This window comes from Brevibacterium sp., from assembly GCF_022712115.1.
In the GTDB taxonomy this organism is placed as follows: domain Bacteria; phylum Actinomycetota; class Actinomycetes; order Actinomycetales; family Brevibacteriaceae; genus Brevibacterium; species Brevibacterium salitolerans.
In genome coordinates this window covers 1-42,251 of sequence record NZ_JALAHB010000022.1, presented here as the reverse complement: position 1 = coordinate 42,251, position 42,251 = coordinate 1, and the positions used below count along the sequence as shown (strand labels likewise).

Genomic DNA, 42,251 nt, shown 5'->3' with positions numbered 1-42,251 from the left:
TCGCTAGACTGCTCCCGATGAGCACTGGCACCGCAGAACCGCACGACTCCGCCGCAGGCACCGACCACGCTGGCGCCGAGTCCGTTCCCACGACCCCCACCTCTCCCTCCTCGCAGCCCGCGGCCGCCGCCCCGGCGGGAGCCCCCGCGGCAGGAGGCGCCTCGGATCATCCGGCTCGCCCTGCGGAGGGGCAGCCGGCTCCCGGCCTCGGCGACCTGCGCACCCTGGGCGCGTGGATGAGCATCCGCGGCCTGCTGGGTGTGGTCTTCGGGCTCGCGATGGTCTTCTGGCCGCGTGAGCAGCTGGGGTCTCCCGCGAACCTGGGCATCCCCGTCGCCACCGTGGACAACCTGCTCATCGCCTATCTGGCGGCCGCGGGTGTCCTCGTCCTCGTCCACGGCCTGCGCACGCACACGGACCTGCGCACCCCGCTCCTGGGCGAGGCCGTGGTGGTCGTCCCGGCGCTGGCCTTCCTGTTCCTCGCGGAGAGCTCGGCCCAGCTCCGCGCCGCGGTGGCGGTGTGGGCGGTCCTCCACGGGCTCCTCGAGCTCTGGATCTGGCGTCAGCAGCGCGGCATGCGCATGCGCTCCGACTTCGCCATCTCCGGCGCCGTCCACCTGGCGCTGGGCGTGATCGTGCTCGCCGCCTCCTCGATGGGGGCGCTGTCCGTGTTCGGCTTCACCGGCGCCGCCGCGCTCATCGTGGGGGTGTTCTTCCTGGTGGGCGGCTATTCACGCAGATCACTCGCCCGGCAGCGGGCGGCAGAGGAGGAGGCCTCGGTATGAGCGCACGCACGCATGCTGCCGGCACCGCCCCCGGAAGCCTCGCGCCCGTGCACACCATGCCCGGAGGTCCTGGCCCCGCGGCGGCCGCCGTCCACAGGGCTCCGAGCGGCGGCGTGGGCCGCCCGGGCCTCGGCGGCGGTCTGCTCGTCGATCTCGCGGAGGCCTCGCGCCGGCTGGGGGATGCGCTCTTCGGCAGGCTCGTCGAACTCGTCCGCACGGACTCCCTGCTCATCGCCACGGATTACGACGGCACCATCGCCCCGCTCGTCGACAGGCCCACGCGCGCCTACCCGCTCGAACTCAACGTCGAGACGATGCGCGCGCTCGCGGGCCTGCCGGCCACCCACTCCGCCGTCATCTCCGGCCGGTCCCTGCGAGACCTCGCCGCGATGTCCCGCCTCCCGCGCGAGGTCCACCTGGTGGGCTCCCACGGCGGGGAGTTCGGCATCGACGACTTCGACGACATCGGGGAGACGGAGGAGCTGCGGCTCACGGATCTGCGGGAGGCCCTCCTGGAGCTCCGTCGCCGCCTGCCGTCCGTCTTCATCGAGCTCAAGCCGCTCGGAGCGGCCGTCCACCTGCGCGGCCGCACCGAGGACGAGCGCGCGCAGATCACCGCATGGGTCCACGCGACCGCGGACCGCCTGGGCATCGAGCCAGTGGCCGGTCGCGACGTCTTCGACCTCACCGTCATCCCCGGCTCCAAGGCCGATGCGCTCGTGGCGCTGCGGAAGCGGCTGGGGGCCGGCGCGGTCCTCTACATCGGTGACGACGTGTCCGACGAGGCCGCGCTCGCCTCTCTGCGCACGGGCGCGGAGTCGCGTGAGACCGGCGACCGGGACCTCGGCCTGCGTGTGTGCGCGGAGCCCGGTGCGGAGTCCGCCGCGAGCTTCCTCGTCCCGGACCCCGAGGCCGTGGGGCTGGTGCTCGCCACGGTGTTCGAGCTGCGCCGGTCCTGGATGTACGGACGCACCTCCGAGCGGATCGAGCGGCACAGCATGCTGGGCAACGGCCACTCCACCGCGCTCGTGGACCCGGCCGGCCGGATCTGCTGGATGCCGCACCCCCTGCCCCACTCCGCGAGTGTGTTCTCGGAGATCCTGGGTTCCCCGGCTGCGGGCTACTTCGCCGTGGCGCCGGAGGGTCCGGGCGCCCGCGGCACCGGATCCGGCACCGGTCCCGCCCCGCGTCCCCTCGACCAGCGGTACCGCGGCGACACCATGACGGTCGTCACCCGCTGGGCCGGCCTGGAGGCCGCGGACTACCTGGCTCCGGTCCCGGAGGACTCCCAGGAGACCGTCCTCATGCGCGTCCTCACCGGCGACGCGCCTGCACGGATCCGCTTCGCGCCGCGCCTGGACTACGGGGCGGTGCCCACCGCGCTCGAGGTGGACGGCGCCTCCGTGCGTGTGCTCGGCACCAGCGAGCCCATGACCCTCTATGCGCCCGGGGTCCGGTTCGCCCTCGAGGAGGAGGACGGCTCGCACACCGCCGTCGCCACCGTCGTGCCGCGCGATCTGCCCGGCGGCAAGGCGGTGCTGGTGTTCGCCTGCGGCTCCGATCCGGAGGCGGCCTCGGCCGCGGTGCTGGGGGAGGAGACGCAGATCCGCGCCCTTGCCGAGGGCTTCTGGGAGAACTGGGTGCACTCGCTGCACCTGCCCGCGCACGTGCGCGACGGCGTGGTGCGCTCCGCGCTCACCCTCCGCGCGCTGTGCCACGCCCCCACGGGCGGAGTGCTCGCCGCGCCCACCACCTCCCTGCCCGAGGGCGTGGGCGGCGTCCGCAACTGGGACTACCGCTACTGCTGGCTGCGGGACGGCTCCATGACGGTGCGCGCCCTGCTGGAGCTGGGCTCCACCGGCGAGGCCGAGGGGTTCGTGCAGTGGCTGCGCGGAATCCTCGCCGAGGCCCCCGGCCCGGAGTTCCTCCACCCCCTCTACGCCGTGGACGGCTCCGCGCTCACCAGCGAGGCCGTCCTGGAGCACCTTCCCGGCTACGCGGGCTCCCGCCCCGTGCGGGTGGGCAACGCCGCGGAGCACCAGGTGCAGCTGGACGTGTTCGGTCCGGTGGCGGAGCTCCTCCACGACACGGCGGCCGCGCGCGGTGCCCTCGCCGAGGACGAGTGGGAGCTGCTCGTGGCGATGGCCGACGCGGTCTCCGCCCGCTGGGACGAACCGGACCACGGGATCTGGGAGGCCCGCCGCGCGCCCAAGCACAACGTCTACACGAAGGTGATGTGCTGGGTGACCCTGGACCGTGCGCTGGCAGTGGCGGAGCGGTTCGACCGCACGCCCACCGGGCCCTGGCGGAGCCTGCGCGAGGAGATCGCGGAGCAGGTGCTGTCCCGTGGCTGGAGCGACACGGCCGGCTCCTTCACGGTGGCCTACGGCGACGACGACCTGGACGCCGCCTGCCTCTTCGTGGGGCTGTCGGGACTGCTCGCCCCCGACGACCCGCGGTTCCTCGCGACGGTGGACGCCGTCGAGCGCGAGCTGCGCGAGGGGCCCACGGTCTTCCGCTACCGCTACGACGACGGGCTCCCGGGCCTCGAGGGCGGCTTCCACATCTGCACCACCTGGCTCATCGAGGCGTTCCTGCTCACCGGGCGGGCGGAGGAGGCGCGTGCGCTCTTCCGGCAGCTGGACTCCCTGCGCGGTCCCACCGGCCTGCTGTCCGAGGAGTACGACCCGCACGCGGAGCAGCATCTGGGCAACCACCCGCAGGCGTACTCGCACCTGGGCTACCTCCGCGTCGCGGTGCTCGCGGAGCAGCTGGACGTGAAGCTGTAGCCCGGCGGGTGCCGCCTCATTCCTCCTCGGCCCGCTCCCGCTCCTCCTGGGGGAAGCGGATGGTGGTCCGCGCTCCGCCGTCCTCGCCGTTGGCGAACTCGATGACCATGCCCAGCAGCCGGGCCTGCCCCTGCGCGATCACGAGCCCCAGGCCCATGCCGCCGCCCCCGGCGGAGACGAACCGGGTGGGGCCGGTCGCGACGATGTCCGGCGGATAGCCGGGGCCGGAGTCGGAGACGACCACGGCCTCGGGCGTGGAGTGCAGCCGGATGGGCGGCCCGCCGTGCTTGACCGCGTTGACCAGGAGGTTCGTGATGATCCGTTCGAACCTGCGCTGGTCCGTCACCACGCGCGCGTCTCCGGCCTGCAGGTCCAGCTCCACGGTGTGGCCGGACAGCGCCCCCGAGGCGTCCAGGGTGGTGAGCAGCGAACGCAGCGAGGCGTCGACGGGCATGGGGGAGAGCTGGGGCTGCGCGCGACCCGCGTCCAGCCGGGAGACTTCGAGCAGATCCTCCACCAGCACCTGCAGGCGCGCCACGCGCTCCTTCACCAGTTCGGCGGGCCGGGAGTCCTCCTCGAGGAGGTTGGCGGCGTTGACGAGGCCGGTGAGCGGCGTGCGCATCTCATGGGCGAGGTCCGCCGTGAAGCGCTGCTCGGAGTCGATGCGCTCCGTGAGACGGGCCACGGCGGAGTCCACGGCCCGGGCGAAGTCCGCCACCTCGTCCTCGCCGTAGTCGATCACCTCGGACACCCGCACGCTCGTGTCCCCGTCCGCGATCCTCCGCGCGGACTGCGCCCCCAGTGTGAGGCGGCGGGAGATCTGCCCCGCGGCCACGGTGCCGATCCCGCCGACCACCAGCGCGGAACCCAGCATGCCCAGCAGCACGGCCCGGTCGATGCCGGCCAGCAGCTCCTCGGACTCCCGGGTGGACTGTCGCACGGAGATGACGGCGGAGTGCGTGCCCACCTCGATGGGGGCCGCTGCCCACAGGAAGTCCTCGTCGCCGATCGTGCTCATCGTCGTGACGGACTGCCCGTCGAGCGCCGCGCTGTGCGCGTCCTCCGGAAGCTCCTCGTCGTCGATGTTCGTGTTGAGCGTCAGCACCCCCGTGTCCGCGTAGATCGCTATCGCGTCGCGCAGCTGCGCGGTGACGTTCTCACGCTGGCGGTTCGTCTCCATGACGGCGGCGGACTGCCGCACGACCACTCCGCAGGACAGCGCCGCGATCACCACCGAGGTGATGATGAGCAGGACGATCTTCCATCTGAGAGACATGTGCTCCTCGTCGCCGCGGGCTCAGCCCGCGAACCGGTAGCCGAATCCGCGCACTGTCTCGATCATGTGCGCGCCGATCTTCTTCCGCAGCCGCTGGATGTGCACGTCCACCACGCGGGAGTCGCCGGCCCATTCGTAGCCCCAGACGGTGTAGGCCATCTTCTCCCGCGAGTACACGTGGCCGGGCTCCTCCGTGAGGAGCATGAGGATGCGCAGCTCCGTGGGGGTGAGGTGGACCTCCGTGCCGTCGATCTCCACGGTGAGCCGGCCGGTGTCGATGACGAGGCTGCCCAGCTGCATGCGGCGGCCCGCCGGCTCGTCCGGTCCGGCGGCGTCGGTGTGTCCGCGTGTGCCCCCGGAGGGGGCGTGCCCGTCCGTGCCGTGCCCGCCGGCCACCGTGCCCGCGGGGCTGCCCGAGGCCCCGTGCGGCTCCCCGGCGCCGTGCGCGGCTGCCGCGTCTCCTCCCGCTCCGGCCGCGGCGGGTGCCTCCGCCCCCGTTCCCGCTCCGGAGAAGCCGGGGGTGGGGCCCAGCACCTCGGGGATCCCGGCGGCGGAGGTGATCCGGCCGCCGGGACCGATCAGCGTCTCCGAGGGGTCCTCCCGGCGGACGTCGAGCGCGGACGGCGAGAACCCGAGCCTGCCGGTGCCGGCGGTGATGAAGCGGCGGACCACTGCGCGGATGCGCGCATTGAGCACCTGCATGTCGAAGGGCTTGGTGAGGTAGTCGTCCGCACCGGCCTCCAGGGCCTGGACGATGTCGATGGGCTCCGAGCGCGCGGAGACGATGATGATGGGAACCGTCGAGCGCTCCCGGATGGCGCGCGTGATGGAGGCGCCGTTCATGGTGGGCAGCATGAGGTCCAGCAGGACGGCGTCCGCGCCGTGGAGGGCGACGAACTCGTAGCCCTCCCGTCCGTCCTCGAACGCGGTCACCGTGTATCCGAACCGCTCCAGGCTCAGCTGGGTGGTCTCGCGGATGACCTCGTCGTCCTCGACCAGGACGATGTGCATGTCCGTTCCTCTCTGCCGCCCTGTCCCAGGGCCTGCGCCCTGCGTTCGGGATCCTGCCGTGCGGGAAGCCCTGTGCCGTCCCCGTCCTGCCGCTCAGCTCCTGCCGTTCAGCCCGTCCCTGCCTGCGAGATCTGCTGACCGGCCTCGAAGCGGCCGTTGCGGTAGCGGTAGACCTGAACGGACCATCCGGACGGGCAGCAGGCCTGGTCCGCGGGACCGTACTGGGACTCCTGTGCGACGAGGGTGCCGCCGCGCCCGGGGGTCAGCGAGAGCTCATGACCAGAAACTATCAGCCTCAGCACCGGTTCTCCGGACCTCCGGCCCACGACGGCGGCGGAGATGACGGAATCGGAGCCCGGTTCGGAGATGAGAGCGATCTGGAAGGGCTCCCCGGAGATCTCGAGCGAGGTGGACAGGCGGATGCATTCGCTGCAGTAGAGGAGGACCTCCGAGGTGCGCGCGTCCACGCGCACCTCCTCACCCGGGGGCTGGTCGAGGAGGTGCTCCCGGATCCGGTTGAGCGTGAAGAGGCCCGCCTGCGGCTGCGACGAGGCCTCCGGGCTCGTGACAGGCGAGGACGGGGTCACCGCGGCCTCGATGCGTCGGCCGCGGTCCGGTCCGGGGAGCGGCACGAGTGCGAGGAGCAGCGCGACGGCCGCGAGGCCGGCCAGGGCCACCCACGCCGCGAAAGGCACCCTCATCGTCCTCATGCTCCCAGTGTGCCACGGGGACGGACGCGGGAGGGTGCTGCGACCGGCGGCAGCGCGTAGACTGGGGCCACCATGGTTTCGCAGCATTCTTCGGCGCAGCAGGCGCCCTCGCAGGACCCTCACGCCGGCAGGAAGAGCGTGCCGTACACGGACGCGCTGAAGATCGGCGGCTGGGTCGCGCTCATCGTCTTCGTGGTCAGCACGATCATGACGGCGGGCCGCCGCTTCGCGGAGGAGGGCCTGGCCGCCGTCATGAGCCTGGGGTTCCCGCTGCTGTACGCCGTGATCGCGTTCGTGGCGTTCTCCGGCGTCGCGATGCTCATGAACTGGGTGGTCTCCCGCAAGGAGAGCGCCGAGAGCATCGACGGCCCCGTCCTCCGGTGAGAACGCGCGCCAGCCGGGCCCGGTCCCGCGAGTGCGGCGCGTCCTCCGGGGCCGGTCCTCTGCGGCTGCTGAGCCCGGTCCCCTGCAGGGGACCGGGCTCATGCCGTGCAGGGCCCGGCGCGTCCTCCGGGGCCGGGCCCGGTGCGCTCCCTGGGCCGGTGCCCGGTGCGCTCCTCTGGGTCAGTGCCCGGTGCGGTCCCCGCGGCCAGTGCCCGGTGCGGTCAGGCGAGGGAGTAGCCGGCCTCGGCGACGGCCTCCCTGAGCGCGTCGTCGGAGAGCGGGCCCTCCGAGGTCACCGTGACGGGGGAGTCCCCTCCCGCCACCAGCTCCACCTCGACGTCCGTGACGCCGGGAACCTCGCCGATCTCCTCCTTCACGGAGCTCACGCAGTGGCCGCAGGTCATCCCGTGCACCGTCAGCTGAGTGGTCGTCATCGCGTTCTCCTTCTGTTCGGGGCCGTGCTCTGTTCGGGCCGTGCGGGTGGAGTGCCCGTACGGAGAGCATATACCCCACGGGGGTATATATCCACTCTCCGCGGGAGGGGAGTTCCCGCCTCCGGGCTCGGGAGGTAAGGTTAGGCTCTACTGAGCATTTGGCGGCGATGTGTCGGGTCCGAAGGGGAGCGATGTCCACGAAGTACGCAGGTCTGCCCGCAGGCTACGTTCCGCGCATCCATCGTGCCGAGGTGCTCGGCGCGCGGCGCCTGGGCCCCGGCATGATCCGGGTGCGCTTCGGGGGAGAGGATCTCGCCGACTACCCGACGACGGGGGTCGGGGACGAGTACGTCCGTGTGTTCTTCGCCGAGGGTTCGGAGGCGGAGCCGCGCATGCCCCGCATCGCGGAGCGCGGCTGGGACTTCCCCGAGGGGGTGGAGCCCGCCCCCATGCGCACCTACACCGTCCGCGCCCATCGGCCGGGCGAGATCGACATCGACTTCGTCGTCCACGCCGGCGGAGTCGCCGCCGCCTGGGCCCTGCAGGCGTCTCCCGGGCAGGTGGTGGCCGTGAATCCGCCCTGCCCCCTCTATGAGGCCCCGCCCGGGATCGCGAAGCAGATCCTCGCCGCGGACGAGCCGGGTCTCCCCGCCGCTCTGCGCATCGCGGAGCTCACGGCCGGCAGGATCGCCACCACCGTCGTCGCGGAGATCCGGGAGCCGGGCAACCGCCTCACGGCCGAGGTCCCGGCCGGGGTCCACATCGACTACGTGTGGGTCGAGGGCACCGGCAACGGGCGCACTCCCAGTCAGCTGCTCTCCGTGCTCCGGCGGCTCGCGCCCGGTGAGGACACCTATGTCTGGCTCGCCTCGGAGACGCGGGTCATCCGCGAGGTGCGCAAGCACCTGCGCCATGAGCGGAAGCTCCCGGGCGAGGCCTACAAGTGCGTGGGCTACTGGATCGAGCGGGCGGAGGAGTGGCGTGCGCGCTGGGAGGCCCTCGCTCCGGAGTTCCGCGCGCACATCGAGGAGCTCTACGAGAGCGACCGCCCGGTCGAGGACGTCATCGACGAGGTGAATGCGCTCTACGAGTCCGTCGGGCTCTGAGCTGCGGGTTCCTGCGGGCTCTGCAGGCACTGAGCTGCAGGGCCCCGTGGGGCGGAGGCGGCGCGAGCGGCCCGGTGGGGGCCGGTGAGCGATCCGGTGAGGGGCTGCGGCGGTGCGTGCATCCGCGTCGCCCCGGCGGGCGGCCTCAGCCCGTGCGGCGGAACAGCTCATCGACCCCGGCGATGTAGCGGTCGAGGTCGAACCCGGGCCGCAGGGTCAGCTGGAGGATGAGGCCCTGCAGGAGGGACAGCACCACGGGGAGCATGAGCCCCGACCATTCCCCGGCCGCGGCCTCGTCCATGCCCCGTGACTCGCGGGCCCAGCGGGAGAGGTGCCGCTCCAGCATCGTGCCGATCTCCTCGAAGGCGGCCGCGGCTATCTGCTCGAAGTCCGGGTTGCTCGCGGCCTCGCCCCACATCTGCACGATGAGGGCGGGCGCGGGGCGCCGCCGCAGGAACGCGGCGGAGATGGAGGCGATGATCTGGCCGGGGGAGAGCGCGTTCTCGCGGGCCTCGGCCTCGAGCTCCGCGGCCCGTCCGCCCGCCTCGCGGCGCATCACCGCCAGAGCGAGTGCCTGCTTGCCGGGGAAGTAGCCGTAGATCGCGCCGGCGGACAGCCCGGACTCCCGGATGATCTCCGCGACCGTCGTCGCCTGCACCCCGTTGCGCAGGAAGCAGGCCGCAGCGGCGTCGAGGATCTGGTCCCGACGGGACTCGCGGTGTGCATCGCTCACTTTCGGCATGGCCTCATTCTCCCCCCGGGGTGTGCGCGGGTGCATTCCGCGGCTACTATAAAGAACGAGGATTCGTTTTTCTTAGGCGGAGCGCGCGGACCGCGTGCCCCCGATGGATCCCGCTGCCTCAGACGTGAAGGAGAACGAGGGCCATGTCCGAAACCGCATCCGCCGCCGTGCCCGCGGCCCCTCCGCGCACGCACTGGGCTCGTGCCGGCCTGCTGGGAGTGCTGCTCGCCGCCGTCGTCTGTCTCGTGGCGCTCGCCTTCACCTGGCCCTCCTCCGTCGTGGAGCCCGAGGACGTGCCCGTCGCGATCACGGGTCCGGCGGAGGCGCTGGCACCGGTGGAGGCGGCCCTCGACGAGCAGGCGGACGGTGTGCTCGAGCTCATCGAGGTCCCCGACAGGAATGCGGCCGTGGAGGCGATCGAGTCCCGCGCGGCCTACGGCGGCATCGTCCTCGGTGAGGAGCCGGAGGTGCTCACGGCCTCGGCGGCCGGCGCGGCGACCTCGGGGATCATGGCGCAGCTCCACGGTCAGCTGCAGGGAATGGCGCAGCAGCAGGCGGCCGCGGCCGCGCAGGCCGCCGGGGCTCCGGAGGCGCCCGAGGTCACGGTCCCCCTCACGGACGTGGTGCCCCTCGTCAGCACCGATGAGCGCGGAGCAGGCCTCGCCTCCGCCGGGCTCCCGCTGGTGTTCGGCGGCATGATCGGCGGCGTGGGCATCGCCCTGGCGGTCACCGGCGCCTGGCGCCGGGTCCTCGCGCTGCTGGTGTACGCGGCGGCCGGCGGGGCGGCGCTCGCAGGGATCATGCAGGGCTGGCTGGGCTTCCTCGGCGGCGAGTACTGGGCGGTCGCCGGTGCGTTCGGACTCGCGCTCCTGGCCATGGGCGCCGCGATCGTGGGGTTCGCGGCGCTGCTGGGACGGCCCGGCTTCGCGGTCGGCCCGGTGCTCTTCATGCTCATCGGCAATCCGCTCGCCGGCACCCAGTTCCCGCCGGAGTTCCTGCCTGCACCCTGGGGTGCCCTCGGTCAGTGGCTTCCGCCGGGTGCGGGCAACAGCCTGCTCCGCGACGCCTCCTACTTCCCCGGGGCGGACGCCTCGTTCCCGCTCCTCGTGCTGAGCGGCTGGGCGGTCCTCGGGCTCCTGCTCCTGTGCCTCGGCCGCCTCCGGGGCCGGGCGCGGCACTGATCCGAGCGCTCGCGTCCTCGCGACGGCGCCGGTGGGGCACAATGAATCGCGATGAGTGCCACACCCACGCGCCGGCGGCGCGTTCCCGGAGCGCCGCCGCGGGCGCGTGAGACCACCGGTCTGCGGCGGCTGCTGCTGCGCTGGCCGTCCTCGAGCGCGGCCTCGCGCATCGTCGCCGCCAACTCGATCATGCTCGTGGGCATCGTCCTGCTGCTGTGCACGGCCCTCTACCTGGTGCTGAGCGGGATCAACGACAAGCACACGGAGGAGCGCCTCGCGGACTCCGCGCGGAGCGTGGCGAGCGGGCCCACCCTCGCCCGGTACGTCATCGCCCCGGCGCTCGCGGAGAGTGCCCATGCCGCGTCCGCCGCCGGGCCCGCGGAGCCGCTGCCCGCCTTCGTCCACGGCAGCAACGAGAACGCCGCCGTCGCCGAGCGCGTCGACTTCCAGCGGCAGGCCTACGGCTTCGACGCCGTCGCCGTGGTGCCGGCCTCCTATCTGGAACGCGGACGCGGCCTCGGCGGGACCTCGGGGCGACCCGCCGGCGCGGAGGAGACACCCGTGACCTCCGTCTCCTCCGAGGCGAGCGCCACCGCGCTCACCGCGGCGCTCGCCCGGCTCGGCCCGGAGCGGCTCTCCGGCACGGAGGCGGCGGTGCGCTTCCTCGACGAGCCGGTGGACCTGCTCGTCGCCACCGCGCCCATCACCTCGGAGGAGGGCGAGTTCCTGGGCACCGTGGCGGTCGGGATGTCGCCGGTGACGGTGCGGTCCGAGTTCGCGCCGCAGCTGGCGGCGATCGTGGGCTTCGGCGTGCTCACCATCGTCCTGGGTGTGCTGGCGAACTGGGTGACGTCCCGCGGACTGCGACGGGCCACCGGCGACTACGGCACCCAGGAGATCGGCTCGGTCCTGGAGTACTACTCCTCCGTCCTCCGCGCCGTCTCGGAGGGCCTCGTGCTCGTGGACCGGGGGCGCGGGATCGTGTTCCACAACCACGAGGCGGCGGAGCTGCTGGGCCTGCCGCCGCGCACCGGCGCGGAGGCGGTGGCACTCGAGGACCTCGACCTCGACGTCTCCCTGGAGCAGCTGCTCTCCGAGGGCCGCTACGCCCGTGACGAGATCCACTACACCACCCGGCGCGTGCTCGTCGTCAACCAGCAGCCCACCTCCGCGGACTCGGGGACCTGGGTGACCACGATGCGCGACCACACCGAGCTCCAGGGGCTGATCGGCGAGCTCGTCTCCGTGCGCTCGTTCTCCGATTCCCTGCGCGCGCAGACGCACGAGTACGCCAACCGCCTGCACATGATCGTCTCCCTCATGGAGACCGGGCAGTTCGAGGAGGCCGTCAGCTTCGCCACCCGGGAGGTCGCGCAGGCGGAGCGGCCAGCGGACAACCTGCTGGACGGCTTCGACCACCCCGTCCTGTCCGCGCTGCTGCTCACCAAGCTCGCGCAGGCCGGTGAGTCCGGGATCGAACTGGACCTGGACACGGACGATCTCACCGGCCCGATCACGGCCGACGACAGGGATCTCGTGACGGTGGTGGGCAACCTCGTCGACAACGCCTTCGACGCCGTGAGCGCCGACGCGGTGCCCGCGGAACGCAAGCGGGTGCGGGTGCGCTTCGCCGGCAGGGGCTCCTCCGGCCTCGTCATCGAGGTGAGCGACGACGGCCCGGGCATCGCCGAGGACGCGCTCGAGAGGGTGTTCGACCGCGGCTGGTCGACCAAGCACGACGGCGTCGCGGCGAGCACCGCGGAGGGCAGGGAGGTCTCCACCTCGCCCCGCGGGGTGGGCCTGTCCATCGTCGTGCAGGCCGTCCGCCGCATGCACGGGGCGATCGACGTGCAGGGCTCCGGGGAGGAGCTCATGGAGGACGCCGAGGCCGCGGACCTCCCGGCGCCGCTGCGGGGAGCGATGTTCACGGTGTGGGTTCCCGGAGCCTCGCCGCCGCAGGAGGCGGAGCCGGAGGCCGCGGAGGCCGAGGCCGCGGGACCGGCGGGTGCGGCGGAGGCCTCGGGGTCGGCCGGTGTGGGGTCTGAGGCTGCGGGGCCCGGCGGCCCGCGGGAGGCCGATCGTCCGGGTCCGGAACAGTCTTTCTGACCGGGAGGAATGGCGGAATCGGGCAAACGCGCATTACGGTGCGGGTATGGTCGCAGCCACACATGGAGGAACCGGGGACGCCGGGAGCTTCGGTGTGCTCGTCGTGGAGGACGAGACCATCGCAGCGCGAGCGCACGCCAACTACATCGAGCGGATGGACGGCTTCCGCCTCATCGGCTTCGCCAAGAACGCGCAGCACGCGCTCGCCGCGCTCACCGGCCGGATCGTGGGGGTGGACGCCAAGGAGATCGACCTGGTCCTCCTCGACATGAATCTCCCTGACGGCCACGGCATCCAGCTCCTGCGCACGCTGCGCGCCCACCAGATCGGTGTGGACGTCATCGCGGTGACCGCGGCGCGGGACATGCAGGTGGTGCAGGACGCGCTCTCCCTGGGCGTGGTGCACTACATCCTCAAGCCGTTCACCTTCCCGGTGTTCCGGTCCAAGCTGGAGGCGTTCGCCGCCTATCGGCGGCAGGTGGACGGACAGTGCGGCCCGGCGGCGGAGGCAGTCACCCAGTCGCAGATCGACGCCGCGGTGGCGGGGATGAGGGCCGGGTCCGGGCCGCAGCGGGCCAAGGGCGTGCCCGAGGTGGTCCAGGACCAGATCATCGCTCTCCTCACGGACACGGGGCTCTCCGCCGCGGAGGCCGCGGATCAGATAGGCGTTTCACGTGTGACGGCGCGGCGCTACCTCGAGGCGATGGCGGACGTGGGACTGCTGGACCGCCAGCCGCGCTACGGCAGTGCCGGCCGCCCTGTGCTCGAGTACATCGCCGTGAGCTGAGGCGCGGGCGCGCACGCACTCAGCAGTGAGGTGTGCTGGAGCACGCGCTCCGTGGTGAGGTGCGCTGAGGTCAGCGGGTCTCGCGTGGGCGGGGTTCCCGCGGCGGCCGCCGCCCGCTCGTGCTCTCCGCCGCCCACGTATGAGTGTGTGGCGGAGTGGGTTCGCGGTGTGTGGATTCCCATGGGATCGTTCATGCACGTGGCCGCCCACATATATGTGGGCGGCCACGTGCGTAAGCGGTGTCTTGCCAGGCGGTGTGGCGCAGTGAGGCGCGCGCTCCGTGGTGAGGCGCGCGGAGATCAGCGGGTCTCGCGCCAGGCCGCGACCTCGGCGAGGGTGATCTCCTCGGCCACGCCCGTGTACGCGGCGGGGGTGAGCTCTGCGAGGCGCTGTGCGTCCTCGTCCGGCAGGCCGAGGCCCGCGACGAACTCGCGCAGCGCGGGACCGTCCACCCGGTGACCGCGGGTGAGCTCCTTGAGCTTCTCGTAGGGGTTGTCCATGCCCTCGACACCGCGCAGGAAGGCCGCGCGCATGACGGACTGGATCGCTTCGGCCAGGACCTCCCAGTTGCGGTCGAGGTCCGCGGCGAGCTTCTCCTCGTTGCAGTTGAGGCGGGTGAGCCCCTTGACCAGGTTGTTCGTCGCCAGCAGGGAGTGCCCCAGTGCCACGCCGATGTTGCGCTGCGAGGTGGAGTCCGTGAGGTCGCGCTGCATGCGCGAGGTCACGAGCGTGGAGCCCAGCGAGTCGAGCAGCGCGCAGGAGAGCTCGAAGTTGGCCTCCGCGTTCTCGAACCGGATGGGGTTGACCTTGTGCGGCATGGTCGAGGAGCCGGTGGCGCCCTCCACGGGGATCTGGATGAAGTACTCCATGGAGATGTACGTCCAGAAGTCGGTGGCGACGTTGTGGCTGATGCGGTTGAACCGCGCCACGTCCGCGTAGAGCTCCGCCTGCCAGTCGTGCGATTCGATCTGCGTGGTCACCGGGTTGAAGGTCAGCCCCAGGCGCTCCACGAAGTCGCGGGCGATCTGCGGCCAGTCCACGCCGGGCGCGGCGACGGTGTGCGCGGCGTAGGTGCCGGTGGCGCCGTTGATCTTGCCCAGGTACTCGGTCGCCTCGATGCGGGCCAGCTGGCGGCGCAGCCGGTGCACGGACACCGCGATCTCCTTGCCCATGGTGGACGGCGTGGCCGGCTGGCCGTGCGTGTGGGAGAGCATGGGCACCTGCGCGAGGTCCTCGGCCATGTCCGCGAGGGTGTCGACGAGGGAGCGGGCCGCCGGCAGCCACACCTGCTCCACCGCACCCTTGATCCCGAGTGCGTACGAGAGGTTGTTGATGTCCTCGGACGTGCAGGCGAAGTGGACGAGCTCGGAGAGGTCTCCCGCGCCGATCTGCTCCAGCTGCTCCTTGATGGAGTACTCCACGGCCTTGACGTCGTGCACCGTGACGGCCTCGAACGCGGCGAGCTGGTCGATGGTCTCCGCGTCGAAGGACTCCGCCCACTCGCGCAGCTGCGTCTTCTCGTCCTCGAGGAGGTCGCGGGTGCCGCGGATGGCGCCGGTCTCCGCGAGGTGGATGAACCACTCGACCTCGACGTGGATGCGGTCGCGGTTGAGCGCGGCCTCGGAGAGGTGGTCGATGAGCGGTGAGGCGTCCGCCCGGTAGCGGCCGTCGAGCGGGCTGAGGGCGAGGGCGGGTTCCAGCTGGGCGAGGTGCACGCGGTTCGTCATGGTCCTGATTCTCTCATGTGAGGCGGCGGCGGGGCCGGGCGACGGCAAGGAGCGGGACGCCTTCGAGCGGGTGCGCACTCGAGGGCACAGAGGACCGCCGAGACCGGTCCGAGGTGCGTCCGCGCTTCTGGGGACGGCGACCTCTCCATCCACAGACTGCGCGGGGCCCTTGCGCGGCGGCGGCACGTCGGCAGGATCGGAAGGACCGAGTGCGAGGAACCGGGGAAGCGAGGTGAGTGCGCATGGCGATGGCGGGTCTGGCCCTGAGAGCGGCGGAGGGCGTGGACGCTCAGGCCGGAGCGTGGTCCGAGGGGCGTTCACGGCTGGAGCAGGTGGCGCGGCGGTGCGCACAGGCGGCCGCTCCCGAATGGTCGTCACGGGCGGGGGAGGCCTTCCGGGGCGCCTGTGACCGGAGGATCGGGGAGCTCACGGAGCTCATCGCCCTCGCGCAGGACGCGGAGGCGGCGCTCCGTGCTCATGCGGACGCCCTCCGGGACCTCGCCGCCTCCCTGCCCGAGCTTCCGGACCTGTCGTCCTTCCCGGACCTGCTCTCCGTGCCGGAACCTCCGGACCTGCCCGGCGTGCCGGGTCCGTCCCGACCGCCTGCGCCGCTGGACCTCTCATGACTGCTCGGGCAGCCGGGGGCTGCGGGGCGGCCAGACGCGTCCACCGGGCATGCCAGGGGGCGGCACGGAGGAGCGGGGAACGTACGAGGAGCGCGGCGCCGTGAGGGCGGACCTGCCGGACTCGTGGGTTCTCGTGCATGCCGCTGAGCTGCCGCCGGCGGAGCAGGCCGCGTGGCCGCAGATGCTCCTTCCCGCGGCGGGGGCCGGCCCGACTCCTGCGGCCTCACCTGCGGGCGGGGCTCCTGCACGGCGCGAACCTGAGCCGCACGAACACGGGCGGCGAGGCCCTGAGCTCTCGGAACCTGAGCTCTCGGAACCTGAGCTCTCGGAACCTGAGCGCCGGGGGCCTGCCGAGGAGCGGACGGCGCAGGCGGATCCCGCGCCGGGGGAGCGCCGTCATGTCCGGCTTCTCCTGGACGTCGCCGCGGAGGCGGGTGCCGGAGCGCTCGTGACCTCCGTCCACCTGCTCGAGGCGGGCGGTCCCGCCGCGGAGCGCACCGGTGTGGTCGTCGCGGAGACCGCGGTCGCGGCCGTACCCGGCCGGGTGCAGCCGCTGGGCGTCATCCTCGCGGGGTGGGCGCCGTACGGAGGGGACGCGGTGCGCAGCACGCTCCTCCTCCGATTCTGCGAGGCCTCGGAGCTCCCCCGGCTGCTGAGCGGGCTCCGCCCGCCTTCATGCGCGGCCTCCGTCCCGGACGCCGCCCCGGCTCCAGACGCGGATTCTGCCCCTGCCGTTCCCGTCTCACCCGATGCGCCCGCTCCCGCCGCAGCGGGGCTCCCCGCTGCGGGCGCATGTGCCGCCGGCACCTCGGCCGGAGGGCTGGCACAGGCCGTGCTCCTCCTCTCGGCCTGGGTGCTGCGGGGGCAGGAGGTGCCGCTCCTCCGGGTGAGCCGCAGCGAGGGCGGCCGCGAGCTCACACGGCGCCTGCGAGCCGAACTCGCAGAGGCCCTCGCGCTCGTCGCGGAGGAGAGCCCGCCTCCGGATCTTCTGCGCACCGCGGGAAGCACACCATGACCGCTCCCGTCCAGAGCACCTGGGTGACGGGCGGCGCCGGGGGCACGCGTGCGCAGCTCGAGTCGCTCCGCTCGGCTGCGGGCGAGATCGACGATGCCGCGGAACTGCTCGAATCGGTGCTCGGGGATCTCGTGCGGGCGGCGCTGGATCCCGCCGCGCTCGCCCTCGGACTCGCGCCGGTGACGGGCCTGCGCGCGGAGGCGGCCTGCGCCCGGTTCCACGTCTCGGCGGCGGGCGCGGACCTCGGCCTCCGCGCGCTCGCCGCCGGGGTGCGCACCAGCGCGGACGCCTACGAAGCCGCGGAGACCGTCGTCACCCGGACCTTCGAGATGGCGGTCGGAGCGGCCGCCACCGTCCTGGGCCAGGCGACTCGCGCCCTGCTCCTCAGCCCGGCGGGCGTCCTCCTCGTCGCCGGCACCGCGGGTGCGTTCGCCCTGGGCCGGGAGGCGGGGAGTGCGGCCTGGAGCGGAGCACGGGACGTGGGCCTCGTCGACGCGATCGACGCCGCCTTCGGCATCGACACCGAGGCGCTGGCGGAGCACGGCGTGGAGACGGTGACCGGCTGGGCGGCAGAGGCGGCGGACACGGCACAGACGCAGGCCGCGCGCTGGGCCGGTGACAATCCCGCAGCGGTGGAGGCGGCCGTCGAGCACGCGCTGCCCGGCTTCGTCGCGGGCCTGCTCGGGCATCCGCCGGGTGCCTCCCACCTGCCGGTGCACACGGAGCTCCTGCCGCAGGACTCGCAGACGCTCACCGGCCTGTTGCTCGTGGGGCTGAGCCGGTGGGGCCTCTTCGGCGACCAGCCTCTGCGGCCCTGGCACACACCGGCCCCCGTCGACGTCCGCGAGCTGGCCGAGGATGCGGCCGCGACCCCGCATCATGCCTCCGCACCCGCCGGCGTCGCAGCTCTGTGGCAGCGGCAGTGGGCGCGCTCCCGCGGCCTGGACAACGGGCAGGTGCGCGTGGAGCAGATCCGCGCCGGCGGCGGAGCCTCACGCTGGATCGTGTACGTGCCCGCCACGACCTCGGGGGCGCTGCGGCCCGGGCACGCGACCTCGGACATGACCTCCAATCTGGAGGCGGCCTCGGGCAGGCGGTCCTCCCAGCACACCACAGTGCGGGAGGCGATGCGCCGTGCGGGGGTGCCCCGGGGCGAGCAGGTGATGATGGTGGGCTATTCGCAGGGAGGGATCATCGCCGCGTCCCTGCTGGAGGACCAGGAGTTCCGTGAGGAGTACGACGTGAGCGCCCTGCTCACGGTGGGCTCACCGGTGGGCGACTTCGATCTGCCGGCGGAGGTGGACGCGCTCTCCGTGGAGCACCGGCAGGATCTCGTGCCCCTCCTCGACGGTGCCGCGAACCCGGACCGGGCGGAGTGGACGACGGTGAGAGTGGACCTCGACGAGACCATGCAGCGGGAGCGGATGGAGGAGGCCGGCCGGAGTCAGGCGGAGATCGACGCCCGGATGGCCGCACCTCTCCACGCCCACGGCGGGGAGCTCTATGCCGCCACGCTCGAGGACCTGGAGGCCGGCGGGGAGCCCGCGCTGCGCGGATGGCAGGAGCGCAATGCGGGGTTCTTCTCCGGTGAACTCGAGAGCACGCGCGACTTCGAGGGCCGGCGCCGGTGAGAGCCGGTCTGGGAGCGCCCGCAGCACGAGGCGGCCCGTGCGGCGCAGGAGGACCTGCGCCGGCGGTGCTCATCCTCTCCGCATGCATGCGCGCCCCCGGATACTTGACGGACGTTCGACAAACATGCGCGCCTCTCGGAATACTGGACGCGGCGGCGCGGCCGCCTCACACATCGACGTGCGAACCGGAGGAGCCCACATGAAGGTATATGAAGTCGTCGCCTCGTTCCTGGCGAGGGAGCGCGGGGGTGACCCGGTGTTCGGCCTCATGGGGGACGCCAACCTCGCCTACCTCGGCGCATTCATCGAGCGTCACGAGGGCAACTACGTCGCCGCGGCGCTGGAGGGCGGAAGCGTGTCCATGGCGGACGGCTGGGCGCGCATGACGGGAAGACCCGGCGTGGCGACGGTGACCTTCGGGCCCGCGCTCACCAACACCCTCACCGCGCTCACGGAGGCGGTGCGCGCCAAGACGCCGCTCGTCCTCCTCTCCGGTGAGACGCCCGCGAGCAACGAGCACTTCCAGTACGCGGACACGGAGGGCTTCGCGCGGCTGGCCGGCGCCCGCTACGAGCGCGTGCTGACCGCGGACGGCCTCGTGGAGACGATGGCCAAGGCGTTCGTCCACACGACGTCCACCCATCAGCCGGTGCTGCTCGACATCCCCTTCCCCCTCATCGGGCAGGAGACCGAGGACCGTGAGCCGGTGCGCGCCGGCCTGCCCCGCCAGGCGATCGCTCCGGACCCCGAGGTGCTCGACGATGCCCTGGGCGCACTGCTGGGTGCCCGGCGCCCGTTCCTGCTCGCCGGTCTGGGGGCGGTGCGGGCGGGTGCGCGTGAGGCGATCCTCGCCCTCGCCCGTGCCATCGGCGCTCCCGTTCTCACCTCGCTCGCGGCGAAGGACCTGTTCCTGGGGGAGCCGGACAACCTCGGCATCCACGGCAACCTCTCCACCCCGGCGGCCTACGAGCACATGGGCAGTGCGGACGTCGTCATGTCCTTCGGCGCCTCGCTTAACAACTGGCAGACGGACGACTACGAGCTGCTGAAGGGCAAGCACGTCATCCAGAACGACATCGATCCGGATGCGCTGGGCAAGTACGGTCCCATCGGCCTGGGCGTGGTGGGCGATGCGCGGGCCACGGCGCAGGCCCTCCTGGACATGGTCCGGGAGGCGGAGATGGAGAAGGACGGCCCGTCCGCAGCGCTGAACGCGCTGCTCGCCCGCCCCGGCCGCGAGGCCAAGGACCTCTTCCGTCCGCACACCGGCGACGGCTTCGTGGACATGCGCGAGGCCGCGCTCACCCTGTCCGGGGCCGTGGGCGTGCGTGCGCAGCAGGTCTCCGACGTGGGCCGCTTCAGCAAGTCCGTCTGGCCGCACACCACGGTGGATCCCAGCCGCTGGGCCTACGCCGGCTACTTCGGTGCGATCGGTCTGGGACTGGCCACGGGGATCGGCGCGGCGGCGGCGCGGGCGGACGTGCCCACCCTGGTGTGGGCCGGCGACGGCGGTGCCATGCAGGGCCTCATCGAGGTCAACACCGCCGTCCGCCACGGTCTGCCGCTCATCGCCGTCGTCCTCAACGACGAGTGCTACGGCGCGGAGTACTACAAGCTCAAGGGGGTGGGCTCCAGGGCGGAGACCTCGTTCATCCCCTGGTCGTCCTTCGCCGCGGTCGCACAGGGCCTGGGCGCGCAGTCCGTGAAGGTGACCGGCCGTGAGGAGCTGCAGGCCGCCGCGGAACGGGTGCGGGAGGCGACTGCCGCGCTCGCCGCCGGGAAGACCGCCGCCGAGGCCGGGCTCCCCCTGCTCGTGGAGATCATGGTGGACCCCCACAAGGTCTCCCTCCAGGCGGCCGTCACGCCGCTCGACTGAGGGCGGGCCCGTCGGCGGCGGAGGGCCTGGTCCGAGCGCGTCCTCCGCTCGAGTGCGAGCGGACCGGGCGCCCTCCCGCCGAGGCCGCAGCGCACGCCGCTGCGGCCTCGGGGTGTGTGTGACCGGGTGCCCTCCCGCAGGATCGGCACGTGTGCGCACACGGCCTTTCTGCGGCCTCGGCGTGCGTTCGCCTGTGCTCCCGGCGGGGCTCGCCGGCGCCCCGGATGCCCTCTCACCTGCGAATACTCGGACGTGAAACTATGACGTCGGAGCTATTGTGCTGAGCCCAACCCGTGTCCGCGCTCGTCTGTGCGGACCCTCCAGGTGCCTGTGTGAGGGGCCTAGCGTCGGCGGCAGACGAGAAGGCGGGCCCTCGCGGCGGGATCGTGGCAGCCCCCGGCGCAGGTCCACGGGGCCGATGGGGGCGGGCAGTTTGGCACGGTCCGGACGTGAGGGTATTGTGTGACCACAATGTGAAACACATCACGAGGGGTCACCGCAGATCCGTGGGGATCCCGCCATCCGACGGTTCGTGTCCGCACCCGGACGCGTACGCGCTGATGAGGAGAACACGATGACATCCGACCTTACTGCGGGATCGGCTGCGAAGAGGCAGGTAGATCCGCGCATGATCCAGATGCTCACCCCGGAAGGGGAGCGAGTCAGCTCCGGAGAGTACGACGCCTTCGCCGCGGAGCTCAGCACGGAGGACCTCTTCGGCTTCTACCGTGACATGGTGCTCGTCCGCCGCATCGACACGGAGGGCAATGCCCTGCAGCGTCAGGGCCAGCTGGGTCTCTGGGCGCCGCTCAAGGGCCAGGAGGCCGCACAGATCGGGCTGGGCCGTGCGCTGCGGCCGCAGGACTTCGTCTTCCCCACCTACCGCGAGCACGGTGTGGCCTGGACGCGCGGGATCGACCCCGTCCAGTTGCTGGGGATGTACCGCGGCCAGACGCACGGCGGCTGGGATCCGCAGGAGAAGCGCTTCCACACCTACACCATCGTGATCGGCTCCCAGGTGCTGCACGCGACCGGCTACGGCATGGGCATCCAGATGGACGGCGACGTGGGCACGGGAGACCTCGAGCGCGACTCGATCGCGGTCGCCTGCTTCGGTGACGGCGCCTCCTCTCAGGGCGACGTGTCCGAGGGACTCACCTTCGCCGGGGCCTTCAACGCACCCGTGCTCTTCTACTGCCAGAACAACCAGTGGGCCATCTCCGAGCCCACCAGCGTCCAGACGCCGGCCCCGTTGTTCACCCGCGGCCGCGGGTTCGGCGTGCCGGGCATCCGGGTGGACGGCAACGACGTCCTCGCCTCCTACGCGGTGGCCCGTGCGAGTGCGGACTCGATCCGCTCCGGCAACGGCCCCATGCTCATCGAGGCGTTCACCTACCGCATGGGCGCCCACACCACGGCGGACGATCCCACCCGCTACCGCAGCGATGCGGAGACCGAGGCCTGGGCCGCGAAGGACCCGATCGCCCGCCTCCGCCTGCACCTCATGAAGGAGGGTGCGAGCAGTCAGGAGTTCGCCTCGGTGGACGCGGAGGCGGATCAGCTCGCCGCGCGCATCCGGACCGCCTGCGTGGAGATGGAGGCGCCGGACGCGGAGCAGCTGTTCGCGCACGTCTACCGCGAGCCGCACTCCCTCGTCGAGGCCGAGCGCGAGGAGTATCTCGCCTACCTGGACTCGTTCGCCGATGCCGACGGGAGGGCGTGAGCCGCGTGACCGTCACAGCAGCTGAACAGAGCACCGCCGTGGAGAAGATGCCGCTGGCCAAGGCCATCACGGCGGGTCTGCGCAAGGCGATGGAGGACGACCCGAAGGTCGTGCTCATCGGTGAGGACATCGGCAAGCTCGGAGGGGTCTTCCGTGTGACGGAGGGCCTGCAGAAGGACTTCGGGGAACGCCGCGTCATCGACGCCCCGCTCGCGGAGTCCGGCATCGTCGGCACCTCGGTGGGCATGGCCGTCCGCGGGTACCGTCCGGTCATCGAGATCCAGTTCGACGCCTTCATCTTCCCCGCCTACGACCAGATCGTCACCCAGGTGGCGAAGCTCAACGCGCGTACGCACGGCCAGGAGAACATCCCACTCGTCATCCGGGTCCCCTACGGCGGCGGCATCGGCTCGCCGGAGCACCATTCGGAGAGCCCCGAGGCCGTCTTCGCCCACCACGCGGGCCTGCGGCTCATGACGCCGTCGACCGCGCACGACGCCTACTGGATGATCCAGGAGGCGATCCGGTCCGCGGACCCGGTGATGTTCTTCGAGCCCAAACGCCGCTACTGGATGAAGGGCGAGGTCGACACCGCGCAGCGCGGCCCGGCCGGCGGGACCGCGCAGATCGTGCGCCCGGGCACGGACCTCACCCTGCTGGCCTACGGCCCGCTGGTCCCCACCGCGCTGGACGTCGCCGCGGCGAAGGCGGAGGAGGGCGCGAGCGTCGAGGTCATCGACCTGCGCAGCATCAGCCCGCTCGACTTCGACACCATCGAGGCCTCCGTCAGGCGCACGGGCAGGCTCGTGGTCGCCCACGAGGCCCCGGTGTTCCTGGGGCTGGGCGCGGAGATCGCCGCCCGCATCACGGAACGCTGCTTCTTCCACCTCGAGGCGCCGGTGCTGCGTGTGGGCGGGTTCCACGCCCCGTATCCGCCGTCCAAGCTGGAGAGCCACTATCTGCCGGACCTCGACCGCATCCTCGACGCCGTCGACCGCGCCCTGGACTGCTGAAAGGACCCCATGTCAGACGTCTTCCTCCTCCCCGATCCCGGGGAGGGTCTCACTGAAGCGGACATCGTCGCGTGGAAGGTCGCCGAGGGCGACACCGTGACCGTCAACCAGATCCTCGTCGAGATCGAGACCGCGAAGTCCCTCGTCGAACTTCCCAGCCCCCAGGCCGGCGTCATCGCGGAGCTGTTCGCCGCTGAGGGCGACACGGTCGAGGTGGGCAGGCCGCTCGTCCGCTTCGGCGCGGACGTGGACACCCAGGGCACCGCCGGCGGCTCGGACGTGCCTGCGGCCGAGGCGGGTGAAGGCCCTGCCAGCGGCGGCTCCGAGGCGAGCGGCTCCGGTGCGGGGTCCTCGGACGCCGATGCGGCCGAGGACGGTGCCTCCGGTGCCACGCTCGTGGGCTACGGTGCGGTGGCGAGCTCCTCCAAGCGCCGTCCGCGCAAGAAGCCCGCGGGCGTGGGCGGGCAGGCCGCGGGTGCGGCTCAGTCCCCCGGTGCTGCACAGTCTCACGGCGCGGCGCAGTCTCATGACGCCCCGCAGTCCTCCGGCAGTCGGCCGAGCGCCTCGTCCGGAACGGGCGGCGGTGTCCGTCCGCTCGCCAAGCCTCCCGTGCGCAAGCTCGCCAAGGACCTCGGCGTGGACCTCTCACAGGTGCCCGCCACGGGTGAGCGCGGGGAGGTCACCCGCGCGGACCTGCGGGCGTTCGCGGAGTCCGGCGGCGCGGGGCTTACGGCTGCCGCCGGTCAGACCGCTGCCGCGCAGTCCGGATCCGCGCAGGCCGGATCCGCTCAGGCCGCGGCCGCCGGCGTGCCCGCCGCAGCGGGGCAGTCCGCCGGGGCCGGCCTCGGCGAGGGTTCTGGTGCGCAGGCGGTGCAGCGCGAGGAGCAGGTGCCGCTCAAGGGCGTGCAGAAGGCGATGGCGAACGCGATGGTGAACTCCGCCTTCACCGCTCCGCACGTCACCGAGGGCGTCGAGGTCGACGTCACCGGCATGATGGACCTGGTTCGCAGGCTCAAGTCCGGCAGGCGGCTGGGCGAGGACGTGCGGGTCTCCCCGCTGCTCATCGTCGCGAAGGCCGTGGCCTGGGCCGCGCGACGGCACCCGTACATGAATGCGCGGCTGGACGGCGAGACGATCACGGTGCGGAACTACGTGAACCTCGGCATCGCCGCGGCCACTCCGCGCGGGCTCATCGTGCCCAACATCAAGGAGGCGCACACGCTGGGCCTGGAGGGCCTGGCGCGGGAGCTGAACGCACTCGTGGAGACCGCCCGCTCCGGCCGCACCACTCCGGCGGCGCAGGCAGGCGGCACCATCACGGTGACGAACGTGGGCGTGTTCGGCGTGGACTGGGGAACGCCGATCATCAACCCCGGAGAGACTGCGATCGTCGCCGTGGGGCGCGTCGTGAAGAAGCCGTGGGTGGTGGACGACGAGATCGTCCCGCGCGAGGTCATGACCGTCACCGTCTCCGCGGACCACCGCGTGGTGGACGGCGAGACGATCTCGAAGTTCCTCCGCGACGTGGCGAACGCCCTGGAGGACCCCACGCACCTCCTCAGCTGAATGGAGGCTCCGGGGCGCGAACCCGCGCGAACCCAGGCTCCCTGAGGTCGCCCCCCACGAAGTGACGGCTGCGTAGCGGCCGTGCAGAGCGGCCGCTACGCAGACGTCACTTGTGTGTGGGCTGTGCTCAGTCGTTGAGGCGGGTGGTCTTCTCCGGCCCGGAGACCTTCGAGAGCTTCTTCGCGTAGCAGTTGTCGCGGTCGATGCCCAGATTCGTGCACTCGGCCAGGGCGTCCTCGGGATCCGAATAGGGCTCCGCGAGGACCGTGATCCAGAAGTCGCCCATCTTGAAGCTCTGCCAGTCGCCGCTCCAGAGCAGGACCGCGTCCGGGTAGCGCCGCTTGTTCTCCTCGAACTCCTCGAGGATGTCCTCTTCGGACCAGGTCTTCCCGTTGGCCTCGAGCCCGGGCTTCTTGGCGCTGAGCTGGACGACCCAGGTCTCCGCGAGCTCGCCCTCCGCGGTGCGGGTGCCCTCCTCCGCGTAGGACTCGAGCTGTTCCGCCGGTGAGGGTGGGGGAGTGGACGGTTCCGCGGACGGCTCGTCCGGCTGTGCGGAACCGTCGGAGTCCTCGGTCTCCTGTGCCACCGGGGGGTCGATCTCCGTGGGCTTGGTGCCGCGCTGGCCATTCAGCACGCCGAGGCTGATGACGGCGGCCAGCACCAGCACGATGCCGAACCCCACGAAGCCCCAGATGAGCCCCTTCCTCCTGGAGCCGCCCTCCCCGGCCTGGTTCTGGCCGGCACCGCCCGGTGGGAAGCCCGCCGCGCCTGCGCCGGCCGCGCCCGCGGCGGGGAAGGCCCCTGCCTGGCCCGTGGCGAGAGGCGCCTGCACCGCGGGGCTCTCGCCGGAGTGGTGTGCGATGTACTCGTAGTAGGTGGAGCGGTCCTCCGCCGCCGAGGCCGCCCCCGCGGTTCCCACCGCGGCCTGCGCGCCGGTGACGGGTCGGCCCACGGAGAAGGTGGGCGGTAGAGACTGCCGGGCCGCGGCGGGGACGCCGGCCGCTGCTGCCGCCTGCCGGTCGGCGTCCGTGAGTTCGTGCAGGGGCAGGTACTCCTGGTCGTTGCGCAGGAAGTGCTCGGCGCCGTCCGGACCGCGATAGCGGAGCACGGCGTTCGCGTCATACCAGTATCCGGCGCCGCCGGGATCGGAGAAGTGGATGGGCGAGCCGTCGTGAGAGGTGACGGGCCGGTCCGCGACGCCGGTCGTCCCCGAGGCGCTGCCCGCGCCGGCCCCCGCGGCTCCGCCCGCACCGGTCCCGCCACCCGCGCTGCCGGTGACCGGTGAGCTGAATGCCGTGTGGTCGCTGTGCGCCTTCCTGATGCGTGGGCGCGAGGGCTCGGAGCCACCGGGGGTGCTCATGGGTTCACCGTCCTGACCCCACAGGGGCGCGAAGGGCTGCACTGGCTGTCCATGTACTCACTTTTGCACGGAGGGGAGTGAGCGGCAACACGGACGCACCGCGGGTCGACGGAGCCGGGCAGGGGCCGTTCGCCGCGCTGAACCGGAGCGCGGAGCGGGCGTGCGGAGCGGGGCGCGAGGGGTGAGCCGGAGCCGGCCGGCGCCGGGCCGGTGACAGCGGGCCGGTGCGGGATGTGAGGCGTGTCGTGGCCCGCCGACTTGCCGCGAGCGCGCCGGGCGCAATAGAATCGTGGACTGTTGTGATCGCAGTGCGCACTGACGACACGGCTCCGGACCGCCGGTCCGCGTGGAATCCACGCAGCAGGAGGAGCGGAGCCGATCGCCGGACGCGCTGCACGTGCTCATTGAGCGCTGCATCTATGACTGGCCCCTCTCTCACAGGCTTCGTCTTCAGCGCTGGTGAGACATCGCGCACCCGTCGCCCGGCGGAGTGCGTCCGCACACCCGCACCGGGGTGCATCCACATCACCGATCGCCGGCTCCGCAGGCGTGAGCGTCTGCATCACGCAGGAGCCGCACCCGGTGACAGCTGTGCTGATGTCTGCGGTGTGGAGGTTCGCGAGCCGCGGGGACCGTGCGCGGTCCACGCGGTGCTGAGGGCCTCAGCACCACCAACTGTTGAACTGGAGGAAGCTATGGCAGCCGTCTGCCAGGTGACCGGGACCACTCCCGGCTTCGGACACAATGTGTCCCACTCGAACCGTCGCACCAAGCGCCGTTTCGACCCCAACATCCAGAAGAAGCGCTACTACGTTCCTTCGCTCCGTCGCAACGTGACCCTCACGCTGTCCGCCAAGGGCATCAAGGTCATCGACGCACGCGGCATCGACGCAGTCGTGACAGAACTCATCGCCAAGGGAGTGAAGCTCTGATGGCCAAGGCACAGGACATCCGCCCGATCATCAAGCTCAAGTCGACTGCCGGCACCGGGTACACCTACGTGACCCGCAAGAACCGCCGCAACAACCCGGATCGCATCGTGCTGAAGAAGTACGACCCGAAGATCCGCAAGCACGTCGATTTCCGAGAGGAGCGCTGAGCGCACATGGCCAAGAAGTCAAAGATCGCACGCGAGAAGCAGCGTCAGGCACTCGTCGAGCGCTTCGCGGAGCGTCGTGTCGAGCTCAAGCGTCAGCTCGTCCACCCGGACAGCACGGACGAGCAGCGTGAGGAGGCGCGTCTGGCGCTCCAGAAGCTCCCCCGCAACGCCTCGCCGGTCCGCCTGCGCAACCGCGACCAGGTCGACGGTCGTCCGCGCGGGTACCTCCGCAAGTTCGGTCTCTCCCGCGTGCGCTTCCGCCAGATGGCGCACAACGGCGAGCTGCCCGGCATCACCAAGTCCAGCTGGTGATCTCCTGAGGATTCCGGCCCCGCACCCCTGAGGTGCGGGGGAGGGTCTGGTAGTTTCAGCACCAGTCGGAATTCTCCCCACTGGCATCGACCGCCGTACACCGTCCTGAAGGAGGACCCATCCATGGCAAAGAACCGCAGCGAGCTTGTCGCAGAGGTCGCAGAGAAGTCCGGTCTCACGCAGAAGCAGGTCTCCGACGTCCTCGACGGCGTCTTCGAGTCCTTCTCCGAGGCCGTCGCCTCCGGTGAGAAGCTGACCGTCCCCGGCTGGCTCTCCGTGGAGCGCACCGAGCGCGCCGCTCGCAAGGGCCGCAACCCGCAGACCGGTGCTGAGATCGAGATCCCCGCCGGCTACTCGGTGAAGCTCTCGGCAGGTTCCAAGCTGAAGGCGGCCGCAGGCTCGCCCTCGAAGTGAATCCTTCGCGCTGAGTGAGGCGCCTGTACCCGGAGGCGGGTACAGGCGCCTTTCGCATGCCCGGATGCCGCAGACCACGTGGAGGGGCACGGCGCAGGTCCTGCTCGGGCTTTTCGCATGCCCGGACACGGCACGTATCCTGGGGTGCATGCGCATCTCAGCCATCCAGCTCGGATACGGGGACGCGGAGTCCCCTGCGGAGCGCGTCGACCGCGCGGCCGCCCTCGTCGCCACTCAGGACCGCAGCGACCTCATCGTCCTGCCGGAGCTCTGGCAGCCCAGCGGCTTCGGATACAGGAACTGGGGTGCCCGCGCGGAGACGCTCGAAGGGCCCACCGTCCGCGCCATGCAGGACGCTGCGCGCGCCGCCGGGAGCTTCCTCCACATGGGCTCGATCATCGAGGCGACCCCGGAGGCGCTGACCCGCCTCGCCGCGGTGGACCACGACGTCACGCGCCTGCCGGAGCTGCCGGACTCCGAACGCGGCCTCTGGAACACCTCCGTCCTCATCGGCCCGGACGGCGAGGTGTGCGCCCGCTACCGCAAGATCCACCGATTCGGGTTCGGCAGCGGCGAGCCCAAGCTCCTCGCTCCCGGTGAGGAGCTCGTCACTGCGGACATCGAGGCGGACGGCCGCACCGTCCGCCTGGGCCTCGCCACCTGCTACGACCTGCGCTTCCCCGAGCTCTTCCGCGGTCTGCTCGACGCCGGAGCGGAGATCTTCGTGGTCCCCGCCGCGTGGCCGGCGCCCCGCGTGGACCACTGGAGCCTGCTGGCCCGCGCGCGTGCGGCGGAGGACTTCTGCGCCGTGGTCGCGGTGAACACCGCCGGCTATCACGCCCGGACCCAGATGGGCGGCCGTTCGGCGATCATCGACGCCTCCGGCGATGTCCTCGCACAGGCGGGAGCCGCGGAGACGATCCTCACCGCCGAACTCGACCTCGAGTCGATCCGCGCACGCCGCAGCGGCTTCCCGGCTCTCAACGACCGCCGCCTGTGACGGAGGGTTCCCGCACCGGCGGCAACGCCGGCCCTCGCACCGGCGGTGAGGCGGCGCGCCCCGACGGCCCCGCACGCACCGCCCGGCTCACGCAGTCCTCCGCGCTTCCGCTCTATCTGCTGGCCGGGGTGGTCCTCGGCTCACTGGCTCTCGTCCTCACCGGCGCCGCCGCGCCCACCGTCGTGGGCGACTCCGGCCCGCTGGGCAGGTGGGGTCTGCCCACCGCCAAGTTCCTCTTCAACACCGCGCTCACGCTGACGATCGGTGCGCTGGTGCTGGCCGTCGGAGTGCTCCCGCGCACGCAGGGACGCCGGGGCGATGTCGACCCGGACTGGCTGCGCCTGCTCACGATCGGCCAGGTCGCCTCCTCCGTGCTCACGGTGTCCAGCGTGGCGGTCCTCGTCTTCACCTACGTGGACACCGCCGGTGCGCAGGCCTATGCGGGGGACTTCTCCGCGCAGCTCTGGTCCTTCATCACGGCGATCGATCTGGGTCGTCTGTGGCTGGGGATCACCGCGCTCGCGGCCGTCGCGAACCTCTGTGTGTTCGCCTTCCGCTCCTTCGCCGGCGTCGCTGTCGCGCTCGCGGCCTCACTGGTGCCCATCGGCCTGCTCGCGCTGCTGGGCCACTCCGCCGAGGCCTCCGGCCACACCCAGGCCGTGGGCAGCCTCGCGGTCCATCTGGTGGGCGTGGTGCTCTGGGCCGGCGGCCTCCTCTCCCTGGCACTGCTGGCACCGGGCCTCACCCGCCGCCCTGACCTGGGCACACTCGTGAGCCGCTATTCCACGCTGGCTCTCATCGCGTTCCTGCTCGTCATGTACTCGGGCTTCACCAACGGCAGCCTGCGCGTGCGCAGCCTGAGCGACTGGTGGGGCACGCCCTACGGCCGGGTGCTGCTGGCCAAGCTCGCGCTCACCCTGCTGCTGGGGCTGATCGGGTGGATGCACCGGAGGTCCGTCATCGGCGGCCTCGCCGGCAGCGGTGTCTCTTCCGGACCCGCTGCCGGGCGCGGGGCCTCCGCCCTGTTCTGGCGGCTGGTGCTCGTGGAGGCCGCCGTGTTCGGCGCGGTGAGCGGTCTCGGGGTGGTCCTCTCCCGCACCGCTCCTCCGGTCCCGGACGAGCCGCCCGCGGAGCCCACCGCGGCGGAGCTCCTCACCGGCGAGCCGCTGCCGCCGCCCCCGGACTGGGGGAACTACTTCACGGAGTGGCGGGTGGACCCCATCTGGGTGGTCATCACGGTGGGCGCGACCGTCCTCTACCTCCTCGCCGTCCGGCGGCTGCGCGTCCGGGGCGACAGCTGGTCCACGGCCCGCACGATCTGCTGGGTCGCGGGCATGGCCGTGCTCTTCTACATCACGAGCGGCGGCGTGTCCGTCTACGGCCACGTCCTCTTCTCCGGGCACATGATCCAGCACATGGCACTCGTGATGGTCGCCCCGGTGCCCATGGTGATGGGCGCACCCGTCACGCTGCTCATGCGCGCCCTGCGGCCCCGGCAGGACGGTTCCCGGGGCCTGCGCGAATGGGTGCTGGTGCTCGTCCACTCCCGGTACGCCCGCTTCTGGGCGCACCCCATCGTGGCGGCGGTGAACTTCGCGGGTTCGCTCGTGGTCTTCTACCACTCGGGCATCATGATCTACGCGCTGGAGACCCACGCAGGGCACGAGATCATGATCGTGCACTTCCTGCTGGCCGGGTACATGTTCGTGCAGTCGATCATCGGCATCGACCCGGGCGTGAACCGGTTCCCGTACCCCGTGCGCCTGCTCGTCCTCCTCGTGACGATGGCCTTCCACGCCTTCTTCGGCATCTCGATCATGTCCGGGGAGGCGCTCATCGCCGGTGAGTGGTACGGGAACATGGGCCACGGCTGGGGCTTCTCCGCCCTCGAGGACCAGGTGACCGGCGGGGAGATCGCCTGGGGGATCGGCGAGCTGCCCACCCTGTCCGTCGCCATCCTGCTCGCGGCGGAGTGGTTCACCTCCTCCACCCGCGAGGCCAGGCGCCGGGACCGTTCGGAGGCGCGCACCGGCGACGCGGAGCTGAGCGCGTACAACGCGATGCTGCAGCAGCTGGCGGACAGGGACCGGGCGTCCTCCTCCCGGCCGCGTCGCTGAGCGGGCCGAGGCCGCGGTTGCCGGTTCGCCCGGTGTGGAGCAGTCGTGCCGGTGGGTGTGCGACGGACCGCGCCGTGCTGTGTCTCACATCTTTGCTACGCTCACGACGAAGTCAGCCGTCCGGCGAGGACGGGCAGTCGAGAAGGGCGAGTGCACCAGTGGCCGCTGAAGGACCGGAGGCGTCGGAGGACGCGGAAGTGCCGCAGCCGCCGCGAGCGCGCCCGTCCCGCGGGACGGGCCCCGCGGTCTTCGGGCCCGGCATGCGGCGCGGGGCGCCCGGACGCTCCGGGGACACGGTCGCCGCACCCGAGGCGGTCGCACCCGGCTCCCTTCCTCCCACCGGGCCGGCGGGCACCGCGCCCCCACCGCCGCCCACGGTGTCCGCGGCGCACTCGGCCACCGGGCCGGGCGCGGAGGAGCCCGCCTCGGGGCAGTACAACACCGCGCCGCACAACACCCGCCCGCACGACGCGACGCCGCACAACACGGGCGTCCGGATCGCCGATGCGCGCGCTGCGGACGCCCAGGACCGGGGTGATGCCGCCGCGCACGGCGGGGTCGCCCACGGCTCCGGCCCGCAGGAGGCGGGGACGTTCGGCTCCGGCCCCGCGGCACCCGCCTCGGGGCCGTCGATGCAGGTCCCCGGCCCGGTCGCGGACCCGCCGCAGCGCATGACTGCGGGCTTCGCCCCGGCCGCGGGCTTCGCCGGCGGTGCGCCCGGGCGGCTCGTGTCCATCACCCGCACCCTGTTCGTCACGCTCTACGTCATCTCCTTCGCCGCGCCGGTCGTGTTCCTCTGGATCCCCGCGGGCCTCTACGCCTTCGTGGTGCTGGGCTGGGTGGTGTTCGGCGCGGCCGCGGCAGCCGGGGCCGCCCTCGTCTTCGAAGCCCGCGAGCACGACGGGATCGCCGCAGGCGTCAAGGCGCTGCTTCCGCTCGGCGCCATGTACCTCGTGGTGGGAGGCTGTCTGCGCGGCTTCGCCGGGACCGCGGCGCGCGGCGAGGGAGCGGAGTTCTGGCCGCTGGGGTTCGTGGGAGTCCCGATCGCTGCGTTCGTGCTCTGGCGTCTGGGCCGGATGCTCCGGGAGATGGTGGTGGTGTACTCCGCCACCGGCTGGCAGGGGTCCTACGCGCGGACCAAGATCGCCCAGCAGGGCACGGGCTCCTTCGTCGGCGGACGCGTGGTGGACGCCCTCGCGCTCGTCCTGGGTCTCCTGCTCTCCGTCACCGTCTTCTCCACGGGAGGCGGGTACTGATGCCCGGCCGATGCCCCGGTGCGGGCCCGTGCACGCGCGCAGTCCCTGGTGCAGCTTCGCCACAGCGAGTCGGCCGGCTCGCCGGTCCGCTTCTCGTATGCTCATGTGCGGAAGACCGTTCCTCCGGAGGTGTGCGCTGATGTCCCAACCTTTCGACCGCGGACAGGGCCCGGGACGCGGAGCGCCTGGACCCTCGGCCTCGCCCTTCGGAGCCCACCCGGGCGCACACGGCGGGCAGCAGCACGGAGGGAGCCCGTTCGGGGACGCTGCCCAGCCGGGACCCCGGAGCTCTCCCTTCGGCGCACCGGGAGCGGACCTTCAGGGACAGCCGGCCGCGGGCACTGGCGCTCCCGGCGGCTCCTCCGTCGCGAGGGGCTCCGCAGGGGGGACTGCGCAGGGAGCGCCCGGCGACCCGTTCGGCACCGGGGCACCGCAGGCTCAGGCGCCCGCCGCCTTCGGAGCCGAGGTGCCGCGGAAGGAGCTGACCGTCTCCGGTCCACCGCTCGCGGTGCTCTGGGCTGCACTCGTCGCGGCGGTCGTCGGCGTGGGCGTGGCGCTCCTGCCCTGGGGGCCCACGAGCCCCGTGGGCTGGCTGTTCGCGGGTCCGGTGGCGATCCTGCTGCTGGGCCGCTACGGCTCCGAGGACGTGCGCCGCCGCACGGACTCCCTCTACGCCACGCATCCGGCCGCCGTCCCGCTCTACTGGGCGGCCGTCGCCGTCACCGTCCTCGCCGTGCTGGCGACGGCGCTGCTCACCGCGTTCTGGGTGGGGCGCCTGTGAGCGCGGCGCGAAGGGCCGGACTGCGCGCCGTCGCCGCAGCATTCCTCGCCCTGGGCCTCACGGCGGCGCCGCTGGCAGCCGGACCCGCCTCCGCCGTGGACGCAGACACCACCCCGGCCGCCGTGTCCACAGCCGTATCCTCCCCCGCGGAAGCAGGGGGCCCGGCGCATCAGCCTGCCACGGAGCCGCCCGCGGTCATGGCGGCTCCCGCGCCCTCCAGCGGTGAGGGCTCCGGTACGGACGAGGGCTCCGGCACGGATGAGGACGAGATCGCCTCGACGGAGGGCGCGAGTGCTCCGCCGCTCCCGCAGCAGTTCTCCTCCTGCGTGGCGGCGGGAGGAGAGGCGGACGTGCTGCTGCTCGTCGACGAGTCCGGCAGCCTGCAGGACACGGACCCGGACAACGCCCGCGTCACCTCCGCCCTCCACCTCGTCAACCGGATGGCGCACAACGCCGGGGAGAACTCCGTCTCCGTCGCGGTGAGCGCGTTCGGCCACGAGTACTCCCGGGTGCAGGACTGGACCTCGATCGACGGGGATGCGGACGTCGAGGCGCTGCGCAGTGCCGTGACCGGCCTCGCGGACCGCACCTCCGGCATCGACACGGACTACTGGACCGCGCTGGACGAGGCCCGCAAGGCGCTGGCGGAGCGCAGCCGCGACCGGTCCTCGGACACCCAGAGCTGCCAGGCCCTCGTCTGGCTCTCCGACGGCGAACTCGACTTCCAGCAGCGCACCGCCGCCACCGCCCGCTCGCACGGCGACTCCAAGGCATTCGCCCCGGACGCGGACCTGCGCACGGACGCCGGGACGGCCGAGGCCGCACGAGCGGCGGAAGAGGACATCTGCCGGCCCGGCGGCCTGGCGGACCAGCTCCGCAGCTCACGGGTCGCCATGTTCGGCGTGGGCCTGGGCAGCGCGGACGGCGCGGAGTTCGACCTCATGCGCTCCATCGCGGAGGGCGAGGACTCCGGCGGTCAGACCTGCGGCGAGCTCACGGACCCCGTGCCCGGTGAGTTCCACCTCGCGAGCGACATCGACAGCCTGCTCTTCGCCTTCGACGCGATCTCCGGGCTCGGCTCCGATCCCGTCAGCAGCGAGCATGGGGTCTGCACCGAGCGCATGTGCACGGATCAGGCGCACACCTTCGTCCTCGACTCCACCACTCCGGACGTGGACGTCTTCGCCACCGCCTCCGCGGACGACCTCAGCGCGGTGCTCGTGGCACCGGACGGCACGGAGGTTCCGCTGGCCGACGACGCGCAGGACGCGCAGGCGGACGCCGGCGGCTCGCCCGTCACCTACACCTGGGAGACCGCCCGCAGCCTGAGCCTGCGGATCGACGGCACCCAGGTGGGCAGCGCCGGGGACGACGGGCCGTGGGTGGGAGTCTGGCGGCTGGCCTTCGTCGCGGACGAGGGCGGGAGCACGGACGCCACCACCAGGTCGAACGTCCACATCACGCCGGGCATCCGCCCCACCTGGCCCGAGGCGGATTCGACCGAGCTCCACCGCGGCGACACCCTCGACGACACCGTGTTCTCCGTCGTCGACCGCGACGGGGACCCCGTGGACCCGGCGGTGATCGCCGGCACGGGCGAGTTCACCGCGGTCTTCACCGATGCCTCGGGCCGGCAGACGGAGCTCGCCCGGACCACCGAGCTGAGCGAACTGGCGAATCCTGTGACCTGGGACCTCAGCCGTACGGCCACCGGTCGCGGCAGCCTCGGCCTCCGCCTCGACCTCACGACCGCTCCCGCCGAGGACGCGGACGGCGAGGAGGTGCCCGGCACCGTGCTGAGCCCCGTGAGCGTGGCCCTGCCGGTGGACGTGCTGCCGCCGCTCAACTACCCCACGGTGCCCGGCAGCGTGGATTTCGGCGAGGTCGAGGGTGCCGTGGACCTCAGCGCGGCGCTGCCTGTTGAGGGCGAGGGCTGCGCATGGGTGGAGCCCGGCTCCACGGACGTGGTCGCGGCTCCGCAGGGCATGGAGGGCGTGAGCATCGAGTCGTCCGCCGCAGCGGAGGCGGACTGCGTCTCCGGCGGAGAGGACCTCGAGGTCGAGCTCGCCTCGGACGCCCAGGGCAACGGCGCCGTCAACGGCACGTTCACCGTCATGACCGCGTCCGCGGACGGTCAGGGGGAGGCCGTCCCGATCACCGTCGAATTCACCGCGAGCGTCGTCAAGCCGCTCAACGCCGTGAACTTCTGGCTCACCCTCATCGTGGCGCTCGTCCTGGGACCCGGCATCCCGCTGGGACTCCTCTACCTCCTCAAGTGGCGCAACGCGCGCATCCCCGCCAGCCCGCTGGTGGCGGTCCGCGCACCCGTGACGGTGAGCGGCGGGACGGTGCAGCGCGACGGCGCGCGCTTCGCGTTCCGTCCCGGGGACCTCCGCAACACGGTGCCGATCGATCCGCGCGGCTCGCGCTCCATCGATGCCGCGGGAGTCACGGTGAGGACGCGCACGGGCGGTTCGCCCTTCGGCAGCGGCTGGGCGGTCGTGGACGCTCCCGGCTACGCGAGCGTGAGCCGGGAGCAGCCCTCCCGGCAGCCCGCGAGGCTGCCGCTGGCGGTGCACAACACCTGGCTGGTCCTGCGGCCCGAAGGCGGGCCCGCGGACGCTGCGGAGGTCCTCGTGCTCCTCTCCGGCTCCGCGGACGCACAGGCGCGCAAGGCGCTCGAGGACGAGATCGCCACGGAGGCGGCGGACCTGCTCGACCGTCTTCCCGCCGCCGAGGCCTCCTCCGGCGGACAGGGCGGCCCCGGCGGGGAGCCCAGCCCGTTCGGCGCGGCTGCGGCGGGACCTCGGAACGGACCCAACCCGTTCGCCGGCGGCGGTGCCGCGGGTGCGCCGGGCGGCGCCCCGTCGCCGTTCGGCAGCGGCCCGGGGCAGGGCGGCCAGCCGGGATCCGGAGGCCAGCCGGGATCCGGAGGCCAGCCGGGGCCCGGCGGAGGGTTCCCCGGCACTCCCGGCGGTCCGCAGTCGCCCTTCGGCGGCGGGAGGTGAGCGCGATGATCCGCGCTCAGGCACCTCGGCGGCGGCCTCGCCCTGCACCTGCCGCGCCCGGCAGTGTGAGGCCGGGCGGCACACCCGCCCGGCAGTGCCGCACACCCGTCCGGGCGGTCCGCAGCGGTCCGCACAGACCCGACCGCGCACACAGCTTCGCCCCCGCAGCTCCGTATCGAAAGGTCCAGTGAATGTACAAGTTCCTCGTCGTGGGATGCGGCGGCTCCGGTGGAGAGACGCTCGCCCGCATCATGGACCAGCTGAAGTCCGAGCTCATGCCGCACGGGATCCCCGAGCTGCCCGCGGGCTGGCAGTTCGTCCACGTGGACGTGCCCGTCGTCCCGGACACCGACGTGCCCGGCGTGGGCAACGTGCGGGACCAGGGCGGCACCTACATCGGCACCGCGCCCTCGTCCGGCTCGTACTCCGTCCTGGACAACTCCGTGAGCCAGAAGCTGCAGCAGACCGGTGACCTCGACCAGTTCGTCACCTGGGCCCCGCGCAGGCCGGAGTCCGTGACGACGCCCCTGCACAACGGGGCCGGGCAGATGCGCGGCGTGGGGCGCGTCATCACCCTCAACCGCGCCAAGGACGTCTTCTCCGGTCTGCAGCGTGCGGTCAACCAGCTCAAGACCACCGAGGCCAATGCGCAGATGAAGCAGGTCGCGGACGCGGTGCCGGGGTCCGGCGGGTTCGACCCGGAGGGCGATCCCATGGTGTTCGTCGTGTCCTCGATGGCCGGCGGCGCCGGCGCCTCCATGGCCCTCGACGTCTGCCGCCTGCTCGGCCAGGTGCAGGGTGTGTCCGTCAACGACACGTGCGTCTACATGTACACCTCGGACATCTTCCCGGACCAGCTCGAGGGCGTGCGCCCCAATGCGCTGGGCATGCTGGGGGAGATCGTCGCGGCGCAGTCGGCGGCCTCGGAGGACCACGACGTGCGCCTGCTCGAGTCGCTGGGCCAGCACGTCGACCGTTCCGGAGGCCCGTCGTTCGCCCGCGTGTTCCCCGTGAGCAAGTACCAGGGGCTGGACCGCACCACTTTCGGCGACGGCACTCAGCGCGGCCTCTACCGGGGGCTGGCGCGCGGCCTGGCCGCGCTCATGATCTCCGGCAAGGCGTCCACGGACTTCCGCGCCTACGACCTCACCAACAAGGACGGGCTCTCCCCCAACCGCAGCTTCCTGGGATGGGGCGTGGAGGCCGCGGACAAGCTCTCCTGGGGCACCTTCGGCTTCGGCAGCCTCAGCATGGGCCGCGACCGCTACCGCCACTACTCCTCGCAGCGCCTGGCCCGCACCGCCGCGGACCGGCTGAGCGAGGGCCACCTGCAGCCGGGCAGCACCGCCGGCGCGGAGCAGCAGCTCACCAAGCTGGTCGACTCGCAGTGGCCCACCGTCGTCCACGAGCTGGGCCTGCCCGCCGAGCACCAGACCTACGACACCGGCGCGGCCGGGGCGTGGGTGGTCTCCGCGCTGGGCGAGCAGAGCCTCGACGCCGCGCTGCGCGAGATGATCGACCGGTACGCGGTGGGTGCCGAGCTCCCGCGCGCCCAGGGCCAGACGGGTCCCAACTGGATCGCCAGCGCGGGCAACTACCTGCGTGCCAAGCAGGCCCAGCTCCAGCAGGGCGGCTACGAGATCATCCAGCGCTGGGCCTACGACTGGGCACGCGCCTTCGAGGCGCGGCTGCTCTCCGTCATCAGCACGGGGATCGCGCAGTACGGCCTGCCCTATGCGCGGGCGCTCCTCCAGCGGCTGCAGACGCACATCGGCCAGGGTGTGGTCCCGCGGTGCACGGAGCTCAGCCGCTATCCGGCCACGGACGTCTCCCGTGTGCCGAGCGAGGTCGAGGGCTATGCGGCAGCGGTGAAGGGCACCATCGTCCAGGGCGAGGAGCTGGAGCAGCGGCTCCTCACGGGCCTGCTCGCCGGCCTGCGCAACAACAGCTACCTCATGGCCAGCGAGGCGCTCGCCGCCGTGCTCTCCGAGGCACCGCAGGACCTCCTCGCCCCGCTGCAGAGGACGGTGGAGGAGTCCATCCAGGGCATCGACCTCGCCCGGACGGAGACCAGCCGCACCGTGGGCCTGGCGAACGTGGAGACGGACGTCTACTCCGCCTGGCCCTCGGACGAGGACCAGCGGGTCCCGGACCGCTTCGCGACGGCCCACAACGAGGTCCTCCTCACCCCCGCCGCGCAGTTCCAGGACCTCTACCGACACCACCTGCCGGACGCCGTGGGCTCCGGCGGGCAGGGACCGGCGGGCATCGAATGGGACAGCGCCCGCCGGATGGCCGCCGCCCAGGTGATCAGCGGCCAGTGGACGGCCGCAGAGGGCAGCAGTGCTCCGGGCGGGCTCATCGAGGAGTTGGCGCGCTGGCGGCCCTCCCGGTTCACCCGCGATCCGCACACCGGCAACCCGCTCACTGCGAGCGCAGGCCGCTACTCCCTGCACGTGGGCTCCCGCGATCTGCGCCTGCGGGCGCTGCAGTTCGTCAATCGCCGCAACGAGGCCTTCGACAAGTACTGCAGCCTCTCGCTCGAGGACTACATCCTGGGCAAGGACGGCGCCGCACCGCACGAGCTCTCCCAGCGCAGGACGGACCTGGAGGCCAAGTTCCGGGAGACGCTCACGCGCGGCCTGCCGCTGTCCAGCGTGCACCCGGACGTGGTCTCGCGCATCCACGCCAGCTCGGTGACCTATCGGTACAAGTTCTCCGCCGCACCGTTCGCGGCCGCCCCGGACCTCGTGGACCGCCTGCGGGCGGTGCTCACCTCCCAGCAGTCCGTGGAGTCGCAGACGGTGGACATCTTCGACAACTCGCTCACCCAGGGGCAGACCGCCGCGGGCATCACCCACGTGGACGTGTTCGGCTCCTTCGGGAACCTCAGTCCCATCGCGTTCGACGGCGTCCTCGTCCCGGTGTCCACCCGCTGGTCGCAGCTGACGTCCAGCGGGCAGAGGCAGGACTTCTGGACCTACCGGCGGGCGCGCACGCTGCCGGCCTCCCTGCCCATGAGCGAGGCCGAGCGCCGAGCCATGATCTCCGGCTGGTACGTCGCCCAGCTCACCGGCCAGCTGCAGATCCCGTCCCCGGACAACCTCACGCGGCCGGTGCAGGTGTTCGATGCGAGCAGCTCGCAGTGGCTGAGCTTCCCCAATCCCCTCCTCACGCCTCCCTCGCAGTTCGTGGGCGAGACCTTCGACTGGCTGCCGGCCGTGCTGGAGTCCTACCTGCTGGCGATCGCGAACGCCCACCAGTCCCCGGTGCTGGGATCCCTGCGCCCGTACCAGGTGCTGCGAGCGGTCTACGACCGCTCCGAGGAGCAGCCGGCCTCCGGCCTGGAGACGCGGTCGCTCTCCGGGCTCACCCACCTCGCGGACTGGCTGCGCACCGGGCAGACGCCCTCGGGCTCGGGCTCCCGGGCGGACGCGGACTCCCTGGAGCAGCGCTACGAGAACGCGCAGACGTTCCTGTCCACGGTGGGCGGGTTCGCCTCCAGCATGCTCGACACCTCCACCCCCGGCCACGTGGGCGTGCGGGTGGAGAACCGGGCGGCGGGCGCCGGCACCCCCATCTTCTGCGACCTCGTCCCGGACATCGTGGAGGTCACGCAGACCCTGCAGGGCGTCCTCGAGGGCGCCAGGGAGAGAGCGGAGAGCTCCGGCGGCGGAGGCTTCACCGCCGGACTGCCAGAAGGGTTCGGAGCGTTCTGATGTCACCTACCGGCACGGACCTGCGCACTCTCACACTCGTCACGGCGCCCGCCTCACTGGTGGGGGTCCGGGAGACCCTGCGGGACTGGCAGGCGGGCGGGCTCGTGTCCGACTTCGTCTGGGTCCCCGCCCAGGCGGTCACAGCAGACAGCGTGCCCGGCTTCCTCTGCGCCCGCGGGCAGCGCACGCGGGTGAGCGTGCGCGGGCTCTCCGGTGTGCAGCGGTACGGACGGATCCGGGTCGTGGCGCTGTCGGCCGTGCTCGCGGACCGGCCCGCCTCCGCGGAGGAGTTCGCCGGCGTCACGGCGGCCGGCGACCTGCTGCGCCGGATCGTCGGCGAGGAGTTCGGCGGCACCCCGGTGACGGCGGTGCGCGCCACCTTCGCCGGCCCGGGGGCCGTGGGCCTCGCGGACACCGTGCCCTCCGGTGGCTGGACGGACGTGGTGCTCAGCCCTTCGGACTCGCGCGGGCCCCGCGTGGGCACGCGCCCCGTCGACACCTCCGCACCCGCGGAGCTGGGCCGCCATCTCGCCGCGCAGATCGCCGCGCTCGCCGGCCTGTGGGACCGGCTGCCGGAGGGCACCCTCGACGGGATCGAGCCCGCCCACACGGGCTTCAAGGCCCGTCTCGCCCGGTCCTTCCACCGCCGGCTGGACGGCTCCGCGGTGGAGACGGCGGTGCGCGAGCGGGTGCTCGCGGTGGCCGACGGCTACCCGCTGCCCCATCGCGGCGGCATCCACGCCACCTATGCGGAGAACGAGTCCGGAGCCGTCGAGGCGCAGGTGCAGAATCTGTGGACCAAGCACGGCTGGGTCATCCGCGCGGACCGGGAGCAGCACATGCCCGCCAAGCCCCGTGCGATCTCCGCCGGGCAGGCGCTGCGGATGTTCTTCGCGTTCCTCCTCAGCGCCCTCCGCGGCGCGCCCTCGGCCTGGCTGGGCAGCGTGGTCGACTCGACCAAGGCCACGGTCGCCTCCACGGTGCAGAACCTGGTCATGGGCGGCAGCGGCTCCGCCTACAACGTGGTGGTGGGAGGCGTGGACTCGCAGGGCCGCCCCGTGGGCTGGGAGGAGACCGTGAGCGCCGCGGAGCAGCTCCACTCCCGCCTCGACGACGGCGGGCAGCCCGTGCACGAGGACCTCTCACCCCTGTGGCGGTCGTTCGTGAGCGCCTCGCTCACCCTCGTGGACGCCCGCCAGCGCGAGCAGGAGCTGCCGGCCGCCTCCCAGGGTGCACAGCCGGCGATCGTGCGCACACCGGAAGCCGTGGCCCCGGACCCTGAGCGGCCGTTCCGGGTGCGCGGCACGGTCGCCGGCAGGCTGGGCGAAGTCTCGGTGCAGCCGGCCGACGTGGTGCGTGCGGACGAGGTGGGCGCACAGGTCCAGCAGCTCGCCACGGACCCGCAGGCCCGGCTCGCGGACGCCTCCGCCCAGTTCTCCGAGATGGAGCAGTGGACGCTCGCCAGCCGCGCCTCCTTCGTCAGCCGCGTGGGGCTCGTCATCGCGGAGCACCTGCGCGGCAGGCAGGCCGAGGTCGCCCAGCGCGCCCAGGGGCTGGCGACGGCCTCGGGCCCGGACGCGGACACGACCAGGGAGGTCGCGGAGCAGAACAGGGTGCTGGGCGTGCGGATGCGGATCGCGGCCTTCGCCGGGCTCGCGCTCACCCTGCTCTTCGCGCTCCTGTCCTTCTGGGGCGCCTTCGCCTGGTGGGTGTTCTGGATCCTCTTCGCCGTCACGCTGCTGGGCTCCCTCGCCGGGGCGTTCCTGGCCTTCATGCGCACGCAGTCCGAGCTGTTCCGCCTCATCCACCGCGAGCAGAAGCGGCAGGACGACGTGGCGGTGGACCAGCGCAACCTCGCCGCCGCACTGCGCGACCTCACCCGGCTGGGCGATGCCTACGGGCAGTACCTCCGCTGGGCGGACGTCGTCGGTGCCTTCGTGCACCGGCCGTTCGGCAGCCCCGCGGCCGCCGCCGCGGGGCACGGCGGCCGGTTCGACGACCTGCCGCTGAGCACCGGGCACGCCGAGTACGTGGTGGACTCCGCCGCCGTGGACGCCACCGCCCGCACCCTGCGCTCCGAGCTCTTCGACGTGGGCTGGGCGGACACCCAGTGGAGCGCCTTCCTGCGCAGCTCCGCGGCTTCCGCCCAGCTGCACAACCAGCAGCTGGCGGCGGATCCCCAGCGGCTCTTCGCGGAGACGGCCGTGGGCCCGGGCTCCGCGCTGTCGACGCTCACGCGCTCGCTCACGGAGCACGGGGTGGATCCGCGCCTGGGCGAGGCCCCGTGGCAGGCGGCGATGGGCCGTCTGCAGGACCCCCGCCACGCGGCCACCCGGGCGGAGCTGCTGGGGCGGATCGCGGACGGCGCGGGCGGAGCGCAGGTGAGCGCCCAGGACTTCCTGGGAGCGGTGGGACAGCGCCTGGATCCGGGCAGCGGTGCGCCGGAGCTCCTCGACGACGTGCTGCTGACGTCCTCCGGCGCCGGCAGCGACGTGCACGGACTCGCCGACGAGGTGGTGCTCACGGAGCGCAGCGGCTTCAGCACCGTGCTGGTGCACACCCAGCTGAGCCGGGTGGTGAGCGACGACGACCTCGCCTTCTTCCGCGAGCGCTCCGCCTCCGTGGCCTGGGGACAGGGCGACTCGCCCTGGTCGATCGCCGCGGCCCGGGCACAGGCGCAGCTGCATCAGGGTGCGC

General features: G+C 72.6%; 32 protein-coding genes. 25 read left to right on the top strand and 7 right to left on the bottom strand.

Annotation, left to right across the window (positions count from 1 at the left end; genetic code table 11):
* Positions 1-17 precede the first annotated feature (17 nt).
* Positions 18-785: a hypothetical protein gene (locus tag Q0A33_RS00985; protein WP_291791817.1), complete on the top strand. Its 768-nt coding sequence runs from the start codon at positions 18-20 to the stop codon at positions 783-785.
* Complete coding sequence (gene otsB / locus Q0A33_RS00980) at positions 782-3,574, top strand: trehalose-phosphatase (protein ID WP_291791815.1); 2,793 nt, start codon at positions 782-784, stop codon at positions 3,572-3,574. Before Q0A33_RS00985 ends, otsB begins: the two co-directional genes overlap by 4 nt.
* A 16-nt stretch (positions 3,575-3,590) precedes the next feature.
* On the opposite strand, the gene Q0A33_RS00975 is transcribed toward otsB, so the two are convergent.
* From Q0A33_RS00975 to Q0A33_RS00965, 3 genes are all read right to left on the bottom strand, one after another.
* Positions 3,591-4,850: a HAMP domain-containing sensor histidine kinase gene (locus tag Q0A33_RS00975; RefSeq protein ID WP_291791812.1), complete on the bottom strand. Its 1,260-nt coding sequence runs from the start codon at positions 4,848-4,850 to the stop codon at positions 3,591-3,593.
* Positions 4,851-4,871: 21 nt separating this feature from the next.
* The gene (locus tag Q0A33_RS00970) at positions 4,872-5,861 is read right to left on the bottom strand and encodes a response regulator transcription factor (RefSeq protein WP_291791810.1); all 990 of its coding nucleotides are present in this window, start codon (positions 5,859-5,861) and stop codon (positions 4,872-4,874) included.
* Positions 5,862-5,968: 107 nt separating this feature from the next.
* On the bottom strand, positions 5,969-6,562 hold the full coding sequence (locus Q0A33_RS00965; protein WP_291791807.1) for a hypothetical protein: 594 nt from the start codon (positions 6,560-6,562) through the stop codon (positions 5,969-5,971).
* Between the two features lie 81 nt (positions 6,563-6,643).
* Here Q0A33_RS00965 and Q0A33_RS00960 point away from each other — a divergent pair, with 81 nt between their 5' ends.
* The gene (locus Q0A33_RS00960) at positions 6,644-6,955 is read left to right on the top strand and encodes a hypothetical protein (protein WP_291791805.1); all 312 of its coding nucleotides are present in this window, start codon (positions 6,644-6,646) and stop codon (positions 6,953-6,955) included.
* Between the two features lie 221 nt (positions 6,956-7,176).
* Here the strand turns inward: Q0A33_RS00960 and Q0A33_RS00955 are convergent, their stop codons facing one another.
* On the bottom strand, positions 7,177-7,389 hold the full coding sequence (locus Q0A33_RS00955; protein WP_291791802.1) for a heavy-metal-associated domain-containing protein: 213 nt from the start codon (positions 7,387-7,389) through the stop codon (positions 7,177-7,179).
* A gap of 191 nt (positions 7,390-7,580) precedes the next feature.
* Between Q0A33_RS00955 and Q0A33_RS00950 the strand changes: the two genes are divergently transcribed.
* Positions 7,581-8,495, top strand: a complete 915-nt coding sequence (locus Q0A33_RS00950; RefSeq protein ID WP_291791799.1) for a siderophore-interacting protein — start codon at positions 7,581-7,583, stop codon at positions 8,493-8,495.
* Positions 8,496-8,640: 145 nt separating this feature from the next.
* Here the strand turns inward: Q0A33_RS00950 and Q0A33_RS00945 are convergent, their stop codons facing one another.
* On the bottom strand, positions 8,641-9,228 hold the full coding sequence (locus Q0A33_RS00945) for a TetR/AcrR family transcriptional regulator (protein ID WP_291791795.1): 588 nt from the start codon (positions 9,226-9,228) through the stop codon (positions 8,641-8,643).
* 152 nt (positions 9,229-9,380) lie between these two features.
* Between Q0A33_RS00945 and Q0A33_RS00940 the strand changes: the two genes are divergently transcribed.
* From Q0A33_RS00940 to Q0A33_RS00930, 3 genes are read left to right on the top strand one after another with little or no spacing between them, the layout of a single operon-like run.
* Positions 9,381-10,418, top strand: coding sequence for an ABC transporter permease (locus tag Q0A33_RS00940; protein ID WP_291791792.1), 1,038 nt, complete (start codon positions 9,381-9,383; stop codon positions 10,416-10,418).
* Between the two features lie 51 nt (positions 10,419-10,469).
* Positions 10,470-12,524, top strand: coding sequence for an ATP-binding protein (locus Q0A33_RS00935; RefSeq protein ID WP_291791789.1), 2,055 nt, complete (start codon positions 10,470-10,472; stop codon positions 12,522-12,524).
* 46 nt (positions 12,525-12,570) lie between these two features.
* Positions 12,571-13,311, top strand: a complete 741-nt coding sequence (locus Q0A33_RS00930; RefSeq protein WP_291791785.1) for a response regulator — start codon at positions 12,571-12,573, stop codon at positions 13,309-13,311.
* A 299-nt stretch (positions 13,312-13,610) separates the two neighbouring features.
* On the opposite strand, the gene purB is transcribed toward Q0A33_RS00930, so the two are convergent.
* Entirely contained in the window at positions 13,611-15,038 is a 1,428-nt protein-coding gene (purB, locus tag Q0A33_RS00925; protein ID WP_291791783.1) for an adenylosuccinate lyase, read from the bottom strand.
* A gap of 242 nt (positions 15,039-15,280) precedes the next feature.
* On the opposite strand from purB, the gene Q0A33_RS00920 reads away from it, so the two are divergent.
* From Q0A33_RS00920 to Q0A33_RS00890, 7 genes are all read left to right on the top strand, one after another.
* Complete coding sequence (locus tag Q0A33_RS00920) at positions 15,281-15,664, top strand: hypothetical protein (protein WP_291791780.1); 384 nt, start codon at positions 15,281-15,283, stop codon at positions 15,662-15,664.
* A gap of 100 nt (positions 15,665-15,764) precedes the next feature.
* The gene (locus Q0A33_RS00915; RefSeq protein WP_291791778.1) at positions 15,765-16,679 is read left to right on the top strand and encodes a hypothetical protein; all 915 of its coding nucleotides are present in this window, start codon (positions 15,765-15,767) and stop codon (positions 16,677-16,679) included.
* A complete protein-coding gene (locus Q0A33_RS00910; RefSeq protein ID WP_291791775.1) occupies positions 16,676-18,310 on the top strand; it encodes a hypothetical protein in 1,635 nt (544 codons plus the stop codon). The genes Q0A33_RS00915 and Q0A33_RS00910 overlap by 4 nt, the downstream gene beginning before the upstream one ends.
* A gap of 199 nt (positions 18,311-18,509) precedes the next feature.
* Positions 18,510-20,186, top strand: coding sequence for a thiamine pyrophosphate-binding protein (locus tag Q0A33_RS00905; RefSeq protein WP_291791772.1), 1,677 nt, complete (start codon positions 18,510-18,512; stop codon positions 20,184-20,186).
* A 574-nt stretch (positions 20,187-20,760) separates the two neighbouring features.
* Positions 20,761-21,909, top strand: a complete 1,149-nt coding sequence (pdhA, locus tag Q0A33_RS00900) for a pyruvate dehydrogenase (acetyl-transferring) E1 component subunit alpha (RefSeq protein ID WP_291791769.1) — start codon at positions 20,761-20,763, stop codon at positions 21,907-21,909.
* A 47-nt stretch (positions 21,910-21,956) separates the two neighbouring features.
* Entirely contained in the window at positions 21,957-22,922 is a 966-nt protein-coding gene (locus Q0A33_RS00895; RefSeq protein WP_291791820.1) for an alpha-ketoacid dehydrogenase subunit beta, read from the top strand.
* 9 nt (positions 22,923-22,931) lie between these two features.
* Positions 22,932-24,488: a dihydrolipoamide acetyltransferase family protein gene (locus Q0A33_RS00890; RefSeq protein ID WP_291791766.1), complete on the top strand. Its 1,557-nt coding sequence runs from the start codon at positions 22,932-22,934 to the stop codon at positions 24,486-24,488.
* 127 nt (positions 24,489-24,615) lie between these two features.
* Here the strand turns inward: Q0A33_RS00890 and Q0A33_RS00885 are convergent, their stop codons facing one another.
* Positions 24,616-25,848: a hypothetical protein gene (locus Q0A33_RS00885; protein ID WP_291791763.1), complete on the bottom strand. Its 1,233-nt coding sequence runs from the start codon at positions 25,846-25,848 to the stop codon at positions 24,616-24,618.
* A gap of 695 nt (positions 25,849-26,543) precedes the next feature.
* On the opposite strand from Q0A33_RS00885, the gene rpmB reads away from it, so the two are divergent.
* The 11 genes from rpmB to Q0A33_RS00830 form a co-directional block, all read left to right on the top strand.
* Positions 26,544-26,780, top strand: a complete 237-nt coding sequence (rpmB, locus tag Q0A33_RS00880) for a 50S ribosomal protein L28 (RefSeq protein WP_291791760.1) — start codon at positions 26,544-26,546, stop codon at positions 26,778-26,780.
* On the top strand, positions 26,777-26,947 hold the full coding sequence (gene rpmG, locus Q0A33_RS00875) for a 50S ribosomal protein L33 (protein WP_344337691.1): 171 nt from the start codon (positions 26,777-26,779) through the stop codon (positions 26,945-26,947). Before rpmB ends, rpmG begins: the two co-directional genes overlap by 4 nt.
* A gap of 6 nt (positions 26,948-26,953) precedes the next feature.
* Positions 26,954-27,259 carry a 30S ribosomal protein S14 gene (gene rpsN / locus Q0A33_RS00870; RefSeq protein ID WP_291791754.1) on the top strand — a complete coding sequence of 102 codons (306 nt, stop codon included), beginning with the start codon at positions 26,954-26,956 and terminating at the stop codon, positions 27,257-27,259.
* Positions 27,260-27,382: 123 nt separating this feature from the next.
* Positions 27,383-27,673: an HU family DNA-binding protein gene (locus Q0A33_RS00865; RefSeq protein ID WP_291791751.1), complete on the top strand. Its 291-nt coding sequence runs from the start codon at positions 27,383-27,385 to the stop codon at positions 27,671-27,673.
* 148 nt (positions 27,674-27,821) lie between these two features.
* Positions 27,822-28,673, top strand: coding sequence for a nitrilase-related carbon-nitrogen hydrolase (locus tag Q0A33_RS00860; protein ID WP_291791748.1), 852 nt, complete (start codon positions 27,822-27,824; stop codon positions 28,671-28,673).
* The gene (locus tag Q0A33_RS00855) at positions 28,670-30,790 is read left to right on the top strand and encodes a cytochrome c oxidase assembly protein (protein ID WP_291791745.1); all 2,121 of its coding nucleotides are present in this window, start codon (positions 28,670-28,672) and stop codon (positions 30,788-30,790) included. Before Q0A33_RS00860 ends, Q0A33_RS00855 begins: the two co-directional genes overlap by 4 nt.
* Positions 30,791-30,987: 197 nt before the next feature.
* The gene (locus Q0A33_RS00850; protein ID WP_291791742.1) at positions 30,988-32,046 is read left to right on the top strand and encodes a hypothetical protein; all 1,059 of its coding nucleotides are present in this window, start codon (positions 30,988-30,990) and stop codon (positions 32,044-32,046) included.
* Positions 32,047-32,185: 139 nt separating this feature from the next.
* Positions 32,186-32,827 carry a hypothetical protein gene (locus Q0A33_RS00845; protein WP_291791736.1) on the top strand — a complete coding sequence of 214 codons (642 nt, stop codon included), beginning with the start codon at positions 32,186-32,188 and terminating at the stop codon, positions 32,825-32,827.
* The gene (locus tag Q0A33_RS00840) at positions 32,824-35,835 is read left to right on the top strand and encodes a vWA domain-containing protein (protein ID WP_291791733.1); all 3,012 of its coding nucleotides are present in this window, start codon (positions 32,824-32,826) and stop codon (positions 35,833-35,835) included. Before Q0A33_RS00845 ends, Q0A33_RS00840 begins: the two co-directional genes overlap by 4 nt.
* 191 nt (positions 35,836-36,026) lie before the next feature.
* Positions 36,027-39,554, top strand: coding sequence for a tubulin-like doman-containing protein (locus tag Q0A33_RS00835; RefSeq protein ID WP_291791731.1), 3,528 nt, complete (start codon positions 36,027-36,029; stop codon positions 39,552-39,554).
* A partial coding sequence (locus Q0A33_RS00830) for a hypothetical protein (protein WP_291791728.1) occupies positions 39,554-42,251 on the top strand: 2,698 nt, incomplete at its 3' end. The genes Q0A33_RS00835 and Q0A33_RS00830, both read left to right, overlap by 1 nt.

Coding starts and splice junctions, on each gene's coding strand:
- Q0A33_RS00985 (WP_291791817.1), top strand. CDS start 18: ATGAGCACTGGCACCGCAGAACCGCACGACTCCGCCGCAGGCACCGAC.
- otsB (WP_291791815.1), top strand. CDS start 782: ATGAGCGCACGCACGCATGCTGCCGGCACCGCCCCCGGAAGCCTCGCG.
- Q0A33_RS00975 (WP_291791812.1), bottom strand. CDS start 4,850: ATGTCTCTCAGATGGAAGATCGTCCTGCTCATCATCACCTCGGTGGTG.
- Q0A33_RS00970 (WP_291791810.1), bottom strand. CDS start 5,861: ATGCACATCGTCCTGGTCGAGGACGACGAGGTCATCCGCGAGACCACC.
- Q0A33_RS00965 (WP_291791807.1), bottom strand. CDS start 6,562: ATGAGGGTGCCTTTCGCGGCGTGGGTGGCCCTGGCCGGCCTCGCGGCC.
- Q0A33_RS00960 (WP_291791805.1), top strand. CDS start 6,644: ATGGTTTCGCAGCATTCTTCGGCGCAGCAGGCGCCCTCGCAGGACCCT.
- Q0A33_RS00955 (WP_291791802.1), bottom strand. CDS start 7,389: ATGACGACCACTCAGCTGACGGTGCACGGGATGACCTGCGGCCACTGC.
- Q0A33_RS00950 (WP_291791799.1), top strand. CDS start 7,581: ATGTCCACGAAGTACGCAGGTCTGCCCGCAGGCTACGTTCCGCGCATC.
- Q0A33_RS00940 (WP_291791792.1), top strand. CDS start 9,381: ATGTCCGAAACCGCATCCGCCGCCGTGCCCGCGGCCCCTCCGCGCACG.
- Q0A33_RS00935 (WP_291791789.1), top strand. CDS start 10,470: ATGAGTGCCACACCCACGCGCCGGCGGCGCGTTCCCGGAGCGCCGCCG.
- Q0A33_RS00930 (WP_291791785.1), top strand. CDS start 12,571: ATGGTCGCAGCCACACATGGAGGAACCGGGGACGCCGGGAGCTTCGGT.
- purB (WP_291791783.1), bottom strand. CDS start 15,038: ATGACGAACCGCGTGCACCTCGCCCAGCTGGAACCCGCCCTCGCCCTC.
- Q0A33_RS00920 (WP_291791780.1), top strand. CDS start 15,281: ATGGCGATGGCGGGTCTGGCCCTGAGAGCGGCGGAGGGCGTGGACGCT.
- Q0A33_RS00910 (WP_291791775.1), top strand. CDS start 16,676: ATGACCGCTCCCGTCCAGAGCACCTGGGTGACGGGCGGCGCCGGGGGC.
- Q0A33_RS00905 (WP_291791772.1), top strand. CDS start 18,510: ATGAAGGTATATGAAGTCGTCGCCTCGTTCCTGGCGAGGGAGCGCGGG.
- pdhA (WP_291791769.1), top strand. CDS start 20,761: ATGACATCCGACCTTACTGCGGGATCGGCTGCGAAGAGGCAGGTAGAT.
- Q0A33_RS00895 (WP_291791820.1), top strand. CDS start 21,957: ATGCCGCTGGCCAAGGCCATCACGGCGGGTCTGCGCAAGGCGATGGAG.
- Q0A33_RS00890 (WP_291791766.1), top strand. CDS start 22,932: ATGTCAGACGTCTTCCTCCTCCCCGATCCCGGGGAGGGTCTCACTGAA.
- Q0A33_RS00885 (WP_291791763.1), bottom strand. CDS start 25,848: ATGAGCACCCCCGGTGGCTCCGAGCCCTCGCGCCCACGCATCAGGAAG.
- rpmB (WP_291791760.1), top strand. CDS start 26,544: ATGGCAGCCGTCTGCCAGGTGACCGGGACCACTCCCGGCTTCGGACAC.
- rpsN (WP_291791754.1), top strand. CDS start 26,954: ATGGCCAAGAAGTCAAAGATCGCACGCGAGAAGCAGCGTCAGGCACTC.
- Q0A33_RS00865 (WP_291791751.1), top strand. CDS start 27,383: ATGGCAAAGAACCGCAGCGAGCTTGTCGCAGAGGTCGCAGAGAAGTCC.
- Q0A33_RS00860 (WP_291791748.1), top strand. CDS start 27,822: ATGCGCATCTCAGCCATCCAGCTCGGATACGGGGACGCGGAGTCCCCT.
- Q0A33_RS00845 (WP_291791736.1), top strand. CDS start 32,186: ATGTCCCAACCTTTCGACCGCGGACAGGGCCCGGGACGCGGAGCGCCT.
- Q0A33_RS00835 (WP_291791731.1), top strand. CDS start 36,027: ATGTACAAGTTCCTCGTCGTGGGATGCGGCGGCTCCGGTGGAGAGACG.